Raw genomic sequence first — 44,453 nt, 5'->3', positions numbered from 1 at the left:
ACTACCGTGGCCTTTTCCATTTCAAATAAACCTATCAGGTTTAAAATTTATTTCTGGTAAACCCTAACATAATCTACTTCCATTCTGTTTGGGAATTTAGTATCGTTTAACGCCCCTCCGTTCATACCGCCCATGGCCAGATCGAAAAGGATATAGTGTGGCTGTTTAAAAGGATGAAAATCTGAGCCATCATCATTTTTAAGATCGCTTAATAGCGTTTTGTTCAAAAGCATTCCATCTACAAATAAGCTGATGGCTTCGCTGTCCCAGTCCATACGCCATATATGAAATGCTGCAGCCCATTTTTCCCCACCCAACTCGCTTACCGCTTTGGTATTGCTAAACCATTTTGGCTTCTTATTGACTCCTAAACTCGCAATATTGGCCAGCAATTTACCTTTGTAATATTCCATGATGTCGATTTCTCCATTTGCAGGCCATCGGCCTTTTAAGCCCAATGTCCAGAAAGCGGGCCAGAGACCGTCAGAAATATCGATCTTTCCTCTCATTTCGAACCGGCCATATTGCCAGCTTTGCAAACCTCTGGAAATTAAACAGGCAGAGGTATATTCGATGTTTTTTGCTTTTTTGCGCCAGTCGCTACTTCCTTCAACGTATAGTGGATTAGGTTTTTCTTCCTTTCTGGCTTCAATAATCAGCATACCGTCTTTACAGAAAGCATTTTGGGGCTGGTACCATTGCAGCTCTTCATTCCGCACAAAACCTTTTTCATAATCCCAATTGGCAGGGTTTGGCATTCCGTCTTGATCAAATTCATCACTCCAAACCAGTTTATAACCTTCAGTAGAATAGGTATCAGAAAAGTTCTTTTCTTTTTTTATGGCGCAGGATGGTGTAAACGCAGCGATTAACATCATTAAAAAAAACCAGGTTCTATTTTTCATTGGATTACTTATTGATCAACTAATTTAGCAATATTCTCTAACCGAAAATTATCTAAGCGTCAGGATTAAAAGTCATTGATGGCCATTAACGATCTTAGCCATAATTAAGCGGGCTATAAACAAACGCTCCGAAGCTTGCAAGGTCCGGAGCGCTGAATTAATCCGACTAACCAGAATAGGCTAATAACCTGGATTTTGCTCTAAAAGCGCATCTTTATTTAACTGTATTTCTGTTAATGGAATTGGTAAAAGAAGATTTTTCGACGTTAAGCCTTTTAAAGGTTTTGCGGCATCGTTACTGTTTAAATTAATGGCGCGATCAACCAAAGTCCCTGTACGCATTAAAGTCATTCTCCTGTTTTCTTCACCGATCAATTCACGGGCACGTTCATCCAATATAAAATTGAGGTTGATATCGGCAGGCTGTACCTGTCCACGGGTTGGATAATCAGCAAATGCTCTTTTCCTAAGTTCGTTTATTGATGCTGCCGCATCACTCAGTTTCCCTTGTTTAAACTGGGCTTCCGCAAGCAATAAATAAGTTTCACCCAAGCGCATCAGAATGAAATCCTTAATCATCGCAAAACCAAAAGTATCGTTAGGATCGAATTGATTCCATTTGGTAATGGAAGGATTGATTTTAAACAAAGTATCAGGTCCGGTATAAGGAATAATCTGTCCAAATTTGGCATTTGTAGGGTCGTTATAATAAAATCTTCGCTTTACATTGTATTGAGAGTTACGGATATCACCAGGTTTGTATAAACTATACAAGAACCAATTGCTCAACCTCAATCTTGATAAACCCCTGCCACCTAAAGAATCGGCCAAAACCATTCCCTGAATGGCATAATAACCTGTTCCCCATACTCTTCTTTGCTGAGGGTTATTGGTAATACCACCTACAACGCTCGATGGATTTTCCTGTTCTAATGTCCAGATGACCTCTCTGTTGTTTTGAGAACGGCGCTGGTTGCCATATACAAACAGATCTGAATAATAATCACCCGGAAGGCCCGTTTTAACCCCAAACCTGGCTTTGTTTAAACTAAATTTACCACTGTTGATAATACCCAACGCCTGTTGTTCGGCCAGGTCATTTTTACCCGCCCTCAGGTATACTTCGGCAAGGAGTTGCATGGCCATAAATTTATTTGCCCTGCCGTACATTTTACCTTTTGTATTTGACTTAACGGCTTCGATATCCGGTAAATTCGCCACGGCAAAAAGAAGATCATTTACAATAAAGTCGTTTATCTCATTAAGCGGTGCACGTACAAAATCGGTTTTAGGTGCGGTAAGTGCATTTTTGATCAAAGGAACCCTGCCATAAAGTGTAGCCAGGGTATTATAAGCAAAAGCCCTGAAAAATTTGGCCTCGGCGTCTATTGCTGCTTTTCCTTTTGCGCTGATCGCGGTTACGGCGGGATTTTCTATCCCGTCTATGATTACATTAGAAAGATTAATCAGGATATAATTCCTGTTCCACATATAAGCTGCTGCTCCATCTGTAGCGGTTAACTGTGTATAATCGTAATAAGGAACTTCAACGCCCTGCTGGTTTGTTGTTGCATTGGCCACATCGGTACCCACTTGCCAAACACTTGGCCAGCCTTGCTGATCGGCATAAGAATAAATGGTGCTTACATGATTGTATAGCCCCACTAAGGAGGCTTCAAAGCCTAGCGAATCATTTAAAGTAATGGGTGTATAACTCGAATAAGGTTTTTCATCCAGGAAAGCTTTCTTGCAGGAAGAATAAAACATTAATGCAACTGCAAGAAAAGAAAACAGTATATATTTTAATTTTTTCATGATCTTTTTTTTTTAGAGATAATTATTTTAAAGAAATATTTGCTCCAAACACAAAAGAGCGTGTTAAAGGATAATTATTGGCCCATTCTCCTGATCCGCGGGGCGCGTAATCATTTTCAGGGTCCCATCCTATCCAATCGGTAAAGGTGTACAGGTTTCTACCGCTGGCGTAAAGGGTTAAACTGCCCAGGTGTAGTTTTTCCATCATTTTTGGAGAGAAAACATAACTTACCGTTACATCTTTTATCCGGGTATAACTTGCATTTGATGCATATCCATAGCCTCTGGTATTGTTATAAGACAATGCCGGCCGTGTGGTACTTGGATTACTTGCCGTCCAATAACCAATTTCAGCAGGTGTATTTCTTCTACCGGTTTCATCACCATAATTTAAATCGGTATTGTTTCTGGTGATACCTTGTGCTGTTTGGATAAATACGCTTAGGTTCCAGTTTTTATAGTGAAAAGTATTAGTTAAACCTCCGGTCCATTTTGGGGCACGCTGACCAATGATTTCACGGTCTTTATCTGCGGTGATTACTCCATCACCATTAAGATCCGCAAATTTTAAGTCGCCAGGTTTTGCTCCGGGATCTTGTTTTGAAGCATCTTCACCAGTTTGCCAAACACCCGTCATTCTGTAATCATAAACTACATTGATCGGCTGCCCAATAAACCATCTGTTCCCTAAATCATCTTTTCCATCTCCGTACAGATCAACGATCTTATTTTTGTTCGCACTGAAATTGGCAGAAGTTTCCCATCTAAAATCACCTTTGGCAATGTTTTTAGTATTAAGGGTTAACTCAATACCCTTATTTTCAACTTTACCCAGGTTATCGAGGATTCTCGAATAACCCGTTATAATCGGCAAACTTCTGTTTAACAATAAATCTTTGGTTTTACCACTGTATACATCTATTGTACCATTCACACGATCGCTCAACAAGGAGAAATCGACACCTAAGTTGGCCGTGGTGGTACTTTCCCAGTGGAGGTTGGCATTTCCTAAATTACTTGGGGCAACGCCAATGGTGCTTAAACCGTTAAATGGCGAACGCAATGCACCTTCTGTAGTAATGGTTTGATATACACTAACAGCCTCATTCCCCGTTTTACCATAAGAACCTCGTAACTTCAGGTTATTTACAAATGAAATATTTTTCATAAAGTTTTCTCTGCTGATGTTCCATCCCGCGGCTACTGAAGGGAAAATACCATATTTGGTGGTATTGGCACCGAATACGGATGATCCATCGCGCCTTGCGGTTGCAGTAAATAAATAACGGCTGTCGTACGAATAGTTAACCCTTACCATTTGCGAATTTAAGCGATACTGATCAGCATAAGAATCGCTGGTTTGTGTTGCTCCTGCACTTAATTTATTGTAAGAAAGTTCATCATTCACGAATCCTACAGCTCCAGCGGTTGTATTGGTATATTTCCTTTGTTGGGCACTGTATAAACCAGTAAAATCGAAATGATGTTTCTGAATATCTTTTGTATAGGTTAACAGGTTTTCGATGGTGTAACTATTGGTTTGCGCATAAAAGGTTCTTGCAGTGCCCAGCATATCATTGGCCTTTCTACCGGTATATCCCGCGGTATTTTCAGGAAAGAAAGTATAACCCCCATTTAAACGGTATTTCAAACCCTTTAAAACTCCTGAGAATTTAACTTCCGCATAACCGTTTCCGTTAAGATTGGTACTTCTGCTGATACGATCAGTGACTAAACCCAGTAAAGGATTGGTATATAGCTGTTCAGGATCCATTGGGTAAATTTTATACTCCCCTTTATCATTGTAAACAGGTGCATAAGGACTCATTGCCGTAGCAAAAAGTAAATTTGCCCTGCCCCCGTCGTAATTGTTTCCGGTAAAGAATAATGATGTACCCACGGTTAAATAATTGGTAATGTTAACATCCAAATTAGACCTTAAACTTGTTCTGTTATATTGATAGCCTTTTATAGGTCCTTTTTGATCTAAATATCCAGCTGAAATAAAATATTTAACATCTGGGCTGCCACCTGAAATACTTAAATTATGGTCCTGCATCACACCAGTTTGTGTAACTTCTTTTACCCAATCGGTAGTTACGCCTGCATTGTAATTAACCAGTTCGCCAAAATTCGGAACCGGGCTAGTTTGTGTTTGACCCGTTTGCTTTAAATAATCGGCATATTTTTGAAGATACTCAGCGCCCGATCTTGGCTCTAGAATATGTGCAATGTTTTCTACGCCTGCATAAGCATTATACCTGATGCTGGGTTTGCCTGTGTTTCCTCGTTTGGTGGTAACGAGTATAACACCATTAGACCCATTAGTACCATAAATAGCGGTAGATGATGCATCTTTTAAAATCTCTACCGAGGCAATATCGTTAGGATTGATATCGTTAAGTGATCCGCCTGTTTTGCTCAATGGCACTCCATCTACCACAACAAACGGACCCGTACCTGCTGTGATCGAATTTTGACCACGGATAGATGCTGCTGGCTGGCTGCCCGGCACTGACGAGCCGCTGGTAATATTTACCCCGGCTACAGCCCCCTGAATGGCTTGTAAAACATTGGTAACGGGAAGTTGCGACAAACGTTCTTTTGGAACAGATGCCACTGCACCGGTAATATCAGAACGTTTTTGCGTACCATAACCAACCACCACTACATCTTCTAAGTTTTTACCTATATCGTTGGCAAGAGTAATAATCAGTTGGGTTTGGTTACTGATCAAAACTGTATTGGTTACATAACCAATAAAAGTAACAACCAAACTTTCCCCTTTTTGGGCCGATATTTTAAAATTCCCATTGTTATCACTGGCAACAACCTGAGTTGTTCCTTTAACACTAATGGAAGCGCCTGGAATAGGATTGCCCTGGCTGTCTTTTACTTTTCCTGAAATGGAAATTTGAGCATTTGTTTGCGCCATGGCATTTTTTGATTTACCTAATGATAAGATTAGAGCAAACAAAAATATGACTGCACACTTAGATGTGACTAGTAGTTTTCTTTTCATTTTTTTGGTTATTTGGTTAGTTAATATTGAATCACTCTTGAAGATTCAAAATGGCATGTAGAAAAATATCTGCTAGATACTAATCCGACCGGATGTGTAAATTATACATGAATAAGGATGATTGATTACAACAAATTAACCACATAAAAACCCGATGATTGAGGGGCAATACGGTAATAAATAGGGGTTAAATTGTTATTTTTAGTTAAACTTTAGCCTTTAACCCCTGTTTTTGAAATTTTTAAACGTTTATTCTACGTTTATTTTTTTGTTGTGTTTAAGATTGGCTGATCGATCGCCTTTAAAACATTTTGATCAGGTTTGATCAGTTCTAAAACGGAAATATCATTTTTTCCTTTTTTTAACCATTCTTGAGGAACATATAAGGTTTGTTGCGGACCAATTGCCCAGTACTTTCCTAAGTTGTGGCCGTTAACCCAAACCACTCCTTTGCCCCAATCGCTCATGTCTAAATAGGTATCGGCAACAGTTGTAATCTGAAAAGATCCTTTTTGTAAAGTCGGCCCGTTTCCTTTTGCATTTGATGGTGTGGCAACGGTAATTCGATCATTGTTAAAGGGGAAGCCATACATCGACCAGTTTTTAATCTTACTCCCGGCGAAGCTTACCTGTTCGGTAATTCCTTTTTTGTTTTCCAATAAATACTTACCAAAATTTATCCTGCCCATATTTTCGACAAAAATATCAAGCTGTATATCTCCGGCTGGAAGATCTATCGCCAAGGTGTTCTGGTTAAGCCTGCGGTCTAAAATCCCCGCCCTTTTCCGATTGATAAAAATCAGCGCATAATCCCGAAGTTGTTTTATCTGCAACTCACCTTTTTTTCCTCCCTTAATGGTAGTACGGTATAATACATAACCATAATCCTGGCGAAGATCTTCGAAGGTTAGCGGATTAATGTTTTTAACCACTCTTGGAAGTGCATTAAACAGGGCTACTTTGCTGGTCAATTTAAAAGGTGCTATAACAATGCTTGGTTTAGCGGCGGGAATTGGAGGTAAACTTTGCCCTACCGGAAGATATTTTTCAATCACACCTCTGAAAGCCCTGAATTTTTCGGTTGCGTTGCCTGCTTCATTTAGAGGTGCATCATAATCATAGCTGCTCGTTTGTGGCTCGTAAGGAGAAATATCTTTATAATTGGCTCCATTCATAAAATCGCGGGTGGTACCGCCGTGAAACATGTACATGTTGATGGACATCCCCGCGGCCAAAACTGAATCTAATTTTCCGGTGTACTGTGAAGCAGGAACCGTATGGTGTGCTGTTCCCCACCAATCAAACCATGCCGGATACCATTCTGCAATAAAATATGGCCCTTTACCGTTGTGGTTCTCATTTACCAACTGTTTGATTTTTGCAGGATTATCGACTCCGTTCACGGCTGGCAGTAAACCTGCCAAATGTCCGTCTTTAACATCTGCCGCAGGATCGCAGGTATATAATAGTCCATCAAAACCAGCTTCGATAAACATTTTTCTGTTCACATCTAAGTAGTTTTTATCTGCAGCATAAGAACCGTATTCGTTTTCTACCTGTACCATGATGATGTTACCCCCATGGTTGATCTGCAGGGGCGCTAGTTGTTTGCCTACCTCCAGGATATATTTTTTATACTCATCCAGGTATTGTTTTTCTGTACTTCTGACTACAAGGCCTTTTTCGGTTTGTAACCAGTATGGATAGCCGCCAAATTCCCATTCGGCACAAACGTAAGGACTTGGCCTTAAGATGACCCAAAGCCCCTCCTGCTGCGCAATTCTCACGAATTCGGCGATATTATTATTGCCAGAAAAATCAAATTTACCTTTTTGTGGTTCGTGCAAATTCCAGAAAACATAAGTACCAATGGTATTTAGTCCCATGGCTTTGGCCATTTTCATCCTGGCACGCCAGGCCTCTTTTGGAACGCGCGGATAATGGAGTTCTCCGGAAATAATCTGAAAAGGTTTGTCATCCAACAGGAAATTATGATCTCCTAATTTAAAGCTGTGTTTGGCTTGCTGCCCAAATGCCGATAGGGAGAAACATATCGCCGCCAGCCATACTAATCGTGTTTTCATTTTTAACTTTTTTTGAGATGATTGGAATTTTCAGGCAAAAGGAATCCCTTTTGCGCATTTATGCGCAATCCATCATCGGGGTTTATATAAAATCGTGGTTTTTCTTCTACTTTTTAAACACGTTCAGATCCCATTCGTCTGTCCAGTTTATCGAAATCTTATCATTCTCGAATTTGATCGGCAACCACAAGTAGCGACCATCAATCGCATTTTTGGGTTCCCATTTATCAGCCATAAAAATGAACTGACCTTTTTTTCCCGGGGCAGGCAAAACATGTGTACTTTGGCCGCCGTAGGTTAATTTAGCCCCTTCACCCTGACAAGGGTTCCCCATGTATGTCCAGGGGCCCCAGATGGAATTTGATTTGAACCATCTTGCCGGATTTGGTGCCCAACCGGTACAACCTGAGCCAATCATATAATAAACTCCATTCTTCTTGAATAAAGCCGGTGCTTCTGTTTGTTGTCCGACGTAAATACGGATGAATTTTCCGGTATGCCCTAAATAATCGGGCGTTAATTCGGCTAAATGCAGCGTAAAATTTTCTTCAGAAGAAAATACATGGTAAGCTTTTCCATCATCATCTACAAAAACGGTCATATCTCTTGCCATCTGTCCGCCGGCTAAGTCTCTACAGAAAAAACCATCACTTTTATTGGCCGGTTTTTCACAGTTCACCTGATCTTGCTCAGGTGTTCCCTCAGTATAAAAAGGCATTTTACCGGCATTTGGACGATAACTTTTGATAAAAGTGTATGGTCCGGTTGGGCGATCGGCCACTGCAACGCCCGATCGTGCTGCTGCATAACCTTTACCCAAAAGCTCCAGGTGAAACCACATTACAAACTTTTTGGTTTTCTTGTTGTATACCACTTTCGGGCGTTCCAGGATGGAACCCCTGGCGATATCACTTTTTAAATCTTCGGAAACCGGAAGCGCAATGCCCTCATCTTTCCAGTTGTATAAATCTTTTGACGAATAGCAATGCACGCCAACCTGTGCACTATTTCCTTTTTCACCTGCTATTTTATGTTCCCCGAACCAGTAATAGCTTCCTTTATACTCCACAATACCACCTCCATGTGCGTTAATATGAACACCTTTATCATCCTTCCAAATTTTACCCGGGTTAAAAGAAGTGTATGCCTGCTGTGCCGAAACGTAGCTGTTTAGCAGTAAACTAAAGGCGATAAATCCTAAAACAAAACTGATTCTCTTGTTCATCATTTTAATCAATAATTTTTAAAGTTATAAAGACGGTAATTTAACCAACTATTTATTTATACAGGAATCTGTACGCTCATTTATTTCAAACTTGCACTATGGTCGTTTTCGAAATTTTCGCCGCTCCAGATCTTTTGTGCACTCCATTTCTCTGCCGGATTTGCCCAAAAAGGATCGGTTTCTGATAGTCCTAATGGTAAAAAGATATTGGAAGCGATATAAGGACTACCCTGGTTATTGTAAAAATCACCAAGATTGGGCTGATCGCCATACAAGCCAATGGTTAACCAACCGTTTTTATAAGTAGTAGGGCTCTCTAAAGTTTTTCTGATTACAGCGGTTAAGGCACAGCGTACCTGAGCAGGACTCAACTGTTTTGGCAACGCATTTCTCAAGGCCATATCCGCGAGATGGTGAAATGCAGCACCGCGATAAATAATAGAGCGGCCCGTTGCAGGATAAGTTCCATCAGCATTGATCAATCTTTCCTGAATAATGGCATAACGTTCGTTACGCTTTTTAATCTTCTCAAACATGTCTTTATAACTGTTCGTTTTTGTGCCGATGATATTCGATAAAGTTGCCAAATAAGGATGGATCACATAACTGTTGTAATAATCAAAAGCGAAAGAGGTTCCATCGGTATACATGCCATCTCCAGTGTACCATTGTTCCATTTGCTGTAGTGCATAATCAACACGCATTGGATCCCAGCTATAACCGAATTTAGCCAGAAAAGCTTCATTCATTGCCGAAAACAATAACCAGTTCGAAAAAACAGGTTTGAATCTTCTGGTTGTAACAATAGATTGCATCATCAGTTCCTGATTTTTCTTATCAAGGTTTTCCCACAACCACGGTGCACGCACCAAGGCAAGCGCTACATAAGAAGCATCTACCAGCTGCTGTCCACCGATATCAAAATTCATGAAATCTTTCGCGTTAGAGTCCAGTGCATTTTTTAGCCCCTGGATCGCCCATTCGCGATACTGTTTCCGCAAGGCCACCTCTTCTGCCGAACCGCCTTCTAACTGTAACCATGGGGCAATTCCACTTAATACCCTGCCTAAAACCTCTACATATTGTACTTTAATGCGGTGTTCTTTGTTGTCGATATGGATAGACGTCACTTTTGGCATGGCAATTTTTAAACTGTCCTTAGCCAGGTTATACAAAACGGGCTTCACCATTTTATCCATTTGTTGCAACCAAAACTGTCTATCGGTTAAAACAATGTTTTTAGTCCTCCCGGTTTTCTTTTGGGCAAATGCAGTCCCACCAATCAAAACAATCAGTAGTCCTGTAATGCAAATATGCTTTAGTTTCATTTTTTGTTTAAAAATTTAGTTCTGATTTGATAAATAGCGGTACATTTCGCATCCCGCCAATAAGAATGCACCAACGCCAAAATTAGCCGTAGAGTTTACATCAACCACCTGGCCCGGAATGGCTTTCTCTCCTATTGGTTGTACATAGCCAATTTTCCCGTTGGGCTGTAATGCAGTTTTAGTCAAATATTTCCAGGCTTTTTGAGCCGGTGGTAAGTATGTTTTTTTCTTTAAATACCCATTATTGATCCCCCATAACAAACCATAGGTAAAAAAAGCTGTACCGCTGGTTTCTGGTCCCGGGGCATGTTGCGCATCAAGAATACTTCTGGTCCAATATCCTTCTGCCTGTTGACTTTTAATAATTGCCCGAGCCATATTTTTATATTTGGTGATATATTCGTTTCTATGTGGATCGTTAACAGGCAAATCTTTTAAAACCTTTGCCAAACCTGCAAATACCCAACCATCACCTCTTGCCCAAAAATCTTTTTTACCATTGGCAGTCTTGTGTTTCGGGTAAACGTACTTAGCATCGCGATAATACAGCTTTTCCTTTTTGTCGTACATGATGCTATTAGCGTACATAAAATATTCATGCAGCTTATCCAGGTATGTTTGATCGCCGGTCACTTTATAAAGTTTGGTCATCACGGGCATTACCATGTACAAACCATCGGCCCACCACCAGTAATCGTTATTAGTGGTACTTATCTCATATTGCATTACTTCTTTAACTCTTTCAATTTTAAATATCTCGGGTTTTAAGTGGTACAAATCGATGTATGTTTGAAAGCAGATCTGCCAGTCGCCAAACAGTACATATTCATCTGTTTCGCCGTATTTATATTTCCAATTGGATTTATCTGTCGATTTTGCGCCCATCCATTTGTTGTATTCTGCCCAATCTTCTGAATATTTGCGGTAAGCCTCGTTTTTGGTGATTTCGTAAGCTTCCATATTTCCGGTGTGATAAGCAGCATGATCCCAAAAGGCACGCACATCAGGTTTATTGTTGCTTTGCCAATAGGTATTTGCACGGTTGATCATCTCCAATACCTCCTCTTTCGAAACAACGTTTTGCGCTTTTACCACAATGCCGTTAAAAAACAGGAGTAAGAAAAGTGCTTTATATAATTTTAAATTCATCATTGTATTGGTTTAATGCCATTCACGGTTGGAATTACAGGCTTAATGCTTCCATCGGCATTAAATTCCATTTTATCGATGCAAACTTCACGGTTATAACCTGCTGCCTCCCCCATCGAAATGCCTTTTGGCCGGGTAAAACGATGATAAACCATATACCATTCGTCTTTCCCGTTAACTTTAATCACACTGTTATGGCCTGTTCCGTAAATGCCCTGAGCAGCGTCCTTCGCCAGGATGAGATTATTTTCAGGAATTGTTATTTTGCCAATAGGTGAATCAGAAAAGCCATAGCGCACCCTGTAATTTTCACTTCGGGTATCATCTTCCGACCATAAGAAGTAATACTTTTCATTTCGATAAAAAACTTCAGTGCCTTCTCTAAAATCCTTGTTCGGTGTAATGATTTTAATGGCACTGGTATCAATCGAAAGCATATCCTTGTTTAAGGGCGCTACCGCCATATAACCATTGCCCCAGTAGAGATAACTTTTATTGGTTTTTGGATCATTAAATACATCCGGATCAATCTCCTGTCCGCCTTTAACTCCCCTTGGTTTACCCGAAATTAACGGCTTGCCGCTATCTGTAAACGGACCCGCGGGATCGTTGGCAACCGCAACGCCTATTTTCTGGCCAGCGGTGAAATAATAAAAATATTGATACGCTCCATTTACTTTCTTTTCGATAATGGTTGGCGCCCAGGCATTCTTTTTCGACCATGAAACGTCTTTTTCAAGATCCAATATCTTACCTTCATCTTTCCAGTTCACCAGATCGGTCGACGAAAAACTTTTAAAATAGGTACCACTCCAATTGTTAAAGCCATCGCTGGTTGGGTAGATATAATATTTATCCGTTTTATTGGAATATAAAACCTCAGGATCGGCATAATACCCTTTTAAAGCAGGATTATTGGCTACGGTAACACTTATCTTGTACGTTTTAGGCTGTTGATTGGGAATACTGACTTTAATTTTTAGCGGGCCTTTTGCAAAATCAAGTTTACCCTTTGGCGCAATGCTGATCTGGTTAAAATCATTGAACTGGGGATCGAAAGCTTTTAAATTGGTTCCGTAGGTTACGGGCAGATCAACTTTCTGGTTTACACTGTCTAGAACAATATTATTTTGATTGATCGATTTACTCAGCGGGTTTTGTAAAACAGATTCAACACTATACCACTGGCTTAACAGACGGTTTAATTCCTCTTGTTTAATGGGCAGAACCGTTCCATGCCTGGGGTGAAAATCCATTGTAATATCCTTATCCACTATACTAAAATTCTCCAGATCCTTACTTTTTGTAAATTGATAGCGACCTTTCATGTATACATCATACATCAGGATATATTCATCACTATGATTTAGCTTGAAAACGCCAGCCCCTTCTACTGCTTCTTTGGTTTGTTGCAAATATTTGTCTTGTAAGACATAACCACTGTTTAGCTGATCTGAAACCGCTTTTTTAATGCCGTTGCCATTTCCTTCAGTTTTAAAAAACAGATTGTATTTTCCATTACTATAAATAATGTCGCCATCGATACAAGAGCCATTGGTCGGGCTAAGAAAAAGTTGTTTAGGTGCCGTCTCAAGATCGGTAAAATCGGCGTTGGCGTATGCATAATAGATTTTATCGGGTGCATTGCCATGTTTCATCGACCAGTAGACCATGTATTTCTTTGTGGTTTTATCGTAAATGGTTTGCGGGGCCCAAACACGCAACAGATTTTCATTATTTGGGAAACGTTTCTGAATATTCACAACTGCAGATGTCCAGTGGATCAGATCCTTTGATTTCAACAAGACCATGGCCCTGTTAGAGTCCCAGCCATTTGCCGAAACCATATCAGTTGCCACCATATAAAAGGTTTTGCCATCTTCACCACGCAAAATATGTGGATCGCGCACGCCTCCTGTACTGCTGATTTTTTCGGAGGAAATAATTGGGTTATTGTTATTTAAAGCTTTATAATGATAACCATCAGTGCTCACGGCAAAACGGATGGCCTCTTCTGCCTTATTATTTCCGGTAAAATAAGCAAATAAATAAGCTGTATTTCCTGTAGCGGTTTTAGCCGTTTTTTTGTTTTGTGCCTGTACCAGGTTTACGGAGACCAGGAACAAAGCTACCAGCAGAGCGCATTTATATTTTATTAAGGGATGTTTCATTTTAAAGTTATTTCCTATTGATTAGGTTTCCAATCCAATACCTGTACTTTGGTGGGTGCCTGGTCGGCTTTTCCTTCGCCGTCTATCTGGGTAACATTCTGTAAAAACAGACTCAGCATTTTTTTAGTTTTCCAAAGTTCGGTATCGTACGTAGGTTCCCATTCGCCAATGCTGGTTTCGGTAAGGTCTTTAATAGTCCAGTTTTCAGAACCAAGCTCATCATTTAAAGCAATGGATACTTTGCTTCCCCGTTCAGCATCTCTAAACAGCATACCCGCGGCATAGTGTGTTCCGTTTGGCCAGGCAACAATCTGTGGCCGGGAAATCGGAATCCTTTTGGTACCGGTACCACTCAAACTAAAAGTGGTTTTTCTAAAATTCAGATTGCTCACCTTCCAGCGATCACCTGTTTTAAAAACCAGGTGATATTGTGGTACACTTTCGTTCGCATCATGCCAGTATCCCGCAATAAATACATTGCCTTTTGCATCGGCAAACATCGAGGTCTGGTTAATCAGTTCACTTTTCTGCGGAATTCTAAGTGCATATTCGGCATTCGCCTCCGTAATGGGAAGCGGATATTTTTCTCCTGTAGATTTTAACCAGGTTAAACCACCATCGGTAGATTTTGCATAACATAAATCGTGGTTGCTGGCCACATCAGGACTTTCGCGCCAAACCCATGATAAATGAATGGTTCCAACCTGATCTACTGCAACCTGCCAATACGCATTTCGTTCCCCTTCTCCATCGATCATCCCATCTTGTACCCTTGTCCATCTTTGAGTATGCAAACTATAACGGTTAATCATCAGGTTTCCATTGCCTGAACCACCATCGCGGTAAAAAAACAACAGATCTCCATTGGCCAGTTTGTAAAACTCAGGATAACTCACCTTATTTTCTTTTGCCGAAAGCATGACCTGTTTATTGCCTAAAGTTAATGAACCTGCTGAAACCGATCGAGCATAGTTTAAATTGTTATTGTGCTGCCCCCAGGCGATATGTATAAAGCCATTGCCATCTACCATAATACTGATCGATTTGTGGGCATCACTAGCATCTCCTTTATAGGCGCTGGCTTGCACCGTCCACCGGAGTGAGCCAGTTTTTCGTTTTGCTAATACCACATTTTGTTCATTATCATAATAAGCCGCATATTGCATGCTTTTAAAAGTGACTAAAGAATTTTTACGAAAAATAACGGTGTTTACAGAGTTATTGGCCCATCCGTTACTGGCAATGGTACTCAACTTTGTCTCTTGTGCAATACACATCAGGCTTATCCCTGTGAATCCACAAACTAAAAATATACATTTATTAAGGGATGGATACATGCTACAATTTATGCTGCTCAATTTCTTACATTTGGTATGGTCGAAGTACCGAAATTTTTAAGCTTTGCACAGGGGGCTAAATCATACTTTGCAGGGGGCGTTTTAAGATAAATACCTCTTAAAGTATAAAATAGCGTAACTTTTATGTGGTGGCATTAATATTATAGTACTTATGAAAACTTTTCCGGTGTTTTTTTATAAATTCTGATGGTGTCAATTTAAAGAGCTTCTGAAATTGCTCTCTAAAATATTTACTATCATTTATCCCTACCCTAAAGGCCGCTTCGTTAATGTTCAAATTGGTATTGATCAGCAACTCGGCAGCTTTCCTTAATCTAATAAAACGGATAAATCCATTAATAGACTGGCCAGAGGTAGCTTTAATCCTTTTGTAGAGATTAGAATGACTCATTCCAAGATCAGACGCCAATGTTTTTACGTTAAAACTGTCTTCCATCAAGTTTTCTTCAATTAGTGTTATACATTTTTGCAGAAAACCTTTATCCTCCTGCGATACTTTGTGGGCGTCGGATTTTAAGGTAATCTCATTATAGAAATAAGATTGAAGATTGGTCCTGTTTTTTATAATACTATTTATTTTCGCCGTAAAAAGCTCCTTATCGAAAGGTTTGGTGATAAAATCATAGGCACCCACTTCAATCCCCTTGAGTTTTACTTCCGGACTTGGATCTCCTGTTAATAGAATTACCGGGATATGGTTCAGTGCAGAATCATCTTTAATCGCTTTACAGAGTTCGATCCCGTTAAGGCCATCCATATTCACATCAGAGATTACGATATCAGGCAAATATTCTTTGCAGAGTTTCAATCCATCGGTACCATTTTCGGCCCTGTAAATTTTAAAGTTTTCCTGAAAAATATGCTTGATATAATCGATAATCTCAGGGTTATCATCAATCACTAAAATCGAATGCAGATCGGAAATTAATAGTTCTAGATTACCCACATTTTCGGTATCGTTGCTTTCTGCTTCTTCCTCTTGCGCAATCAGTTCGTTTACATAAGTGAGTTCATTCTGAAAAACACCACTCTGCTGCAGGTTTGGTTCACCAACCGGAATATCGATCAAAAAGATGGTACCTTTACCCTGGTTAGAACGGAACGATATTTTACCCTTGTGCAGTTCTACAAAGTTTTTAGCTAAATAAAGCCCGATCCCAAATCCCATCTTTAACGATTCGTTCGACATCACCTTATAAAATTTATCAAAAAGTTTCTCACCCACATTTGCCGGAATGCCCGGACCACTATCGCTCACTTCTACCTGTACCCGCATACCCACCATTTTAACACTGAAGTTTACAAAGCCACCTTTAGGGGTAAACTTTAATGCGTTCGAAAGCAGATTGAAGAATACAATTTCAAGTTTGTCTTTATCGGCAAAAATATCCAGTTCTTCCTCATCACAATCAAAAGTATATTCGATGTGGTTTTGTTTCGCCAGGTAATTAAAACAGAGAAAAATCTCATTGGTAAATTTATAAAGATTGATCCTCACAATTTTCAATACATCGTTTTCGCTCTCCGTTTTCCTGAACAATAACAGCTGGTCTACCAGGCTTAATAGTCGCCTCGAGTTGCGATAAACCACATTTAGATCGTTCTTTTCCTGTCCGGCATCTTTTTTAGTGATGATATCTTTAATCGGATTAACGATTAAGGTTAACGGAGTTCTAAGCTCATGCGAAATATTGGTAAAGAAATTCAATTTTTTCTCATTCAAATCCTTCTCACGCTCCATTTTAATATTGGTAATCTCTACTTCATGTTTTAACCTTCTTTGGCGGTTGCGATAGGTTTGAAAAAGATAAAACAAGGATGAGCCTAAAATAATATAAATGGTATAGGCCCACCAGGTGCGATACCACGGCGGCAAAATCCTGATGACGACTACCTTTTCGTTATTGCTCCAGGCGCCTTCGGTATCGGTACTTTTGATGTGCAGTTTATACTGTCCTTCGTTTAACCTCGAATAATAGGATGTAGTTAATTTGTTTACATAGTTCCAGTCGCGATCCCAGCCTTCGAGGTAATAAGCATAAGAAATCTGATCCTGAAACGAAAATTCGATGGCCGCATAATCAACCGAAATTACAGCGGCGCTAAAGGGAATTTCGATCCGCGCTAAATTGACTACCGATATGTTTTTATAGCCCGAATCCTGATCGAGGGAAATATTGTTGATCCTAAAATCGGTCAGCACCATTTTAGGGATACGTTTGTTCTTTTTGATACTATCAGGAGAAAACAGGTTGAAACCGCCGATTCCACCGAACAGAAAATTACCGTTGCTGAGTTTTAATGCTGCGTTGTAATTAAACTGGTTACTCTGTAAACCATCGGTAGCGTAGTAATTTTTAAAAGTATGGTGGCTAACATCAAATTTCGATAAACCGTTATAGGTACTGCACCATAAATCCCCGCGTCCATCCTGAAGGATATTGAGTACAGAATTGCTGGGCAGTCCGTCGCTCTGGATATACCGCTTTATTTTTTTAGTATCCGGATCAAAAAGCAATAGGCCACCGCCTTCTGTTCCTATCCATATCTTATGGTTAAAATCTTCCTGAATGGCCCTGATGGCAAAATTGATCTTCGTGTATTCGTGTTTCTTATTTACCGGATCGATTTTAATCAATTCGGTATAATTTCCTGCCCACAGTCTTCCTTTCGAATCCTGAAACAGCGTATGGATATCCTTTAAATTATGATCAAAGAGTTCAAATTTATCGGTGTTTTTGTTGTAACGGTATAAGGCGCCTCCCTTTGTAGTACCTACCCAGATATTGTGCTGTTTATCCTGATACAGTTTCCAGATATTGATATCGTCTACACCCTTAAAGGTATTGTAGCAGCTATAGTGAATAAACTTTTTTGTTGTTTTATCGAAACGGTCTATCCCACCACTAAAAGTAGCCACCCAGATATTCCGGTCGGCATCGCTTAAAATGCTGGTTACAAAATTACTGGTTAAAGAGTTTGGCTCGCTGGTTTTGGCATAATTGGTAAAGTTATTCTGTTTCTGGTTCCAAACGCTCAAGCCCCCACCATCAGTTCCAATCCAAATGTTTTTGTTTTCATCTTCACTAAACGAAAGCACAAAGTTGTTAATCAAAGAATTACTTTTTAAGGGATCATGTTTGATCGTACTAAACTGCTCACTCTCCTGATCAATAATGTTTACGCCACCACGTAAGGTGGCAATCCATTTTCTCGATTCCTTGTCCTCATAAACCTGGGCAACAGAATTACTGCTCAACCAAGGCTTTTCCTTTCCTGCAGATAAATAACTGATTTTTTGAGTTTTCGAATCGTAAACCGTTATTCCGCCACCATCCGTCGAAATCCAGAGCTTTTGTTGTTTATCAAACAAAAGGTTCATGATATTCTCATTGCCCAGGTGCTGGTCAAACTTGCTCAGGCTTTCATTGGCTTTATTGAACTGAAAAAGGCCATGCTCGGTTCCGATCCAGAGATTTTGTTTGTCACCTTTTGTAATACTGGTTACCGAGCGCAATGTAGCATTGATCAAACGGAGGCTATTTTTTCCCGCATCGTACCTGCAAAGTCCGATATCTTTAATAAAAACCCAGAGGCTTTGCTGCTCATCAACATATAAAGCTTTTACAGAGAAATCGCTGTTTTTGCCAAAAGGAATACGCTGAGCCAAGCTTTCATCTTGTTTAAGCATAAACAGGCCTTTTTCATCGGTAGCCGCATATACAACGGAAGCGGCGCTAACTGCAATGGCATTAATAGCATAATTTACATCATTCCGCTTTCCTTTTTCTTTGTAACTCAGCTGGTGAAATTTCGAATCGGCGTAATCGTAGTAAGAGATCCCTTTTTGTGTACCTACCCACACCCGGTTTTTGGCATCACCGTTTAACACCGTAATGTGGTTGTTTACCAAAGAATATTCGTCGCCCCAACCGTTTCTAAAGATCTTAAAGTGGTAACCATCGTAACGGTTTAAGCCGTCATACGTACCCATCCACATAAAGCCAAAACGATCTAGGTATAAAGAGTTTACCACATTATTGGACAGCCCGTTTTCTACGCCCAGATACTTAATGGGAATAGCTGATGGCTGGGCAAAACAAATACCTGTGCACATCCATACGAAGAGTATGAGGCACGCGGAAATCTTCTGGATGTGGAACATAGAAAAAACAGTACCGGGGTATACTTGGTATGAAACGAATATACATATTTTCCCAAAACTCAGCTACGCGCCATTCTTAGGATTAAATAGTAAAAATGGTAAGATTTCTTCTACGTTAACCATAACCTTATTGCGGGGTTATCTTGGACACTTTCTTCTTTTTGGCCTGTATTTTAACAATCTCCCCATAGGGTACCACCCCTGCAGAACTGGCCCAATTTTGATAGGCTTTGGTCAACTCATCAACTTTGGCGGGCATAACAGCCGAAAGGTCTTTCAGTTCCGAACGGTCTTTGCTTAAATCGTATAATTGCCATTGAGTAGGTTTCCCGGCGTGGAATTCGCTTACCAGTTTCAAATTACCCGATCTAACGGCGGCATTACCCTCGTGTTCCCAAAAGATGGGCTGCTGATGTACGGCCAGATCTTTACCCTGGATAACAGGTAACAAACTTTTCCCCTGCAATGGAGTGATGATGTTTCCTTTATAACTGGCAGGATATTTTGCCTTGGCCACATCTACAATGGTAGCCATAATATCGGGTAAAAAACCATACTGATCGGTAAACTTGCCCAACGATGTTTTAGGGATAGTTTTTGGCCAGTGTACGATTAGTGGGGTGCTAATTCCGCCCTCATTTACCCAATGTTTATATTTTTTAAAAGGTGTATTGGATGCATTGGCCCACGACTGGCCATAACTGAGCATGTAACCCAATTTGGTACCCAGGTTTTGTGGCAAACCTCCACCAAGTTCGCCCCCTTCGGCACAGGCACCATTATCAGAAAGAAAAAATATTAAAGTATTATCCAGTTCGCCTGAAGCTTCGAGTGTTTTAATCACGCGACCGATATTTTGATCCATCCGATCGATCTGAGCGGCATAAAGTGCCATGCGGTGATCCATCTCGTCCTGTTTTTCGGGCGAAAGTTTATCCCAGTCGGCACCATCGTCTTCGCTCAATAAAGTATTGTCTTTTATTACGCCTAGCTTTTTCATACGTACGTATCTTTCTCTGCGAAGCGCTTTCCATCCGTTTTTATATTTACCACGGTATTTCTGAACATCGGCTTCAAGTGCATTTAATGGCCAGTGTGGACTGGTATAAGCCAAATACATAAAAAACGGCGCTTTACTTTCCTTTTTGTTTTCTCCGAGGAATTTAATGGCATAATCGGTTAGTGCATCGGTAAGATAAAAATTTTCGCCTTCAGGGGCTATCTTATTGTTCATCAGCATGAGTCCGCGGCCACCCGATGGATTAAAATAATTTGTTGCACCTGCCAATAAACCATAATATTTATCGAAACCGCGCTGCAAAGGCCACCGTTGTTCGCCATGATAACCCACATGCCATTTACCGCTCATTAAAGTTTGATACCCCCTTGTTTTTAAAACCTCTGCAATGGTTACACATTTGTTGTTTAAGGCGCCTTGATATCCTAGAAGTCCGTAGTTAAAACTAGTACTGTCTTCCGGATCGTTAGACATGTGTCCTATACCCGCCTGGTGCGGATACAAGCCTGTGAGCAGAGAGGCTCTGGTAGGGCAGCATCTTGCATTGTTGTAAAACTGCCTGAACCGGATACCTCCAGCCGCAAGTTTATCCAAATTTGGAGTAGCTACTTCGCTTCCATAACAGCCGATATCGGCAAAGCCCATATCATCGGCCATAATTAGAAGAATATTTGGCTCTTTTACCGGAGGGGAAATTTTAGGTTTTGTGCCACTAAAAAAGATTAGAAAAGTCACACAGCTTAAAATTTGGATCAGTTTACTCATAGGTGAATGGGTTATTAAACTTAAAACTGTTCTCAATCAAATCAATAGCAGCCTTCTGTATACTCATGCAATTGATCAACTCAAAAACAACAACTAAATTTTAACAATTGAGCTGTATTATTCAAATATATAAATTCTATAGGATTAGTATTATTTATTATTTAAATAATTTGCTATACGCAACGGAGAGATAACTATATCAGTTAACTGTCTAAGAACGGAAGTTCTACAAAAAATATGGTGCCTTTATCTGTTTTTCTTTCAAACCATATTTTCCCACCATGTGCATCTACAATCTGTTTTGATATCGCCAAACCAAGGCCAAAGGGTTCTTCGCCATCAGTACCAGTCCTTTTTACTTCTGTAAATATGTCGAAAATTCTGTTTTCAATATCTGGTGGAATCCCAATACCTTCATCTGAAATTCCTAAACGTACAACTTCGGTAGTTTGTACCATGCTAATCTCTATTGTTGCATGCTTGGGGCTAAATTTAATTGCATTCCCAATCAAATTACTCATCACACGCCAAAGTTTTTCGCCACTCGCTAAAAGCATTACCTGTTTTACCTGCAGATTAATTATTTGTTTCTTAGCTGATGCACTATTCCGTAACAAGGCCACACAGTATTCGAGGAGTTCGGCCAAATCTATTAGCTCTTTATTAAGTTTTTCTATTTTAAATTGTATGTGCAACAGGTCGTTAACCAGTATAAGTGAATTTTTACTCGAGTCTTTAATAAGCTTAAGCATTTCCAGATCTGTAGACGAACGATTATTTTCATCAATCATCAAATTACTTAATAAATGTATGCCGGCAATAGGACTCCGAAGATCATGGGCAACAATTTTAAGCATTTGGGTGTTCTCGGTCTGACTTTGCTCTAAAGCGAGCAAGGTTCCCGTCAACTTATCGTTCTGACTGGTTACCTGTTCAGTTAACCTTTTATTTTTTCTTAAATTTTCCTTAACCACAATTAATATAGCCAGTGCGAGCACACAGACAATTGTAATAACGATGATCAAAACAACCTGATATTGAGATTGTATAGTTAATGCAGCTACTTTTTGTTCCTTAAGTGCATAATCCATGTAATCAATATTGGATGAATTATTGAGCTTTATCTCCCGTTCATCCAATTCGATTAGCTTGCGCCCGTATAATACGGCCTTGATATTGTCTCCACGTGCACGATAAAACTCGAACATGGTTTTAGCAATTACCTTACTGTAAGACAAAAAACCACTTTCATTGGAAACTTTAAGCGCCTCTTGATATTTTGCTACAGCAAGGGCAGAATCTTTTTTTGCCAAAATATCTCCTATAAAGGCCAGCTGATCCATAGCCGTGTGAAATAACTTCTTTTGTATGCCAATATCGATAACATGCAGATATAGCTGGAGTCCCTCTTTCTCCTTCCCTTGCGATAACAGATCACTTGCAGTAACTGCTTGCAGCGTTAATAATTGCCGTTCGTCATTATATCTCCGACTAATTTTTTCAACTTTATTAATCCCATCCTTTGTCGCTTTCTTATCGAATTTTTGTGGAAATGCGAACAAGTAGTTCAAAATAACACGCCCCATAATCGAATCATTACTGAGTTTGTTACCCATTTTGGCAGCCCCATCGAACCATTTAATAGATTGCTCAAAGTTGCCAATGGCATGATATGCAATTCCAAGGTTCATCATGGTTTGTACCATGTTAACCGAATCTCCGATAGAAATATAATTGGTATGGGCTAAGCTATAATAATACAAGGCAAGTTGGTTGCTTCCCTTTAAATTAAAAAAAATACCAAGGTTGTTTAATGCATCAGCTTTGCCCTGTTCATAATTGTGTCTCAAGGAAATTTCTCTTGCCTGTTTTGCGAGGTAAAAGGTGCTGTCGACATTACTTTCGTACATCAACATAGCAAGTCGGTTTAAGTCATCGACATATTTTAAGCTATCTGATACCACTTTTAAAGAAGCTCTTAGTTTCTCCACTTCAGGCAATTGCGCAAAGCCAAATAAATTTACAGAAAAGAGGAGGTAAACTGATAACAATATCTTTCTCATCATATCTAATTAATACGGTTTTTCTGTTTTTATTGGAAAAACTCAATAAATTAAAGCGCTCAAAATGAGTATGAAAATACTTAAAACCAAGAAATATTTTGTTAATTTAGATAAGAAAAATTTCACTTATATTAATATTCTACGGCCTAACTCAATAACTCCATTAATGAGTGAAAATGTCTTAATTCTTACTATACATAATCGTGAAATGTACAATTTGATACGATAATCTTATTAAAAAGCCTAAAAGAGCCTTAATTTCACCTTTATGACATGTATTGATACCTTAACTCCTATCAAACAGTTGGAGCAATTAAAGATTGGCGATGTTATTTCTGACATGTCTGGCAGCTCCGGAACCATCAGCAGCATTGAGGTTTTAAAACACAGAACTTATTTAACCTATTATTTCAGGATTAAATCGGGCAAACTTATTTTAGCCATTCGCTAACGCTCACGAAAACACTTTCGGATGATAAACGGTCTGAATAAGTTTAATCAATAATTAACAGTCCCTCCATCAACCACCCAAATGTGTATAAAATAGATAGATATTATATATAACATTTTTTATATTCTTCTCTCCTCATCAGCAGACAATCGATAGCCTAGTTATTTAACATCAGAATGCCCCAGGTTCATTGACGGGTTCACTTCATCACGAATGAGCTGTTTCAATTCTTTAATTTCAGGGAAACGCTGCATCTCCTTTCTATCGAAAATCAATTTTTCGCCAACTAATACCTTAAAAACGCCCGATGTTTCGCTTGGCATTAACACTACTCCTTTTACGTCATTAACGAAAGTGGTTAAAATTTCCTGTGCCATATATGCCGAGCGCAACATCCACCCACACTTAGGACAATAGGTAATACTGATGAGTGATTTTTCCATTGGAGTATTTTTTACAAGGGTACAAAAAATGATGGGTTTTTAGGTGATGAAAAATCTAAGATGGATGATGGAATTAAAAAACCCGAATTCTGGCCCTATGCGTTTATATCCAGCACATCATTTTTCTATACCCAGATATATTCTTTCATATCCGTAATATCTTTTTTCAATTTCCAGATATATTCTTTCATATCTAACACACCCTTTTTCTATCTCCAGATATATTCTTTCATATCAAACACATCATTTTTCTATCTCAGAAGATATCCTTTTCCCAAAATGATTACTATTCTGATGTCGCAATGTGCTTTTTACGACCTGGAAAGCGTTTTTTCAAATCGTCGTATATCACTTGTGTACCGGGGATATTAGACCGACTAGCCCCTTTTATGGAATGGTAAATACTTAAAGCAGCCTGATAAGCTTCGCTACCAGCCACCAAACCCGTATCTTCCATAGCCCTTAACATCGTACTCAACTGCTGGAAAATGCCATAAATTTTAGCGGCAAGATTACTATCGTTTATCGCTTCTTCTAAATCGATATAATTAGGTACCAAATTTGGGTTTTGCTTGGCATAAGTTAATGTTTTATTTACAAAAGCCAGGGATTTTTCACCCATTATAAGCGTTTCCCTACGTTCTTGGGCAGTTAAATTGATGATGAGTAGTGGCGCTAAAACTTTTTTGAATTCTTCGAATATTGCATCAATGGCGGCTGATTGCTCCACCGTAATTTTAGCCGAAATCTTGTTGTTTAAACTCATGGTAAATGGTTTTCATATAAATATTAAGGTTAATTGATAATTCCTCTAAAAAACATGCTCTAACAGATTGCTATGCAAAAAATGGGTATGCCTTGTTTTTTTATTAAATGTGGGATAATTAACCATCATAACCATGGGATAGCTGATGAGATAGTTTTTAATATAAAATATACTATGGTTTAAATATATGAAAATGAAAAAAAAAACAGACGTTTTATTCAATATTAAGTTCAGATTTTTCAATCATACATGTATCACGTGTACTCAACGTAGTTAAGTTGGGACTTTTAACAACAAATAAAGGATGCACACAGGTACAACAATCCGTATGGATCTGTGTCCATCTGTGGTTAAACTATATTTGCCTTTGACTAATAGACTTAACATACCATTGCGAATGCGCTAGGGGATGTAGCAACATTTTAATGCACACGCGTGACGCGTGCGCTAAGAAAACAAAACCCTTATCTCCGCTTTTCCCGGTCGGGTTTAAAAATAATGTAGAAAACAAAAACACCTGCCAGTAAAAAAATTATACCCAAAATTAAATTTGCCCTATCATCCATTTTTAAACAACATAGCAATTATCGAAATGGTTGAGATTAACATACAACCTGAAAGGGTGAAGTATATGAAGATTGAACAAAATGCAAGTATGCCCCTAAAACGTTGTTAAAACAGAAAAGGGTATGCATATTCATGCTTACCCCTTTCCAAAAACCCTGTGTTAGCGGAACTATAGTGACATAGATGAAGCAATTTGTTTACTTTATCTAGATCATCATACAACATCATCCTGATAACCAAATGCTTATTCTAATCGTTATCTTTTAACGGAATCTTAAACCAGAATACCGAACCCTCGCCCTCTTTGCTGTTAACACCAATTTCACCACCATGGCGCTCCACAATTTCGGCTGATATATATAAGCCCAGGCCAAGCCCCGAAAAGTTATATGATGAAGCTTCCACACGGAAAAAACGGTCGAACACAAACTGCGATTTATCTTTAGGTATCCCGATTCCATAATCCTGTACCGAAACCAACAGATAATCGCCTTCAGTTCTGGTCTTTACTATAATTTTATCCGCATCGGGAGAATACTTGATTGCATTGGACATAAAATTGCTCAAAACCTGCTCAATACGGTTACGGTCGGCATGTACCTGAACATCCGTAATCTCCTGTACAATGCGATGTCCATGCATGCTTTCCTGTAAACCATCAATCGCATCTTCAATTACGCCGGCAATATTAAATTCAGAAAAATTAAAAGTCATTTTACCGGCCTGTATTTTGGTTACATCCAATAAATCTTCAACAAGGGCTGTTAATTTTCCAATCTGACGGTTTGCTTTATCTACAAACTCATGAATTTTTTCAAATTTCTGCTGTTCAGCCATCCTCAGTGCAAACTGTAAAAAGCCTTTAATGCTGGTAATTGGTGTTTTTAGTTCATGACTGGCAATGCTCATAAATTCATCCTTGCGGTGCATAAGCTCTTTGGTAGCTTGTTGTGCCTTCATTAAATCGGTTACTTCGAATCCAAAGAAAGCAAGACCATCAATTAAACCCTGATCAGAAAAAACAGGATTAATGATAATATCGAACCACTTTTCAATCGAATCTCCGGTAGCCCGGTTCACCTGATCAATTCTGTAAGCATTAGCAACATAGGTTTCTCCCGTTAGCAATACTTTATTTTCTATCGCTAACAACTCAGGCGATTCGAACTTAGAACCATTTCCAATCCTTGAACGACCGATATAATCTGTTCCGCCATCAAAAGTTTTAAAAGCTTCATTAACAAATTCGTATTTTAATCCTTTACCCCTTCTGATGGTGATGAGTGCAGGTGCGTTTTTGAAAATGCTGTAAAACTCATCCTGTTGTTTCTTGATGAGTTTTTGAAGTTCGCCCCGTTTTTTCTCGGTATGTTTCTGCTTACTGATGTCGATCACATAGGTTACCGCCCCATTTGGAACTTCCTCATCTAAAAGCGCCGAACCCACCAAAACATCTACAGGGATACCTGCTTTGTTGAGGTACTGTTTTTCGAACGGCGGACAAAAGCCTTCTTCTTTTAATAATTTTGCCGATATTTTACTGATCGGCAAAAAAGCTTCAGGCGTAATCTGCATCCAATCGATATTTCCCTTTTCAAAATCTGCCCTGGTATAACCCAAGAGGTTTAAGAAGATATCGTTGGCATCCTCTATCCGCCCCGTTTCCGTATCTGTAAACAATATTCCGATTACATTCGATTCGAAAATCTTCCTGAACTTGCGCTCAGTTGAGTTTAACCTTACCTCCGTATCCACCAGTTTGGATATGTCAACAATAGAGCCTACCATGCGGTACGGTGTTTGCAAATCGTCGAGCAGGATACTTCCCCGATCCAGCAGTGTCGCAAAAGTGCCATCTGCCTTTTCAAAACGGTACTGAGCGGTCCACTGGGTTTCGTTATGGTTAATGGCATCGTACACGCTGGTTTTTACACGCTCACGGTCATCGGGATGGATTTTATCAAACCAGAATGAAATATTTTCGGTCTGTGCGTCTTTTTGATAGCCGAACATCGACGTAAAATTATCACTCCGCCACATGGTATTATGTGCCAGGTTCCAGTCCCATATGGTATCGTTTGTGGCATGCGAAACCAGATTGAAACGTTCCTCGCTTGCCGAAAGCTTTTGGGTACGCTCTTTTACCTTCAATTCCAGATCGGCATTGAGCTGCCTCAGGTTTTCGCGGGTGCCTAAAAGCTCGTTGTAGTTTTTCTTCAGTTTTTGCTCAGCCAGTTTTTGCTGACTGATATCCGTTAGCGTGGCCACAAAACCGTCAGACATTTTTACCGCTATCAGCTGGCACCATTGCTCTTTAGAAAACTGGAGTTCTGTTTCGAGCACCTTGCCATTTTCGACCACACCAACATATTTATTAAACAGGTTACCTACCGTTAGCTCTGGTATCATTTTCATTAACCTTGCACCACTTAGCTCTGTCCTGTTTTTCTTTAAAATACTCAGGGCCGAATCGTTATAGGTACTGCATTCAAAATCTGCAATAAAATGTTTGTTATCCCTCACCGCTTTAAAAGCCAAAATCCCATTCAGGCTGGCATTAAAAACGCCACTAATGATATTGTTTAGCTCGGTAATTTTAGATATATCTACGAAAGAAATCACCACCCCATCTGCACGCCTGTCTTTCCTCAGATAAGGCATGATGCGCATCAAACAGCGGGTATTATTTTTTAGTTGTACTTCTTTTTCAATTACCTTCCCGGTGAGCAGCACTTTTCTAATGTCGCCGGTAAGGTTTTCGGCCTTGATATTGTTCGAAATATGTTCAATCGACCGCCCAATATCGGCCTCGATGAGGTTAACCATGCTAACTGCCGCCGGATTAAATTTGCGGATAAACATTCCCGAATCCAGAAAGATCTGGCCGATATCGGTGCTCCTGAAATAATTGTCGAGGTCATCATTAAGCTCAATCAGTTCTTTGATTTTTAACTGATGTTCGGTATTGAGTGTATGCAGTTCTTCGTTTAACGACTGGAGTTCCTCATTGCTCGATTGTAACTCTTCGTTGGCCGATAGCAATTCTTCGTTACTCGATTGGAGTTCCTCGTTGGTGGTCTCCATTTCTTCTACGGCCATCTGCAGGTTCGAACGGGTTTCGTTCAGTTCGGCTTCCAGTTCAAACACATATTCAGACTGGCTGGCATCATGGAAGCCCGGCAGTACAAATTCGTCTTTATCGGCCAGTATTTCTAAAACATGCTCCACAAAAACCACCATGGTAAAGCCATTGGTATGATCAGGAGAGGCCGGTAGAATAGCGATATCAACAAAAACATCTTCATTAGCCTGCTTAAAACGGATCTTTTTTAACTCCGTCTTTTTATTGTCTTTCCAGGCTTTTCTCAATCCGGTATTGAGTACGATAGATACCTCTCTGGGTACCATCTTCAGGATATTGAGTTCAATGCTTTGCTCAGGCAGTGATAAATATTGACGGTAATCGCCAACTGCATCCTGCATAATGTATCCTTTATCAATAAAAACGGCAACGTATCCCAGGTCTGACGAAAGAAAATCAGCCAAACGCTTTTCTAAAGGACTTTGTATCGTTTCGGCATGCGGTCCTTTTTTCCGTTCCTGCCCCAGCGTTGTTTTTGTACCTGTATTGTAGGTATTGTAGGTTGAATAATTGATTTTTCCGGTTTTCTTATAGATTTTTGATTTACTCGATATCTCTGTAAGTCCCGCCTTCATGGAAGAAGCGGTTTCGCTCGATCCGAGAAACAGGTAGCCATTTGGCAATAAGGAAAAATGAAAGATCGAAAGGATTTTTTCCTGGAGTATGCCGTTTACATAAATGAGCATATTCCTACAGGTCACCAGATCGTTCTTAATAAAAGGAGGCGATTTAATCACATCGTGTTTGGCAAACACCACTTGTTTTCGAAGACTTGCCACCACACTGATGTGCTTTCCATCCTGTATAAAATATTTTTTAAACAGCTTAGCAGGGATTTCCTTCTTTACCGAAATCGGGTATTGATTAAGGGAAGCGATTTCGATGCTCTTTTCATCAATGTCGGAAGCAAATATTTTAATCTCAATCTTTTTGCCCGATTTATCTACACAATCGTTTACAAGGGCGGCAATGGAGTACGCTTCCTGTCCGGTACTGCAGGCACAGACCCAGATTTTTATGACATCGCCATTTTCTTTCCTGTCGACAATATCTTGTATGGCATACTCGTAAAGCTGTTCGAAAGCCTGGCCGTCTCTAAAAAACTTGGTTACGCCAATCAGAAAATCCTGTGCTAAAATTTTTACTTCATCGGCATGGTTGTGCAAAAAATCCACATAACGGTCGAGCTTTTTTATACCTCTTTCGTTCATTCGCCGGCCAATGCGCCTGATAATAGTCGGGGTTTTATAAAGGTTAAAATCGTTACCGCTGCTGGTATGTACCAGTTTAAATATTTCATCGAGCAGCTCTTCGTTCACCTTACCATTTTCGAGTACCTTAACAGGCTCTTCATTTACATAACTGAAAAGTTCTTCCTGCATCCTCGAAGGGATCAGTATATGGTCGGCATTGCCAGACGCGATGGCCGAATTGGGCATGCCATCAAATTTGGCAGAAGCAGGTTCCTGAACAATAACCATCCCGCCGTTTTCCTTTATACTCTGTATGCCCTTGGTACCGTCTGTACCGGTTCCGGAGAGGATAATGGCTATGGCCTTTTCTTTTTTGTCTTTAGCGAGGGTATATAAAAAGTGATCGATGGCTGTGTTGGGTGCTTTAATCTGCGATTTCTCCGCAAGCTTAAGCCGTCCCTTTACCAGGGTCATGAGTTTATTATTGGGTATGATATATACACAATCCTGCTGAATGGCCATATCGTTTGCCGCTTCAAATACCTTCATGTGGGTGTGTTTGCCCACAAGCTCTACCAATAAACTTTTGTAGTCTGATGAAAGGTGCTGGATAACCACGAAAGAAAAACTCGAGTTTGCAGGCATGTGGTCGAAGAATTCGTGAATGGCTTCCAGGCCTCCTGCAGATGCACCAATGGCTACAATATATTTGTCGTAGCGCTTATTCAATACCGGTTCTTGCTTTTCCTTTTCCTGCTTTTGTTCCATCAGGTTAATTATAAAGTTGCTTTGTTCTAAATTCAAATATAAAGTTCCTCAACGATTCGGCAATCTCCAGTTCGTTGCTGTTCCAGGGCAAAGACTGGCCATAAACTGTTTGCAACCAGAGTTTGAACGAATTACGCGGATGATAGTTTTTGCGATCCTGATCAAAATTGATGACCTGATCGGGATCTCCACCCCATTTGATCTGCTGCACGGCCTCGGGCCTGAAACAGATTACATAATCGCCGCTCCGCCCGTCAACCGGGATGACCAGAATCCCACTTCCAACTTTTTCGTAAGCTTTGGCTTCCTCATATATATTACTCAAATGATCATTGGAGTACACTTTTTCAACTCCGCGTCCTTCTAACCAGAGCATCAGGTTATATACTTCATTTTTATCAGGGATATCGCCACGGGATTCGATCCGGTTTCCAATTTTCACCACAATTCCACCAGCATTAAACAAAGAAAGTATGTTTAGGTTTTCATCTGATAACAAGCCTTCAATAATATCATCTTTTGAATAGATAAAATCGGTAATTACGGTCCTTTTTTCCAGCCTGAAAGCCGATTGCTGGTAATCTTCCTGATTTAATATGGCTGCAATGCGGTTAGAAATTTCTACCGAAAGCCATTCGAAAATATAGCGCATATCCACATTTGGATAGTTCGGTTCAATATGGTGGCAGGAAATTAGTCCCCAGAGCTTTCCTTCGCGCAGCACCCTGATCGACATGGACGCACTCACATTCATGTTCTGCATATATTCGAGGTGTACCGAAGCCACACCACGTAAATTACAGTCGGATAGGTCGATAAACGCATTGGTTAAAGGGTTGATGACCGGATATAACCTCACAGGTGTATAGTTGCGGTTAGAAATCAGCCTGAAAGGATTTTTAAGGTAGAGCGCCCTGGCTTGCTTAGGCACATCAGAAGCCGGAAAAGTTTGGCCCAGATAACTTTCCAGTTCACCGGAAATGTCTTCTGCAATTACCGTCCCGTTCCATTCTGCATCAAACTGGTACATCCTTACTCCATCAAAACCCGAAACCTTACGCAATTCCCTGATGGCTACATTGCATACCTCTTCGAGGGTATCTGCATGCTCCATCGCCGAAATAAACTGTCTTACTTCCTGAAAAACAGCTGAAAAACTTTTCTGGCCTTCCTTTAAAGCAGCTTCGATCTCCAATATGGTATACTCTTTTTTAATGTGCACCAAACCATCGAAATGTAATTGTGCATCATCTTTTTCGAAGGTCAGATCAATCGGAATCCTATCCTTTGCGTCGCCTTTAATCAGTTTAACAATTTGATCCACATCCCCCTGGCTAAACCATGAGGAAAAAGGTTTATTCACCATTTGCGCTCCGGCTTCACCGGTAACAGCGCTTAGGTTTTCACTGACCTGAATAACATTCAACGTTTGATTATCCAGCACAAAGAGATATCCATAGTCCTGAATGGAATTGATATGGTGTATAGGCAAGTTTCCGCAGAATTCTGCGTCATAGTTTCGTTTTTCTGACATTTCCGACTATCGTGTTATGGTAAGCTTTACTGTGAAAAGCACAAGAATCCGTTTTTCAACAATTATACTGCCAACAAAGTTCTACCCAGAGATATTTATCAAATAATCTCCCGGGATTTACGGCAACTAAAATATAGATTATAGGCTTGATGAACAGAAAAACAATAAAAATAATACTCACATACAACGCATGGGAATACCATTTGCCGGATAATGGAACTGAAGAAATAACACATTAACAGTTTGCGCTTAAATACCCCTTAATTTGTCTCTAATGGCCACCTAAAACCCGGTTAACAAGCGCTAATTTTAGGCTATAATTTAGCAGATATGAATGAAAATGCTTTAACCGCCACTGTTACCATTAACAAACCGGTTGGCCTGGTTTGGAAAGTATGGAATGAACCAGAACACATCGCCATATGGAATGCACCAGCTGACGAATGGATCAACAAAAAAATTGAAAACAACCTCGTAGAAGGAGGAGGTTTTTTCTATGAGATGGCCAAAAAAGATGGCAGTGAGAATTTCGATTTTCGGGGAACTTACACCGAAATTATTGAGCATAAACGCCTTGCCTATACATTGGACGATAACAGAAAAAGCCTGATCACCTTTACAGGAAACAACCCGGTTACGCTTACCGAAGTCTTTGAGCCTGTTGCAGGCCTGGATTTAACCATGCAACAGGAATTCTGCCAATCGGGGCTTAACCAGCTTAAAGATTACGCTGAACAGCTGTAGTGGATTTCTTTTTGGGTTTTTTCCGTTTCTTCCACCAGATGATAAAACCTGTAACGGGTAAACTTGCGGCAACCAGAGCGGCTAAAAAGGAGATGATTTTATTGGGCAGCCCTAAAAGCCTGCCGGTATGCAGATCGTAATTGGTGGCCTCGATCAGATCGGCACCATTAAAATCCTTATATAGTTTGGCCCGGGTCATTACGCCTGTTGCTTCCTCATAGAAAAAGGTATTCTGTTTGCGTGCCCAGCGGTACGGATAGATCATTCTTAACCTTAATTCTCCTTTACCGCGCAGCGAAAAACTGGTGGAAATGGCACCCGGGTATTTGATTTTGGCTTCGGTATACATTTTATTGTAACGTTCAGGAAGCGAATCGATCTGAACAGGTTTAGCAGCTTCAATTGCTTTTCCCTGTCCTAATTTAGTCCCTGTAAAAAAACTTGCTACATTTTTCACCTCTTTAAAGGCAAAGTATAAACCGCTCAAAGCGGTAACCAACAGTACCACCGATGCATAAAAACCCAGCACGTTATGCAGATCGTAATTGAGCCTTTTAAAGGAAGCTTTTCTTTTAATGGTTAGTGATTGTTTTAACAAACGCATCTGTCCAGGGAACCAGAGTATCAGTCCGGTGATCAACATCAGCACAAAAATAACCACCGACCAGTTCATGATCAGTTCACCGGTTTTACCCAGCAATAGTGAGGTATGGATATGTTCAACAACTTCGAGCCAATCTTCACTGCCCTTCTTCACCAGGGCGGCGTTGTAAGGGTTAAAATAGTAAACCTTACCCTTTTTACTGGTAATTTCGACTGTTGCATTTGGCAGCGCATCCTCCATCCGGATCAACCTCAATGGATCTTTTGGCGAAAGTTTTTCGAAGCCCAGGATCACTTTATCCAAACCGACAAAGGGCTTCTGTTGAAGCCCTACGTAACGGAAATCTTTTTGGGTATAATCTCTGATTTCTTCTTCAAAGATATAAAGGGCACCGGTAATGCTAATGATAATCACCACCAGACCAGTGGCCAGCCCAAGCCAGAGGTGAATATTCCTGATGGCATTTTTAAAATTCCTGTTTTTCATTGCTTAAAAAGCATAACCGGCCGAGAGGTTAAACCTGCGGCCATTTCCCCGCACATAATTTACATTGCTACCATAAAATTGAGATATAGCAGGATAATACACTTTATTCAATAGGTTTTCTACGCCTAATGATAATTTTAAAGGTGGCGTAACCTGATATACCGCGGCAACATTAAATAAATTAAAGGCTTTTACAGGTCCTTCGCCTATTAAATATTTACCAGCAACACTGGCTTTAAAACGGTCGCGGTTGCCTACACGCATCCAGTTTACATCTACACTCAGATTTTTAACACCCGAATATTTAAAATATACCGTAGTTTTTGATGGCGGGATCCGCGTGGTGTTCAGATATACATCTTTATCACCGTTAAAATTGCCATCATCGTCTACATCACCTTTTCCCTCTACCTGGGCATAGTTGCCACCAACACTCAAATCGCGTAAAATCTGGTAATCAGCCTGTATTTCGAAACCATAAACACGCTCGGGGATACGCTGAGAAATGTAAGTGCCATTCACTTCTAAAAGATTGGCACCTAGTTTAGAGGTACTGTAATAATATGCCGCACTGAAATTCAGTTTTCCAATGGCACTGCTAAAACCTGCTTCGTAGTTGTTGACGATAATCGGCTTGGTTTCCAATTGAGATAAGGTATTGCTTTTTGCTGCCCTTAACACCCTGCCCAGCTCAAATACCGAAAACGATTGTGCATAACTGATAAAAGGGTTAAAAAACTTAAATTTAGAATAACGTGCTCCGGCATTAAACACCAAGGCATTGTAGTTTAACTTACCACCCTGTACTGCTATACTTCCAGCACCATTTGCGCCTGTAGCCAAGGTATTAAAATCATCCACATCGATATTGATATTCTCGACCCTTAAACCTCCCTTAATGGTTAAATCGTTCAGTAAAGTTGCTGAAGCCTGTAGGTATGGGGCAAAATTGGTCATATTCATATTCGGCACCCATAAACGGCCGTCAGTTAAACTTTGAGCTGTTTTATCGTTCATTAAATCCAAACCATAATTTAACTGCATGGGCACCTGTGCGGTAAGGTTAAATGGTGTATTCAGATTTACCCTTGCTCCCTTTTTTGTAGAAGTAATGGCCGATTGGCCGCTTCCAAAAAATGATGCGGAATTGGAATAAATGGTATAAAAATCCTGATAATATATATTGGCCGTTAAATCGGTTTTGCCAAAAATCTGCTGGTTGGTATATTGTACATTGGCATTGTGGTTAAACCGTGTACCTTCATCTTCACCCAGGCGTGTGCCGTAAACACCAATCGCCGGCGATTGACCATAAACACCATCCTTGGTTAAATATTTTGAATGCTGCCTCGAGCTGAAATAATTATACATCACCTGCAAGCGTTGTTTCGGGGTAAAATTATAACCCAGTTTTACAAAACCATTGTAAGATCTGGTTTCGCCCAAACCATATTCTGGCGAAAGTACCAAACCCTCAGCATCGCGGAAAACACCTGTTTTTTCGAACATACCACTCACCAGGTAATCAAATTTACCTTCCTTACCATACAACTGCTGCGAAAAACGGTAACCGATGGTACTATCCCCTTTTAGGTTTCCGGTAATTCCGGCCTGTGTGTAACCTCCAAATGATTTGCCCTGATCGGCTTTTTTGGTGATGTAATTGATTAAACCGCCTTCAGCGCCATTGCCATAAATGGCTGTTGCACCTTTAATTACTTCAACACGCTCAATTACCGAGGGATCAATACTGCGGATATCCCTGCCTCCTGCCCTTAAAGGCGTAGATTGCGGAATACCATCAATTAAGACCAAAACGTTACGGCCGCGTAAAGTCTGACCAGAGTTACCGGTTTGATTGGTAGAAAAACCCAAACCTGGTACGCTGTAAGAAAGTATATTGGCTAAATTCGGACTGATGGTAGATTGTGTATTCAATTCTTTTGCAGTAAGTACCGTTACCGAAGATGGTGTTTGCGATAAAGACTCAGGGCGCCTGCTTGCCGAAACAATCACATCGTTTAACTCTGAGTGCTGTTCTGTTAATATAAAAGTAACCTCTGCTGTTGCATTTGCAGTGACCGAAACGCTCTGTTCAAACTGATCGTAACCTGTAATCGAAACCTTGATCAGCTGGTTTCCTACAGGAACTGTAGCGAATTTAAAAGCCCCGGTTTTATCTGAAGTGGTTTTAAGGTTATGTTTTTTGATCTGTATGTTGGCGAAAGGGATGCTGTTCCCTAACGAATCGACAAGCTTTCCGCTAATTGTTCCTTGCTCTGTTTGAGCAAAAAGGGTAATGCACAATAAGGTGAAGAGAGACGTAGCTAAAAATCTGGTGTATAAATGCTTCATGAAAATTGAAATTTCGGCAAAGCTAACATTATTTAGACTCGTTAAAAATAATAAGTTAAAAAAGATGCAATTGATTTTCAACAATATCATTTTAAAATAAATGAGGCATAAGCTTTATTTTATTTGATATTTGTGCGTATACCCTATTGATTTAAAAGATGTCGGAAACAAAGATGAAGTATGCACTGATAACTGGCGCCAGCAAAGGTATTGGCAAATCGATGGCCATTGCTTTGGCCAAAAGAAAAATCAACCTGTTGCTTATTGCCCGTTCCGGCGATGAACTTAAAGCTTTACAGACGGAGATTAAAAATCAATATGGTATTGAAGTTGATGTCCTATCCATTGATCTGAGCCAGCCTCAGGCACCACAAGAAGTTTTGAACTGGCTGCAGGCAAAGGATTATCAAATTTCTATGCTCATTAACAATGCCGGTTATGGTTTGTGGGGTAAATTCGGTGAGCTTGATTTAGCCGCGCAATTAGAAATGTGCCAGCTCAATATGGTTACCGTTACTTCACTATGCCATTTATTGCTGCCGATCCTTTCAAAAGAAAAACAAGCGTATATACTCAATGTTTGTAGTACTGCTGCCTATCAGGCAGTACCAACGCTGGCCATTTATTCGGCTACCAAAGCTTTTGTACTGTCGTTTACCAGGGCTTTACGCTTTGAGCTTAAGGATGGCCCGGTTTCGGTGAGCTGTTTGAGCCCGGGGCCTGTTGATACCGGTTTTGCACACCGTGCAGGTTTGGATGCCTTTAATAAAATGGCCGAAAAGTTTAACATGAAACCCGATGAAGTAGCTGAAATTGCACTAAAGGGCACGTTCGCTGAAAAATCTGAAATCATTCCGGGTTTTACCAATATCATCAGCGTGTATGCCAACAGGATCTTACCAAAGGGATTCATCGAAAAAATGGCTGCTGGGATTTATAAGACTTAATTCTGTGTGCGGTCAGATGTTACCATCTGACTGATTATGTATGTCCTTTAATGATTTTATCTTTTTTATGTATACGTGTCAGATGGTAACATCTGACACCGCAAGACATCTGACACCACAAATATCTTACAGATTAACAGAATTACAATAAAACGGCTTCAGAAGCCTTTATTTGCATATCCCTATCCTATCCGGTCGCTTTCATAAAAATTATTTTAAAATATTTCGAATAAAATTCTTTGATATATTAAAATTATGTTACGTTTGTATTAAATACTACTAATTCTATAGACTATGTCGGATAAAACAAACCAGTTTTATTTTCCTTCAGTACCGAACCACTCGCAAATGCGAATGTGCTGTTGCTGCGCATAATTCTATCTCCAATTCATTCTTTTCCTAAATCTTTTAATTTTTTACACATGGCCACATCGTATCCAACCTTTACCTTATCTGAACAATTAACACCAGAACAGCTTGATTTTTTTAACACACATGGGTTTATCCATTTCAAGAATTTTATTAAACCTGAAACGGTTTCTGCTATTATTGATGCCTCTAAACAAGTAGAACAAAAATGGATAAAGGAAGATGTTAAAAAAATAAATGGCGTGCCGATTAAATACGGAAAAGATCTTGATGGTTCGGCAATTGTACAACGTTTTGCTTTTATTAACCAACAGCACCAAACTTTAAGCGGACTATTATTAGACCCACGCTTTAACGCATTATTGCAATTGGCAGGCGATGGTGCACGTTTAGGCACCGAAGAAAAAGACGGCATGGTCTTTAACCATTATATTAACGGGCCGGAAAGCAAATTCAGCAAAATGGGCTGGCATACCGATGGTTTGAGGGACATTTTTTATGGTGCGAAGCTAAACCCCATGCTCAATGTAGGTATCCACCTGAGTACTTTAAAACCAGAAAATGGCGGTTTAAAAATTATTCCGGGTACCCACAAACAAAGTATTTACCAAATGCTTTTCCGTAAGAAATACTTTTTGGATAATAAACCCGATGCAGAAGAGGTTTCGATCATACCCGAAGCTGGCGATTTAACCATCCACGATGGCAGACTATGGCACAGGGTTGCAGAATCGGCTATACGTGGCGAGGAAAGCAGACGACGCGTCATCTACATACCGATTATCGCCGGAAAATATACTCCAAAAAATGAGAATAGTCCAACAGTATTTTACCAGCGCTTTGCCGGAATTGTAAAATAAATTTATGTTATTTGCCCTATTATTTACTTACCTGGTCAGATCAGGGAAGCTAAAGCGAATGACTGAGTTTTCTAAAGGTATTCCGAAGAAGATCAGTTTAAAATTTTACCGACCGGAAACAGCCATTCTTTTTGGTGTAATTATAGTTGGTACTTAAATTGGAGGCTATTATTAAACTAAACGAAGACCATTCAGATGGTAAAAGGGTATTTGCAGACCGGGAACGAACAAATATTTTACGCAGGGGAGAACAGAACCTGATCCTTTTTTTACTAAAAAGGGTTCCTAAATGGATTACGCCCAACATCATGACCGGTATCGGCATGTTTGGATCGCTGATTGTGTTTTTTAGCTTTATTCTGGGCAGTTTTTATGCAAGGAACTATTTGCTGATCGGAATTTTAGGATTTATCATCAACTGGCTTGGCGATTCGCTTGATGGCCGCCTGGCTTATTACCGTAAAATTCCACGCAAGTGGTATGGTTTTGCGCTCGATATTGTGATGGATTGGCTCAGTATTATCCTGATCGGTTTAGGCTACTATTATTACGCCAGTGTGGGCACTCAGATTTTCGCTTTTTTATTTGTGGTATTGTACGGCTGGTCGATGATTATTTCTCAGCTCCGCTATAAAATTACGGGTTTCTATCAGATTGATGCCGGTTCTTTAGGTCCAACGGAGTTACGGGTGATTATTTCGCTCGTACTGATCGCTGAAACCTTATTTATGGGCAGCATTACTTATTTCGCCATTGCAATGGTAGCGCTGTTGCTGGTCATCAATATTATCGATACGTTTAAACTTTTAAAAGCAGGCGATGCAAAAGACAGGGAGGAGAAAGCATCATGACCTGGGCATCTGTTAAACTTTTCCTTAAAGCACAGGTATCGGCTTTTTCTGGCGGTGTTACCGATTACGGTTTAATGATTTTGTTAACGGAATGGCTACATATCCATTTTACCATTTCGATCTTAATTTCGGGAACGGTTGGCGGGATCGTTAATTTCTGCATTAACCGTTTCTGGGCATTTAAAACCGATGATGGATACTGCAGCTCTACAACTGGCCAGTTGGTCCGTTTCTTTACCGTCGTTTTGGGGAGCATTTGCCTTAAATCTGGGGGTACCTACTTATTACACCAAAGCTTAAAGCTTAACTATAAAATTGGCCGGCTTTTAATCGATAGTGTGGTTTCTTACGGTTTTAATTATCCCTTAATGAAATATTGGGTATTTAAAATCAATAAACTGAGTGCTGCTGAGGCCGGTGAAGAAGATTATTTTGAAAGGCTTGGCGAAAAACAGCGGGCTTAATGTTCGCTTTTACCCTATCTGCAACTGATGAGTTTATTCCATCAAGCGTATTCGCTTTGTTTGTTAAAGTAAGGCTACTTATAGGGATAGTTAAATAAAAAATTAATAAATTTTCAGAACAAGAATTTTTTAATAGCAAGAAAGATGCTGAAATAAATCCGATAGCTATCGGATCAGCATGACGATCGCGCGAGGAATATGTGTTAAAAAACAAATCCAGGTTACCACAAATGCGTGAACTGTAGGATTTAACTTAAGGAGTGCGCTACTGGAGATGATTAACTTTATAAAAGGTAAAAGGATGTCCAGCTCAAACGATGAAGCATAAAAAACTGAACACCTTAATTTACCTTATTAGTTTAATATCGTTTTTGAATCGCTTAAACGATCTTCATTGATCTTTTTAATGATCGCTTCAAATTTTGTTTCCTTGCCAATGTATTTATTCAATAAATCGATCTGATTTAATCCCCTTACCAAATTATGGTCAGCGTAACTCGTTTTATAGTAAATATCGCCATTTAAAAAATCGGCTATAAAGCGTACGGCCTGCATGTAAATCATAAACTTACCGGCATAAATAAAGAACTGTTTTTCGGCTAAACCCAAAACCTGATCCATCTCTTCCATATAACCTTTGTGTATGGCAGCAAAAACATCTTCCCTGATGGCTATCTTATTAAAATCTTTCTCTTCTTCGTTCGCTTCAGACAAGTAAGTACGCATCATATCGCCAACATCACTGATAAAATAACCCGGCATTACCGTATCTAAATCAATTACGCATAAACCCAGCCCCGTTTCTTCCTGCAACAACACATTGCTAATTTTGGTGTCGTGGTGTACCACACGCAAATTAAGCGCACCGCTATCTACCATATGCAGATATTGTTCTTCTATATCGTAGTGCCTGATAATTTCTTCAATCGCAAACCTGGCTTCACTGATCCGCTCATCACTCGCCTGCTCCAAAGCCGTTTTAAATTGCTCTACGCGTAAGGGTAGATTATGAAAATCTTCGATGGTGGGCTTTAATTTGTTCACATTGAAGGCACAAAGCATCCTCGTAAATTTACCAAACTGCTTGGCGGCGTGGTAAGCCTGCTCCGGATGGTGCACAAAATCAATAGAGCACGAATTTTCAACAAAAGGAAAAACCCGGTAAAAGTGCCCGTCTAATACCACAAAATCGTCTCCATTGCTTGCTGCAATTGGAGCAACAAACAAATATTTGGGCGCCGTTTGATCGAGATATTTTTTTATCGTCTCAATATTCTGAGCAATGTTTTGAGGCTCACGGAAAACCTCCGTATTTACCTCTTGTAAAATATAGGCTAATTCGTCATTGTAAACTTTCCAGGTATGGTTAATCAAACCTGAGCCAAAGGGTTCAATTGTAAATTGTTCTGCGTTAAGTCCATAAGCACCTAATACTGCTTGAAACATAAGATGGTGATATAATTGTATAAAAATTGTTCCAGATACCTGGATAAAGTTGTTGTTAAAATATGCGGGCAAGCCTTAAGGCAATGCCCGCAATCGAGACTAAAAGCCGCTATCGTCTAAAGCGAAAGTATTTTTACGGTCTTTCCATTTTCCTTTGGTAAAGTCAGGGAATTTTTGTGGCATATTCCCTTCTTTTAACGATTTGGTAGAAAGTGGCGTAATTACACTCATGGTAACCGAATCGTATACATCAATAGGTGTTTGTTTTTTCTGTTTTACCGCCTGGATAAATCCGTTAAACACAAACCAGTCCATACCGCCGTGACCGGCACCTACCGCTTCTGCTTCATATTTTTTCCAAAGTGGGTGGTCGTATTTCGCAAACCACTCCTGGGCCGGATCCCATACATCGTCTTTTTTCGATTTATGATCGATATAAACCGATTTGTTCACATCCATCCATAAACCTTTTGTTCCCTGCACCCTGAAACCGATAGAATATGGGCGTGGCAAGTGTGTATCATGACTTAACAATACGGTTTCGCCGTTTGCACAGTTGATCAGCGTGGTGGTTACATCACCGTTTTTGTAATTGATTTTGGCATTTGGGTGGCCTGGCGACATTTCTTCTACATAAGCTGCCAAACCTTTGGCCTTAGAGCTGAACGAAACCAGACTGGTAAAACTGTTCCCCCGGTTGATGTTGGCATATTGCATTAACGGGCCTACACCATGGGTTGGATACAAATCGCCATCCTGATCGATATTGAACTGGGTACGCCATTGTGCTTCGCTTAAGGCTTTTGGCCCAAACTCTACCCCGCCGCCATAATAATCCTTACCGTTGTTGAATAGTACGTTACGTAAATTGTGCTGATAACCACCTTCCAGGTGAACCAGCTCGCCAAAAAGACCTTGACGGACCATATTTAAAGCCGCCATCACATCTCTGCGGTAACACACATTCTCTAAAGTCATGTAAGGCATTCCTGTTTTTTCGGAAGTATTTACAATATCCCAGTGATCTTGTACGGTTAAACCCGCAATTACCTCGCAGCCTACATATTTACCCGCTTTCATGGCATCAACGGCCTGATCGCGGTGAAACTGCCATGGTGTGGCAATAATTACGGCGTCGATATCTTTACGCTCAATCAGTTTTTTATAGGCATCGGTGCCACCGGTATATTCGGTTGCGGCAGGTCTTCCTTTTTTGGCAATAAAAGCACGGCAAACTTTAAGTGAGCTTTCCTGGGTATCGCAAATCGCAACAATTTCTACATCGTCTCTCAGCGCACCTTCAGAGATGTGGCTCATGCCGCGGGCACCTACACCGATATAACCCAATCTTACTTTTCCACTGTCTGATGAGGCAAATAAACTTCCGGTTGGCAGGATGGTTAAACCAGCAGCCGTAAATGCACCATTTTTGATAAAATCTCTACGTTCCATTTGTGTTGTTTAATATTTATTGTTTAGTTTTTTAATTGATCCCCTAAATGTTTTGAACAAACGTTTTACTAACTACTTTTTGGCACTTTTATACCTTAAATCTATTCTTCTACAGCGGGTTAAAATGCCACAGACCTGCTAAAGGTTTTTAAAGTTTTTTGTGTTAAAATATAGTTTATAATCCTTAATCCTGCCGTTGGCATTATCCTGCCTTGGTAATAACTTTAATCCTTTTATAGTATAACTTTTACCCAGATCGATCACCAGCTGATGCGGTGGTTTAGGCGATCGGTCTTCCCATTGCGTATGCCAGTAACTGGTAAACTGCAGATCGAATACATTGGCTGCATTACCATCATTGCCACCAAGCTCTTCACTATCAGCATATACAATTTTCCAGCTGTCACGCGGTATTTCATTGCCCTTATCATCCAGTAATACAATTTCAGCAACCGAGCTATAAGGCTGGCCTTTTTGCTCTGATAGCGCTTCCAGACAGAAATACCGTGCCGTTACCGGTTTAAAATCAACAACCTGCCATTTGTTATCGTTGGCAAAACTGCCTTCGGCGTAGGCTTTTTGTGTGCTATCCCATTTTTGATTGGCTTTCCTGTGCAGCTCAGGTTGTTTTTCGTTTACGACATCCAAAATGGGTTTATCCAAAAAGCTTAAAGCAGGTTTGTCCATTCCAAAAAGATCAAAAACCACCACTTCATTTTTCCCTTTTTTAAGCCAGCTGCCCGGCACGAGCATGGTTTGCGTTGGGCCGATATTCCAGTACCTGCCCAAACACATTCCATTTAACCAAACTAAGCCTTTATTCCATTTACCCATATCGAGGTAAGTATCTTCTAATTTATTGGCAATAAAACTTCCTTTGTAAAAAGAAGCCGTAGCTGGCTGTTTGCCAAGCTTTTCATAACGGAGCGGAATATTGATGTCCCCCAGTCTGATCGGATAGTTCTTCCAGCCTTTTAATGCCTGCTGTTTTCCGTCTTCAGAGAGGTATACTTCACCATGGACGCCTTTCCAATCGTGCATCTGATAACCATAGTTTACCCTACCCGTGGCCTCTAACAGAACCCTTAACACACTTTTATGCGTACGGGCGGGTATTTCGATGCTGAATTTATTCTTTCTCCTGTCGAGCTCACCAATCTTTTTCCCATCAAGATACACCAAAGCATAATCGTGGATATCCTTAAACGCCAGACTCGCTTTCTTGCCCGCAGCCAAACTGGTTTCGTACAATACACAACCAAAATCCTGGTTTAAATCTTCCATCAGCATGGCTGTATCGGTCAAAACAGGTTTAGGCAGGTTTTTTGTCAACACCGCTACCGAAGAAAAAGCAACAGGTTGCAATTTCTGGATTTTATTTGCTGCAGGCACATCAGGCAAAACCTCTCCTGCTTGCAGATAATTGGCAAATAACTTGCGGATGGCGTAAAATTTAGCAGTGGCATTCCCAGCCTCGTCAATCGGGGCATCGTAATCGTAACTGCTGGTTTGCGGTAAATAAGGAGGTGCATTGGCGCCGCTGTAGGTACCAAAACTGGTGCCGCCATGCGCCATGTATATACTAAAGGATGCTTTATTGTCGAGCATGTATTTCAGTTCGGCCACAATGCGTTGCGTATCACCTACATGATGCGGCCTGCCCCAGCTATCGAACCAGCCAGGATAATATTCGCCACACATTAAAGGCCCCTTAGGCTGTATGGCCCTTAAAGCTTTAAAATTGGCCTCAGGATCGCTGCCAAAGTTGACTACGGCAAACAGATCATCCGGGTGGTCGTTCTTTAATTGCGAAGGTCCATCGCAATGGAAAAGCGGCACATTAAAACCGGCTTCCTTTAAATCGGCCTTAATGATGTTCATGTAATCTTTATCGTTGCCATAGCTGCCATATTCGTTTTCTACCTGCACCATAATGATGTTGC

Annotated in this window: 27 protein-coding genes (1 of these 27 cut by a window edge); 6 read left to right on the top strand and 21 right to left on the bottom strand. The window is 40.2% G+C overall.

Annotation, left to right across the window (positions count from 1 at the left end; genetic code table 11):
- Window positions 1-47 precede the first annotated feature (47 nt).
- The 12 genes from AC04Q1_RS20350 to AC04Q1_RS20295 all read right to left on the bottom strand — a co-directional run bounded on the left by AC04Q1_RS20350 (window position 48) and on the right by AC04Q1_RS20295 (window position 23,071).
- The gene (locus AC04Q1_RS20350; RefSeq protein ID WP_478366403.1) at window positions 48-905 is read right to left on the bottom strand and encodes a glycoside hydrolase family 16 protein; all 858 of its coding nucleotides are present in this window, start codon (window positions 903-905) and stop codon (window positions 48-50) included.
- A 180-nt stretch (window positions 906-1,085) separates the two neighbouring features.
- On the bottom strand, window positions 1,086-2,720 hold the full coding sequence (locus AC04Q1_RS20345) for a RagB/SusD family nutrient uptake outer membrane protein (protein WP_478366402.1): 1,635 nt from the start codon (window positions 2,718-2,720) through the stop codon (window positions 1,086-1,088).
- Between the two features lie 22 nt (window positions 2,721-2,742).
- Window positions 2,743-5,655 carry a SusC/RagA family TonB-linked outer membrane protein gene (locus AC04Q1_RS20340; RefSeq protein ID WP_478366401.1) on the bottom strand — a complete coding sequence of 971 codons (2,913 nt, stop codon included), beginning with the start codon at window positions 5,653-5,655 and terminating at the stop codon, window positions 2,743-2,745.
- A gap of 347 nt (window positions 5,656-6,002) precedes the next feature.
- Complete coding sequence (locus AC04Q1_RS20335) at window positions 6,003-7,826, bottom strand: glycoside hydrolase family 35 protein (protein WP_478366400.1); 1,824 nt, start codon at window positions 7,824-7,826, stop codon at window positions 6,003-6,005.
- 106 nt (window positions 7,827-7,932) lie between these two features.
- Entirely contained in the window at window positions 7,933-9,054 is a 1,122-nt protein-coding gene (locus AC04Q1_RS20330; protein ID WP_478366399.1) for a glycoside hydrolase family 43 protein, read from the bottom strand.
- A gap of 77 nt (window positions 9,055-9,131) precedes the next feature.
- A complete protein-coding gene (locus AC04Q1_RS20325; RefSeq protein WP_478366398.1) occupies window positions 9,132-10,379 on the bottom strand; it encodes a DUF2264 domain-containing protein in 1,248 nt (415 codons plus the stop codon).
- A gap of 15 nt (window positions 10,380-10,394) precedes the next feature.
- Window positions 10,395-11,531, bottom strand: a complete 1,137-nt coding sequence (locus tag AC04Q1_RS20320; RefSeq protein ID WP_478366397.1) for a glycoside hydrolase family 88/105 protein — start codon at window positions 11,529-11,531, stop codon at window positions 10,395-10,397.
- Complete coding sequence (locus AC04Q1_RS20315; protein WP_478366396.1) at window positions 11,528-13,699, bottom strand: glycoside hydrolase family 43 protein; 2,172 nt, start codon at window positions 13,697-13,699, stop codon at window positions 11,528-11,530. Before AC04Q1_RS20315 ends, AC04Q1_RS20320 begins: the two co-directional genes overlap by 4 nt.
- A gap of 14 nt (window positions 13,700-13,713) precedes the next feature.
- On the bottom strand, window positions 13,714-14,976 hold the full coding sequence (locus AC04Q1_RS20310) for a BNR repeat-containing protein (protein WP_478366395.1): 1,263 nt from the start codon (window positions 14,974-14,976) through the stop codon (window positions 13,714-13,716).
- 202 nt (window positions 14,977-15,178) lie between these two features.
- Window positions 15,179-19,174, bottom strand: a complete 3,996-nt coding sequence (locus AC04Q1_RS20305) for a two-component regulator propeller domain-containing protein (RefSeq protein WP_478366394.1) — start codon at window positions 19,172-19,174, stop codon at window positions 15,179-15,181.
- 175 nt (window positions 19,175-19,349) lie between these two features.
- Window positions 19,350-21,005, bottom strand: coding sequence for an arylsulfatase (locus tag AC04Q1_RS20300; RefSeq protein ID WP_478366393.1), 1,656 nt, complete (start codon window positions 21,003-21,005; stop codon window positions 19,350-19,352).
- 203 nt (window positions 21,006-21,208) lie between these two features.
- A complete protein-coding gene (locus tag AC04Q1_RS20295; RefSeq protein WP_478366392.1) occupies window positions 21,209-23,071 on the bottom strand; it encodes an ATP-binding protein in 1,863 nt (620 codons plus the stop codon).
- Window positions 23,072-23,336: 265 nt separating this feature from the next.
- Between AC04Q1_RS20295 and AC04Q1_RS20290 the strand changes: the two genes are divergently transcribed.
- Window positions 23,337-23,519, top strand: coding sequence for a hypothetical protein (locus tag AC04Q1_RS20290; protein WP_478366391.1), 183 nt, complete (start codon window positions 23,337-23,339; stop codon window positions 23,517-23,519).
- Window positions 23,520-23,680: 161 nt separating this feature from the next.
- On the opposite strand, the gene AC04Q1_RS20285 is transcribed toward AC04Q1_RS20290, so the two are convergent.
- The 4 genes from AC04Q1_RS20285 to AC04Q1_RS20270 all read right to left on the bottom strand — a co-directional run bounded on the left by AC04Q1_RS20285 (window position 23,681) and on the right by AC04Q1_RS20270 (window position 31,932).
- Window positions 23,681-23,962 carry an Rdx family protein gene (locus AC04Q1_RS20285; RefSeq protein ID WP_478366390.1) on the bottom strand — a complete coding sequence of 94 codons (282 nt, stop codon included), beginning with the start codon at window positions 23,960-23,962 and terminating at the stop codon, window positions 23,681-23,683.
- Window positions 23,963-24,248: 286 nt separating this feature from the next.
- Window positions 24,249-24,728, bottom strand: a complete 480-nt coding sequence (locus tag AC04Q1_RS20280) for a hypothetical protein (protein WP_478366389.1) — start codon at window positions 24,726-24,728, stop codon at window positions 24,249-24,251.
- A gap of 816 nt (window positions 24,729-25,544) precedes the next feature.
- Window positions 25,545-30,398 (bottom strand): chemotaxis protein CheB, encoded by a 4,854-nt coding sequence (locus AC04Q1_RS20275; protein WP_478366388.1) that lies wholly within the window; start codon window positions 30,396-30,398, stop codon window positions 25,545-25,547.
- A gap of 4 nt (window positions 30,399-30,402) precedes the next feature.
- Window positions 30,403-31,932, bottom strand: a complete 1,530-nt coding sequence (locus tag AC04Q1_RS20270; protein ID WP_478366387.1) for a GAF domain-containing protein — start codon at window positions 31,930-31,932, stop codon at window positions 30,403-30,405.
- Between the two features lie 330 nt (window positions 31,933-32,262).
- Between AC04Q1_RS20270 and AC04Q1_RS20265 the strand changes: the two genes are divergently transcribed.
- Window positions 32,263-32,676 (top strand): SRPBCC domain-containing protein, encoded by a 414-nt coding sequence (locus AC04Q1_RS20265; RefSeq protein WP_478366386.1) that lies wholly within the window; start codon window positions 32,263-32,265, stop codon window positions 32,674-32,676.
- Here AC04Q1_RS20265 and AC04Q1_RS20260 read toward each other — a convergent pair.
- Window positions 32,651-33,766, bottom strand: a complete 1,116-nt coding sequence (locus AC04Q1_RS20260; protein WP_478366385.1) for a PepSY-associated TM helix domain-containing protein — start codon at window positions 33,764-33,766, stop codon at window positions 32,651-32,653. The two genes, AC04Q1_RS20265 and AC04Q1_RS20260, sit on opposite strands and share 26 nt — an antisense overlap.
- Before the next feature lie 3 nt (window positions 33,767-33,769).
- A complete protein-coding gene (locus AC04Q1_RS20255; protein ID WP_478366384.1) occupies window positions 33,770-36,121 on the bottom strand; it encodes a TonB-dependent receptor in 2,352 nt (783 codons plus the stop codon).
- A 158-nt stretch (window positions 36,122-36,279) separates the two neighbouring features.
- Between AC04Q1_RS20255 and AC04Q1_RS20250 the strand changes: the two genes are divergently transcribed.
- The 4 genes from AC04Q1_RS20250 to AC04Q1_RS20235 all read left to right on the top strand — a co-directional run bounded on the left by AC04Q1_RS20250 (window position 36,280) and on the right by AC04Q1_RS20235 (window position 39,612).
- Entirely contained in the window at window positions 36,280-37,068 is a 789-nt protein-coding gene (locus tag AC04Q1_RS20250; protein ID WP_478366383.1) for an SDR family NAD(P)-dependent oxidoreductase, read from the top strand.
- Between the two features lie 422 nt (window positions 37,069-37,490).
- Window positions 37,491-38,297 (top strand): phytanoyl-CoA dioxygenase family protein, encoded by an 807-nt coding sequence (locus AC04Q1_RS20245; RefSeq protein WP_478366382.1) that lies wholly within the window; start codon window positions 37,491-37,493, stop codon window positions 38,295-38,297.
- Between the two features lie 158 nt (window positions 38,298-38,455).
- Window positions 38,456-39,148 (top strand): CDP-alcohol phosphatidyltransferase family protein, encoded by a 693-nt coding sequence (locus AC04Q1_RS20240; RefSeq protein WP_478366381.1) that lies wholly within the window; start codon window positions 38,456-38,458, stop codon window positions 39,146-39,148.
- Window positions 39,145-39,612: a GtrA family protein gene (locus AC04Q1_RS20235; protein ID WP_478366380.1), complete on the top strand. Its 468-nt coding sequence runs from the start codon at window positions 39,145-39,147 to the stop codon at window positions 39,610-39,612. Before AC04Q1_RS20240 ends, AC04Q1_RS20235 begins: the two co-directional genes overlap by 4 nt.
- 354 nt (window positions 39,613-39,966) lie before the next feature.
- On the opposite strand, the gene AC04Q1_RS20230 is transcribed toward AC04Q1_RS20235, so the two are convergent.
- The 3 genes from AC04Q1_RS20230 to AC04Q1_RS20220 all read right to left on the bottom strand — a co-directional run.
- Complete coding sequence (locus AC04Q1_RS20230) at window positions 39,967-41,058, bottom strand: phosphotransferase enzyme family protein (protein WP_478366379.1); 1,092 nt, start codon at window positions 41,056-41,058, stop codon at window positions 39,967-39,969.
- Between the two features lie 99 nt (window positions 41,059-41,157).
- Window positions 41,158-42,510: a Gfo/Idh/MocA family protein gene (locus AC04Q1_RS20225; protein WP_478366378.1), complete on the bottom strand. Its 1,353-nt coding sequence runs from the start codon at window positions 42,508-42,510 to the stop codon at window positions 41,158-41,160.
- Window positions 42,511-42,648: 138 nt separating this feature from the next.
- Window positions 42,649-44,453 carry the 3' portion of a beta-galactosidase gene (locus AC04Q1_RS20220; protein WP_478366377.1) on the bottom strand. It continues 520 nt past the right edge of the window, so only the last 1,805 of its 2,325 coding nucleotides appear in the window; its start codon lies beyond the right edge, outside the window; its stop codon occupies window positions 42,649-42,651.

It is taken from the genome of Pedobacter humicola (assembly GCF_056490705.1).
Note: the sequence above shows the minus strand (reverse complement) of the source record. Positions and strands in the feature narration are given on the sequence as shown.

Coding starts and splice junctions, on each gene's coding strand:
- AC04Q1_RS20295 (WP_478366392.1), bottom strand. CDS start 23,071: ATGATGAGAAAGATATTGTTATCAGTTTACCTCCTCTTTTCTGTAAAT.
- AC04Q1_RS20285 (WP_478366390.1), bottom strand. CDS start 23,962: ATGGAAAAATCACTCATCAGTATTACCTATTGTCCTAAGTGTGGGTGG.
- AC04Q1_RS20345 (WP_478366402.1), bottom strand. CDS start 2,720: ATGAAAAAATTAAAATATATACTGTTTTCTTTTCTTGCAGTTGCATTA.
- AC04Q1_RS20325 (WP_478366398.1), bottom strand. CDS start 10,379: ATGAAACTAAAGCATATTTGCATTACAGGACTACTGATTGTTTTGATT.
- AC04Q1_RS20330 (WP_478366399.1), bottom strand. CDS start 9,054: ATGATGAACAAGAGAATCAGTTTTGTTTTAGGATTTATCGCCTTTAGT.
- AC04Q1_RS20225 (WP_478366378.1), bottom strand. CDS start 42,510: ATGGAACGTAGAGATTTTATCAAAAATGGTGCATTTACGGCTGCTGGT.
- AC04Q1_RS20230 (WP_478366379.1), bottom strand. CDS start 41,058: ATGTTTCAAGCAGTATTAGGTGCTTATGGACTTAACGCAGAACAATTT.
- AC04Q1_RS20320 (WP_478366397.1), bottom strand. CDS start 11,531: ATGATGAATTTAAAATTATATAAAGCACTTTTCTTACTCCTGTTTTTT.
- AC04Q1_RS20350 (WP_478366403.1), bottom strand. CDS start 905: ATGAAAAATAGAACCTGGTTTTTTTTAATGATGTTAATCGCTGCGTTT.
- AC04Q1_RS20275 (WP_478366388.1), bottom strand. CDS start 30,398: ATGGAACAAAAGCAGGAAAAGGAAAAGCAAGAACCGGTATTGAATAAG.
- AC04Q1_RS20255 (WP_478366384.1), bottom strand. CDS start 36,121: ATGAAGCATTTATACACCAGATTTTTAGCTACGTCTCTCTTCACCTTA.
- AC04Q1_RS20300 (WP_478366393.1), bottom strand. CDS start 21,005: ATGAGTAAACTGATCCAAATTTTAAGCTGTGTGACTTTTCTAATCTTT.
- AC04Q1_RS20245 (WP_478366382.1), top strand. CDS start 37,491: ATGGCCACATCGTATCCAACCTTTACCTTATCTGAACAATTAACACCA.
- AC04Q1_RS20335 (WP_478366400.1), bottom strand. CDS start 7,826: ATGAAAACACGATTAGTATGGCTGGCGGCGATATGTTTCTCCCTATCG.
- AC04Q1_RS20290 (WP_478366391.1), top strand. CDS start 23,337: ATGACATGTATTGATACCTTAACTCCTATCAAACAGTTGGAGCAATTA.
- AC04Q1_RS20270 (WP_478366387.1), bottom strand. CDS start 31,932: ATGTCAGAAAAACGAAACTATGACGCAGAATTCTGCGGAAACTTGCCT.
- AC04Q1_RS20235 (WP_478366380.1), top strand. CDS start 39,145: ATGACCTGGGCATCTGTTAAACTTTTCCTTAAAGCACAGGTATCGGCT.
- AC04Q1_RS20250 (WP_478366383.1), top strand. CDS start 36,280: ATGTCGGAAACAAAGATGAAGTATGCACTGATAACTGGCGCCAGCAAA.
- AC04Q1_RS20305 (WP_478366394.1), bottom strand. CDS start 19,174: ATGTGCACAGGTATTTGTTTTGCCCAGCCATCAGCTATTCCCATTAAG.
- AC04Q1_RS20310 (WP_478366395.1), bottom strand. CDS start 14,976: ATGTGTATTGCACAAGAGACAAAGTTGAGTACCATTGCCAGTAACGGA.
- AC04Q1_RS20260 (WP_478366385.1), bottom strand. CDS start 33,766: ATGAAAAACAGGAATTTTAAAAATGCCATCAGGAATATTCACCTCTGG.
- AC04Q1_RS20265 (WP_478366386.1), top strand. CDS start 32,263: ATGAATGAAAATGCTTTAACCGCCACTGTTACCATTAACAAACCGGTT.
- AC04Q1_RS20340 (WP_478366401.1), bottom strand. CDS start 5,655: ATGGCGCAAACAAATGCTCAAATTTCCATTTCAGGAAAAGTAAAAGAC.
- AC04Q1_RS20315 (WP_478366396.1), bottom strand. CDS start 13,699: ATGAAACATCCCTTAATAAAATATAAATGCGCTCTGCTGGTAGCTTTG.
- AC04Q1_RS20280 (WP_478366389.1), bottom strand. CDS start 24,728: ATGAGTTTAAACAACAAGATTTCGGCTAAAATTACGGTGGAGCAATCA.